At 61.2% G+C, this 57337-nt stretch carries 50 protein-coding genes (2 of these 50 cut by a window edge); 17 read left to right on the top strand and 33 right to left on the bottom strand.

Annotated features, from left to right (window positions below; translation table 11 throughout):
- Both AC19YT_RS11245 and AC19YT_RS11240 read right to left on the bottom strand, forming a co-directional pair.
- A protein-coding gene (locus AC19YT_RS11245) for a UDP-2,3-diacylglucosamine diphosphatase (RefSeq protein WP_095109974.1) crosses the window boundary here: on the bottom strand, positions 1-660 show its 5' portion. The gene continues 81 nt to the left of window position 1, outside the view; 660 of the gene's 741 nt are visible here — the first part of the coding sequence; the start codon lies at positions 658-660; the stop codon falls past the left edge of the window.
- Complete coding sequence (locus AC19YT_RS11240; protein WP_095109973.1) at positions 657-1160, bottom strand: peptidylprolyl isomerase; 504 nt, start codon at positions 1158-1160, stop codon at positions 657-659. The genes AC19YT_RS11245 and AC19YT_RS11240 overlap by 4 nt, the downstream gene beginning before the upstream one ends.
- A gap of 249 nt (positions 1161-1409) precedes the next feature.
- Here AC19YT_RS11240 and AC19YT_RS11235 point away from each other — a divergent pair, with 249 nt between their 5' ends.
- Positions 1410-3107 (top strand): glutamine--tRNA ligase/YqeY domain fusion protein, encoded by a 1698-nt coding sequence (locus AC19YT_RS11235; protein ID WP_500598793.1) that lies wholly within the window; start codon positions 1410-1412, stop codon positions 3105-3107.
- A 15-nt stretch (positions 3108-3122) separates the two neighbouring features.
- The gene (gene cysS / locus AC19YT_RS11230) at positions 3123-4505 is read left to right on the top strand and encodes a cysteine--tRNA ligase (RefSeq protein ID WP_500610249.1); all 1383 of its coding nucleotides are present in this window, start codon (positions 3123-3125) and stop codon (positions 4503-4505) included.
- A 157-nt stretch (positions 4506-4662) separates the two neighbouring features.
- On the opposite strand, the gene AC19YT_RS11225 is transcribed toward cysS, so the two are convergent.
- The gene (locus AC19YT_RS11225) at positions 4663-6480 is read right to left on the bottom strand and encodes a sigma-54-dependent Fis family transcriptional regulator (protein WP_500610248.1); all 1818 of its coding nucleotides are present in this window, start codon (positions 6478-6480) and stop codon (positions 4663-4665) included.
- 263 nt (positions 6481-6743) lie between these two features.
- Between AC19YT_RS11225 and AC19YT_RS11220 the strand changes: the two genes are divergently transcribed.
- The 6 genes from AC19YT_RS11220 to AC19YT_RS11195 are packed head-to-tail and all read left to right on the top strand — an operon-like array spanning position 6744 to position 12674.
- Positions 6744-7838: an ABC transporter ATP-binding protein gene (locus AC19YT_RS11220; protein WP_500610247.1), complete on the top strand. Its 1095-nt coding sequence runs from the start codon at positions 6744-6746 to the stop codon at positions 7836-7838.
- Positions 7838-8935, top strand: a complete 1098-nt coding sequence (locus tag AC19YT_RS11215; RefSeq protein WP_500610246.1) for an ABC transporter ATP-binding protein — start codon at positions 7838-7840, stop codon at positions 8933-8935. Before AC19YT_RS11220 ends, AC19YT_RS11215 begins: the two co-directional genes overlap by 1 nt.
- Positions 8932-9798, top strand: coding sequence for a carbohydrate ABC transporter permease (locus AC19YT_RS11210; RefSeq protein ID WP_095109967.1), 867 nt, complete (start codon positions 8932-8934; stop codon positions 9796-9798). The genes AC19YT_RS11215 and AC19YT_RS11210 overlap by 4 nt, the downstream gene beginning before the upstream one ends.
- Positions 9799-9808: 10 nt before the next feature.
- Positions 9809-10609, top strand: a complete 801-nt coding sequence (locus AC19YT_RS11205) for a carbohydrate ABC transporter permease (RefSeq protein ID WP_095109966.1) — start codon at positions 9809-9811, stop codon at positions 10607-10609.
- 10 nt (positions 10610-10619) lie between these two features.
- Positions 10620-10892 (top strand): DUF2160 domain-containing protein, encoded by a 273-nt coding sequence (locus AC19YT_RS11200; RefSeq protein ID WP_500598799.1) that lies wholly within the window; start codon positions 10620-10622, stop codon positions 10890-10892.
- A gap of 39 nt (positions 10893-10931) precedes the next feature.
- Entirely contained in the window at positions 10932-12674 is a 1743-nt protein-coding gene (locus tag AC19YT_RS11195; protein WP_095109964.1) for an ABC transporter substrate-binding protein, read from the top strand.
- Positions 12675-12779: 105 nt separating this feature from the next.
- Here AC19YT_RS11195 and AC19YT_RS11190 read toward each other — a convergent pair whose 3' ends face one another.
- The 26 genes from AC19YT_RS11190 to AC19YT_RS11065 form a co-directional block, all read right to left on the bottom strand.
- Positions 12780-13637, bottom strand: coding sequence for an alpha/beta fold hydrolase (locus AC19YT_RS11190; protein WP_500610245.1), 858 nt, complete (start codon positions 13635-13637; stop codon positions 12780-12782).
- Complete coding sequence (locus AC19YT_RS11185; RefSeq protein WP_500610244.1) at positions 13634-14551, bottom strand: class I SAM-dependent methyltransferase; 918 nt, start codon at positions 14549-14551, stop codon at positions 13634-13636. The genes AC19YT_RS11190 and AC19YT_RS11185 overlap by 4 nt, the downstream gene beginning before the upstream one ends.
- Complete coding sequence (locus AC19YT_RS11180; protein ID WP_500610243.1) at positions 14544-15791, bottom strand: YcaO-like family protein; 1248 nt, start codon at positions 15789-15791, stop codon at positions 14544-14546. The genes AC19YT_RS11185 and AC19YT_RS11180 overlap by 8 nt, the downstream gene beginning before the upstream one ends.
- A gap of 53 nt (positions 15792-15844) precedes the next feature.
- Positions 15845-15976, bottom strand: coding sequence for a hypothetical protein (locus AC19YT_RS11175; protein WP_256576621.1), 132 nt, complete (start codon positions 15974-15976; stop codon positions 15845-15847).
- Positions 15977-16433: 457 nt separating this feature from the next.
- On the bottom strand, positions 16434-17897 hold the full coding sequence (gene nuoN, locus AC19YT_RS11170) for an NADH-quinone oxidoreductase subunit NuoN (RefSeq protein WP_095109960.1): 1464 nt from the start codon (positions 17895-17897) through the stop codon (positions 16434-16436).
- Positions 17898-17904: 7 nt separating this feature from the next.
- Positions 17905-19437 (bottom strand): NADH-quinone oxidoreductase subunit M, encoded by a 1533-nt coding sequence (nuoM, locus tag AC19YT_RS11165; RefSeq protein WP_500610242.1) that lies wholly within the window; start codon positions 19435-19437, stop codon positions 17905-17907.
- 39 nt (positions 19438-19476) lie between these two features.
- Positions 19477-21330, bottom strand: a complete 1854-nt coding sequence (nuoL, locus tag AC19YT_RS11160) for an NADH-quinone oxidoreductase subunit L (RefSeq protein ID WP_500610241.1) — start codon at positions 21328-21330, stop codon at positions 19477-19479.
- Positions 21327-21635, bottom strand: a complete 309-nt coding sequence (gene nuoK, locus AC19YT_RS11155) for an NADH-quinone oxidoreductase subunit NuoK (protein ID WP_038612823.1) — start codon at positions 21633-21635, stop codon at positions 21327-21329. The genes nuoL and nuoK overlap by 4 nt, the downstream gene beginning before the upstream one ends.
- 1 nt (position 21636) lies before the next feature.
- Positions 21637-22140 carry an NADH-quinone oxidoreductase subunit J gene (nuoJ, locus tag AC19YT_RS11150; RefSeq protein ID WP_095109957.1) on the bottom strand — a complete coding sequence of 168 codons (504 nt, stop codon included), beginning with the start codon at positions 22138-22140 and terminating at the stop codon, positions 21637-21639.
- Between the two features lie 9 nt (positions 22141-22149).
- Positions 22150-22698 (bottom strand): NADH-quinone oxidoreductase subunit NuoI, encoded by a 549-nt coding sequence (gene nuoI, locus AC19YT_RS11145; protein WP_095109956.1) that lies wholly within the window; start codon positions 22696-22698, stop codon positions 22150-22152.
- Positions 22699-22709: 11 nt separating this feature from the next.
- The gene (gene nuoH / locus AC19YT_RS11140) at positions 22710-23717 is read right to left on the bottom strand and encodes an NADH-quinone oxidoreductase subunit NuoH (protein WP_095109955.1); all 1008 of its coding nucleotides are present in this window, start codon (positions 23715-23717) and stop codon (positions 22710-22712) included.
- Complete coding sequence (gene nuoG, locus AC19YT_RS11135; RefSeq protein ID WP_095109954.1) at positions 23714-26428, bottom strand: NADH-quinone oxidoreductase subunit NuoG; 2715 nt, start codon at positions 26426-26428, stop codon at positions 23714-23716. Before nuoG ends, nuoH begins: the two co-directional genes overlap by 4 nt.
- A 135-nt stretch (positions 26429-26563) precedes the next feature.
- The gene (nuoF, locus tag AC19YT_RS11130) at positions 26564-27919 is read right to left on the bottom strand and encodes an NADH-quinone oxidoreductase subunit NuoF (protein WP_500610240.1); all 1356 of its coding nucleotides are present in this window, start codon (positions 27917-27919) and stop codon (positions 26564-26566) included.
- A complete protein-coding gene (gene nuoE, locus AC19YT_RS11125) occupies positions 27916-28413 on the bottom strand; it encodes an NADH-quinone oxidoreductase subunit NuoE (protein WP_095109952.1) in 498 nt (165 codons plus the stop codon). The genes nuoF and nuoE overlap by 4 nt, the downstream gene beginning before the upstream one ends.
- Before the next feature lie 2 nt (positions 28414-28415).
- On the bottom strand, positions 28416-30200 hold the full coding sequence (gene nuoC, locus AC19YT_RS11120; protein WP_095109951.1) for an NADH-quinone oxidoreductase subunit C/D: 1785 nt from the start codon (positions 30198-30200) through the stop codon (positions 28416-28418).
- 74 nt (positions 30201-30274) lie between these two features.
- Entirely contained in the window at positions 30275-30949 is a 675-nt protein-coding gene (locus AC19YT_RS11115) for a NuoB/complex I 20 kDa subunit family protein (RefSeq protein WP_095109950.1), read from the bottom strand.
- Positions 30950-30959: 10 nt separating this feature from the next.
- Positions 30960-31373 (bottom strand): NADH-quinone oxidoreductase subunit A, encoded by a 414-nt coding sequence (locus AC19YT_RS11110; protein WP_077045930.1) that lies wholly within the window; start codon positions 31371-31373, stop codon positions 30960-30962.
- 571 nt (positions 31374-31944) lie between these two features.
- On the bottom strand, positions 31945-33270 hold the full coding sequence (gene aceA, locus AC19YT_RS11105; RefSeq protein WP_095109949.1) for an isocitrate lyase: 1326 nt from the start codon (positions 33268-33270) through the stop codon (positions 31945-31947).
- Between the two features lie 477 nt (positions 33271-33747).
- Complete coding sequence (locus AC19YT_RS11100) at positions 33748-34482, bottom strand: secretin N-terminal domain-containing protein (protein WP_500598812.1); 735 nt, start codon at positions 34480-34482, stop codon at positions 33748-33750.
- Positions 34483-34629: 147 nt separating this feature from the next.
- Positions 34630-35052, bottom strand: a complete 423-nt coding sequence (locus tag AC19YT_RS11095) for a GNAT family N-acetyltransferase (RefSeq protein ID WP_095109947.1) — start codon at positions 35050-35052, stop codon at positions 34630-34632.
- Positions 35045-36214, bottom strand: coding sequence for a ribosomal protein uL16 3-hydroxylase (locus AC19YT_RS11090; protein WP_095109946.1), 1170 nt, complete (start codon positions 36212-36214; stop codon positions 35045-35047). Before AC19YT_RS11090 ends, AC19YT_RS11095 begins: the two co-directional genes overlap by 8 nt.
- Positions 36215-36298: 84 nt before the next feature.
- Positions 36299-37669 carry an adenylosuccinate lyase gene (gene purB / locus AC19YT_RS11085; protein WP_500610239.1) on the bottom strand — a complete coding sequence of 457 codons (1371 nt, stop codon included), beginning with the start codon at positions 37667-37669 and terminating at the stop codon, positions 36299-36301.
- Positions 37670-37784: 115 nt separating this feature from the next.
- Positions 37785-38408 carry a high frequency lysogenization protein HflD gene (gene hflD / locus AC19YT_RS11080; protein WP_095109944.1) on the bottom strand — a complete coding sequence of 208 codons (624 nt, stop codon included), beginning with the start codon at positions 38406-38408 and terminating at the stop codon, positions 37785-37787.
- Positions 38405-39529 (bottom strand): tRNA 2-thiouridine(34) synthase MnmA, encoded by a 1125-nt coding sequence (gene mnmA / locus AC19YT_RS11075; RefSeq protein WP_500598816.1) that lies wholly within the window; start codon positions 39527-39529, stop codon positions 38405-38407. The genes hflD and mnmA overlap by 4 nt, the downstream gene beginning before the upstream one ends.
- Before the next feature lie 59 nt (positions 39530-39588).
- On the bottom strand, positions 39589-40035 hold the full coding sequence (locus tag AC19YT_RS11070; protein ID WP_500610238.1) for an NUDIX hydrolase: 447 nt from the start codon (positions 40033-40035) through the stop codon (positions 39589-39591).
- 209 nt (positions 40036-40244) lie between these two features.
- Entirely contained in the window at positions 40245-42491 is a 2247-nt protein-coding gene (locus AC19YT_RS11065) for an NADP-dependent isocitrate dehydrogenase (RefSeq protein ID WP_500610237.1), read from the bottom strand.
- Between the two features lie 493 nt (positions 42492-42984).
- On the opposite strand from AC19YT_RS11065, the gene icd reads away from it, so the two are divergent.
- Entirely contained in the window at positions 42985-44241 is a 1257-nt protein-coding gene (icd, locus tag AC19YT_RS11060; RefSeq protein ID WP_095109940.1) for an NADP-dependent isocitrate dehydrogenase, read from the top strand.
- Between the two features lie 80 nt (positions 44242-44321).
- Here icd and cspD read toward each other — a convergent pair whose 3' ends face one another.
- Entirely contained in the window at positions 44322-44585 is a 264-nt protein-coding gene (cspD, locus tag AC19YT_RS11055; protein WP_176465138.1) for a cold shock domain-containing protein CspD, read from the bottom strand.
- Between the two features lie 225 nt (positions 44586-44810).
- Between cspD and clpS the strand changes: the two genes are divergently transcribed.
- A complete protein-coding gene (clpS, locus tag AC19YT_RS11050; RefSeq protein ID WP_015094394.1) occupies positions 44811-45173 on the top strand; it encodes an ATP-dependent Clp protease adapter ClpS in 363 nt (120 codons plus the stop codon).
- A gap of 29 nt (positions 45174-45202) precedes the next feature.
- Positions 45203-47473, top strand: a complete 2271-nt coding sequence (gene clpA, locus AC19YT_RS11045; protein ID WP_095109938.1) for an ATP-dependent Clp protease ATP-binding subunit ClpA — start codon at positions 45203-45205, stop codon at positions 47471-47473.
- Positions 47474-47583: 110 nt separating this feature from the next.
- On the opposite strand, the gene infA is transcribed toward clpA, so the two are convergent.
- The 3 genes from infA to aat all read right to left on the bottom strand — a co-directional run bounded on the left by infA (position 47584) and on the right by aat (position 49346).
- Positions 47584-47802, bottom strand: a complete 219-nt coding sequence (infA, locus tag AC19YT_RS11040) for a translation initiation factor IF-1 (protein ID WP_002553999.1) — start codon at positions 47800-47802, stop codon at positions 47584-47586.
- A 100-nt stretch (positions 47803-47902) separates the two neighbouring features.
- Entirely contained in the window at positions 47903-48610 is a 708-nt protein-coding gene (locus AC19YT_RS11035; RefSeq protein WP_095109937.1) for an arginyltransferase, read from the bottom strand.
- A 55-nt stretch (positions 48611-48665) separates the two neighbouring features.
- Complete coding sequence (gene aat / locus AC19YT_RS11030) at positions 48666-49346, bottom strand: leucyl/phenylalanyl-tRNA--protein transferase (protein WP_500610236.1); 681 nt, start codon at positions 49344-49346, stop codon at positions 48666-48668.
- A gap of 428 nt (positions 49347-49774) precedes the next feature.
- Here aat and ftsK point away from each other — a divergent pair, with 428 nt between their 5' ends.
- The 6 genes from ftsK to cysG form a co-directional block, all read left to right on the top strand.
- A complete protein-coding gene (gene ftsK, locus AC19YT_RS11025; RefSeq protein WP_371856241.1) occupies positions 49775-52213 on the top strand; it encodes a DNA translocase FtsK in 2439 nt (812 codons plus the stop codon).
- A 69-nt stretch (positions 52214-52282) separates the two neighbouring features.
- Entirely contained in the window at positions 52283-52906 is a 624-nt protein-coding gene (lolA, locus tag AC19YT_RS11020) for an outer membrane lipoprotein periplasmic chaperone LolA (protein ID WP_095109934.1), read from the top strand.
- 56 nt (positions 52907-52962) lie between these two features.
- Positions 52963-54288: a replication-associated recombination protein A gene (locus AC19YT_RS11015; protein ID WP_500598824.1), complete on the top strand. Its 1326-nt coding sequence runs from the start codon at positions 52963-52965 to the stop codon at positions 54286-54288.
- Positions 54285-54659 (top strand): fluoride efflux transporter CrcB, encoded by a 375-nt coding sequence (crcB, locus tag AC19YT_RS11010; protein ID WP_095109932.1) that lies wholly within the window; start codon positions 54285-54287, stop codon positions 54657-54659. Before AC19YT_RS11015 ends, crcB begins: the two co-directional genes overlap by 4 nt.
- A 16-nt stretch (positions 54660-54675) precedes the next feature.
- Positions 54676-55956 (top strand): serine--tRNA ligase, encoded by a 1281-nt coding sequence (serS, locus tag AC19YT_RS11005; RefSeq protein WP_500610235.1) that lies wholly within the window; start codon positions 54676-54678, stop codon positions 55954-55956.
- Positions 55957-57337, top strand: partial view of a siroheme synthase CysG gene (gene cysG, locus AC19YT_RS11000; protein ID WP_095109930.1) — the 5' portion only. It continues 17 nt past the right edge of the window; the window shows 1381 of its 1398 coding nt (coding positions 1-1381); the start codon lies at positions 55957-55959; the stop codon falls past the right edge of the window. It begins immediately after the preceding gene.

The following is a 57337-nucleotide window of genomic DNA, read 5'->3' as shown; positions in this document are numbered from 1 at the left end:
CTTGTCCCAGTCTCCCAGTACGATGCGCTTGGCGGCGTGTTCGCCCAGTTGCAACTTGTGGATGGCGGGGCGGTGCGTGTGGCCGTGGACCAGGGTCTTGACCCCGTAGTGCTGCATGATGCGCGGCACTTCTTCAGGGGTGACATCAACGATGTCGTTGGCTTTCATGCGGGTTTGCGCACGGCTTTCACTGCGCAGTTTACGCGCCAGCCTGTGGCGGGCGCCCAGGGGCAGGTGACGCAGGATAAACAGGGTAATGGGGTGGCGCAGGTAGCGGCGCAGCTTCATATAGCCGATATCGCGGGTACACAAGCTGTCGCCGTGCATCAGTAGCACCGGTTCGCCATTGAGTTGCACGACGCTGGGGTCCTTGAGCAAGGTGGCGCCAGCGGCCTTGCAGAACGCTTGGCCCAGCAGGAAATCGCGGTTGCCGTGCATCAGAAAAATCTGGGTGCCATGGTCGCTCAAGTCCCGCAGCGCCTGGCAGATGGAACGCTGGAACGGCGTCATGGCGTCGTCGCCGATCCAGGCTTCAAAAAAGTCGCCCAGAATGTACAACGCCTGGGCCGAGCGGGCACGCCCGCCGAGCAAATCCAGAAACGCCCGGGTAATGTCCGGGCGCTCCTCTTCCAGATGCAAATCTGAAATCAGCAATATCACTCAATGATCTCGGCTTTCTCGATCACTACGTCTTCGGCCGGTACGTCCTGGTGGCCGGATTTCATGGTGGTAGCCACGCCCTTGATCTTGTCGACCACGTCAGTGCCTTCGATCACTTTGGCGAACACGGCATAACCCCAACCCTGCACATTCTTGCCGCTGTGGTTGAGGAAACTGTTGTCGGCGACGTTGATGAAGAACTGCGCGGAGGCCGAATGCGGCTCCATGGTGCGGGCCATGGCGACGGTGTACTTGTCGTTGGAAAGACCGTTGTCGGCTTCGTTCTGGATGCTTGGGCGCTTGTCTTTCTTTTCTTTCATGCCGGGCTCGAAACCGCCGCCCTGGATCATGAAGTTACCGATGACGCGGTGGAATACGGTGTTTTCGTAGTGGCCGGCGTTTACGTATTCGATGAAGTTGGCCACGGTGATCGGGGCTTTCTCGGCGTTCAGCTCCAGCACGATGTCGCCGTGGTTGGTGGTCAGTTTGACTTGGGTCATGTTCGCTACTCGTTCAATGAATGCATGGGTTTCGGGGCGCGGGCCCCCAACCGGTTTAGCCGCCAGCGGCGCAGGCTGCGCAGTTTAGCGTGGCCGGCGTGGATTTCGAGGGGGTTTTTCAAAACAGATGCATTAAACGCGGCTGTTTTACCGGGCTTCTCTGTCAGCGGCTTGACAGCATCGGCTATGATAGCCGCTTTGTTTTGTCCGGCCCCATGAAGGCCAAGCACCTGTACGCCCAAGGATCCTATGAGCAAGCCCACTGTCGACCCGACCTCGAATGCCAAGACCGGCCCAGCCGTGCCGGTCAACTTCCTGCGCCCGATCATCCAGGCGGACCTGGACTCGGGCAAGCACACTCAGATCGTCACCCGCTTTCCGCCGGAGCCCAACGGCTACCTGCACATCGGCCATGCCAAGTCGATCTGTGTGAACTTCGGCGTGGCCCAAGAGTTTGGTGGCGTCACGCACCTGCGTTTTGACGACACCAACCCGGCCAAGGAAGACCAGGAATACATCGACGCCATCCAGAGCGACATCAAGTGGCTGGGCTTTGAGTGGTCCGGCGAAGTGCGCTACGCCTCGCAGTATTTCGAGCAACTGCACGACTGGGCGGTGGAGCTCATCAAGTCCGGCAACGCCTATGTCTGCGACCTGACCCCCGAGCAAGCCAAGGAGTACCGCGGCAACCTCACCGAGCCGGGCAAGAACAGCCCGTTCCGCGAGCGTTCGGTAGAAGAGAACCTGGACTGGTTCGCCCGGATGCGCGCCGGTGAGTTCCCGGACGGCGCCCGGGTGCTGCGGGCCAAGATCGACATGGCCTCGCCGAACATGAACCTGCGCGACCCGATCATGTACCGCATCCGCCACGCCCACCACCACCAGACCGGCGACACCTGGTGCATCTACCCCAACTACGACTTCACCCACGGTCAGTCGGACGCCATCGAAGGCATCACCCACTCGATCTGCACCCTGGAATTCGAAAGCCACCGTCCACTGTACGAGTGGTTCCTGGACAAGCTGCCGGTGCCCGCGCACCCGCGCCAGTACGAATTCAGCCGCCTGAACCTGAACTACACCATCACCAGCAAGCGCAAGCTCAAGCAGTTGGTGGACGAGCAGCACGTCCACGGTTGGGATGACCCGCGCATGTCCACGCTTTCGGGTTTCCGCCGCCGTGGCTACACGCCCAAGTCGATCCGCAATTTCTGCGAAATGATCGGCACCAACCGTTCCGATGGCATCGTCGATTTCGGCATGCTGGAATTCAGCATCCGTGACGACCTCGACCACAGCGCCCCGCGCGCCATGTGCGTGCTACGCCCGCTGAAAGTGGTCATCACCAACTACCCAGAAGGTCAGGTCGAGAACCTCGAACTGCCGTGCCACCCCAAAGAAGACATGGGCGTGCGCGTACTGCCGTTTGCCCGCGAAATCTACATCGACCGCGACGATTTCATGGAAGAACCGCCAAAAGGCTACAAGCGCCTGGAACCGGCCGGTGAAGTGCGCCTGCGCGGCAGCTACGTGATTCGCGCCGACGAAGCGATCAAGGACGCCGAGGGCAACATCGTCGAACTGCGTTGCTCCTATGATCCCGAAACCCTGGGTAAAAACCCCGAAGGGCGCAAGGTGAAAGGCGTGGTGCACTGGGTGCCGGCCGCCGCCAGCGTCGAGTGCGAAGTGCGCCTGTATGACCGTCTGTTCCGCTCCGCCAACCCGGAGAAGGCCGAAGACGGCGAAAGCTTCCTGAACAACATCAACCCTGACTCCCTGCAGGTCCTCACCGGTTGTCGTGCCGAGCCATCGCTTGGCAATGCACAGCCGGAAGACCGTTTCCAGTTCGAGCGCGAAGGCTACTTCTGCGCGGATATCAAGGACTCGAAACCCGGTCACCCGGTATTCAACCGTACCGTGACCCTGCGTGACTCCTGGGGTCAGTGATTCAAGGAAGCTAACGTGCTAACGATCTACAACACGCTCACCAAGAGCAAAGAAGCCTTCAAGCCGCTCGATGGCAACAAGGTGCGCATGTACGTGTGCGGCATGACCGTGTACGACTACTGCCACATCGGCCATGGCCGCAGCATGGTCGCCTTCGACCTGGTGACCCGCTGGTTGCGTTTCAGCGGCTATGACCTGACGTACGTGCGCAACATCACCGACATCGACGACAAGATCATCAACCGCGCCAACGAAAACGGCGAGTCGTTCGACGCGCTCACCGAGCGCATGATCGCCGCCATGCACGAGGACGAGGCCCGCCTCAACATCCTCAAGCCCGACATGGAACCGCGGGCCACGGACCACATCCCGGGCATGCACGCGATGATCCAGACCCTGATCGACAAGGGTTACGCCTACGCCCCCGGTAATGGCGACGTGTACTACCGCGTCGCCAAGTTCATGGGCTACGGCAAGCTGTCGCGCAAGAAGATCGAAGACCTGCGCATCGGCGCGCGGATCGAGGTCGACGAGTCGAAGCAGGACCCGCTGGATTTCGTCCTGTGGAAAGCCACCAAGCCCGGCGAGCCGAGCTGGGAGTCGCCGTGGGGCGCCGGGCGGCCGGGCTGGCACATCGAATGCTCGGTGATGTCCACCTGCTGCCTGGGCGAGACCTTCGACATCCATGGCGGCGGTAGCGACCTGGAGTTCCCGCACCACGAGAACGAAATCGCCCAGAGCGAAGCCGCCACCGGCAAGACCTACGCCAATGCCTGGATGCACTGCGGCATGATCCGCATCAATGGCGAGAAGATGTCCAAGTCCTTGAACAACTTCTTCACCATTCGCGACGTGCTGGCCAAGTACCACCCGGAAGTGGTGCGCTACCTGCTGGTGTCGAGCCACTACCGCAGCGCTATCAACTACTCCGAAGACAACCTCAAGGACGCCAAGGGCGCCCTGGAGCGGTTCTACCATGCGTTGAAAGGCCTGCCGAACGTGGCGCCGGCCGGTGGCGAAGGGTTTGTCGAGCGTTTCACCCAGGTGATGAACGACGACTTCGGCACCCCGGAAGCCTGCGCCGTGCTGTTTGAGATGGTGCGCGAGATCAACCGCCTGCGCGAGAGCGACCTGGACGCCGCGGCTGGCCTGGCCGCACGCCTGAAGGAACTGGCCAGCGTGCTGGGGGTGTTGCAGCTTGAAGCCGACGACTTCCTTCAGGCCGGTGCCGAAGGCCGGGTGGACGCAGCGCAGGTTGACGCGCTGATCCAGGCGCGCCTGAACGCCCGCGCCAACAAGGACTGGGCCGAATCCGACCGCATCCGCGACCAGCTCACCGCCCTGGGCGTGGTGCTGGAAGACGGCAAGGGCGGCACGACCTGGCGCCTGGCGGACTGATCGCCAGCCCCGCCGCCAACAAAAACCCGCCTTGTGCGGGTTTTTTTTGGTTTGAAGGCTCGGGTTTTGGGGTGTGGTGGCTTCTGCCATCGCGCGCGAGCCCGCGATGACCATTTTCAGGCCGACCTCCCGACAGCCTGTTTATGGGCCAAAACCGCTAACGCATCTGGCGCAACCGCTTGTACAGCGTGTTGCGGCTGACCCCCAGGCGTCGGGCGAGGTGGGAGATATTGCCGCCCGTGGCTTGCAGTTCGCGGGCCAGGGCTTGAGGGTCGTTGAGGTCGATCGGCCGCAATGGCGGGGTGTCGTGTGGCGCCATGTGCAGGTCGAGCAAGAACTCGTCTGGCAGATGCTCCACCCGGATCGGCTGGTGTTGGGCCATGGCCAGGGCCACCTGGATCACGCTGCTGGCCTGGCGCAGGTTGCCGGGCCAGGGGTGGCGCTCGAACAGTTCCAGCACTTCGGGGCTCAGGCCGGCCCACTGAAGGGGTTCGCGGTGCTGTTCCCACAGACGTGTGAACAGCACTTGTTTGTCGGTGCGCTCGCGCAGCGGCGGCAGTTGCAGGGTCAGGCCGCCGATGCGGTAGTACAGGTCTTCGCGAAAGCGGCCCTGCTGTACCTGCTCGCGCAATGGGTGGTTGGTGGCCGACAGGATGCGAATATCGACCGGGTACAACTGGCTACAGCCCACCGGTTGCACGCAGCGCTCCTGCAACACCCGCAGCAGCCGCGCCTGGGTGGCTAGCGGCATATCGCCGACTTCATCGAGAAACAAGGTGCCTTTGTCCGCTTGGCGGATCAGGCCGATGCTGCCCTTGTGGTGGGCGCCGGTGAATGCGCCTTTCTCATAGCCAAACAGTTCCGATTCCACCAGTTCGGCGGGGATCGCCGCGCAGTTCACGGCGATCAGCGGTTTTGCCCGACGTGAGCCGGCCTGGTGCAGGGCCTTGACGAAGACTTCCTTGCCCACGCCTGTCTCGCCATGGATCAGCAGGGGAATGTCTTTTTCAATTAGGCGTTCGGCCTGGCGCACGGCTTTTTCCATGCGCGGGTCGCCGCCGTGCAGGCTGTCCAGGCCCAGGTGCGCGGCGGCCGGCGCGGGTTGGCGGGGCGCGGGCTTGGGCCGCGGGCGTTTGAGCAGGCACTGGAAGCGGCTGCGGCCCGCAGCGTGCAGGGCGAAGGGCAGGCCATCGCCGTGGTTGCGTAACTCGGCCAGGGCGACGTTGAACAGGTAATCGACTTGGCCTTGAGCCAGGTTCACGCCCAACAGGTTGTCGGCGCGGCGGTTGGCTGCCAACACCCGGCCGTCCTCGTCGAACACCAGCAACCCGGCCCATTGGCTGTCAAGGTTGTTGGGGCCGGTGTTAAAGGTCAGCTGCCAGTGTTCGTCGTGGAACAGGTCGAGGATCAGGCGGTTTTCCACGCTCTGGCTCATCATCCGCACCATGCCCAGGGTGTGGGAGGGCGGCAGGTAGCTGTCGCTGGACACGTCCAATACGCCAATCACCTGGCGGGCGGCGTCGAAAATCGGCGCCGCCGAGCCGGTCATGAAGCGATTGGCCTTGAGAAAGTGTTCATCGTGCTCGATATGCACCGCTTGGCCGCAGGCCAGCGCGGTGCCAATGGCGTTGGTGCCGGTACTGCATTCGCGCCAACTGGCCCCGGCCTGGAAGCCTCGGGCCAGGGCCGGCTGGATAAAACGCTGGGTGCCCCAGGCCGTGAGTACTTGGCCCTGGCGGTCGGCCAGCATCATCAGGCAGTTGGAGTTACTCAGGATGTTTTCGTAATAAGGCAGCACCTCCTGGCGGGTGATGTGGACCAGGGGTTGGTGGCTTTCCAATAGTTGGGCGAGGGCCGGCTCTGCTGGCGGCTCAAAGCACGGTGCGCTCTGATGGCTGAGGCCGAAGGCCCGGCAGCGCGACCAGGAATCGCGCACGATGGCGTCGTGGGGCAGGGGTGAAACCGGTGCGGCCATGGGAACAGCCTCTGGATGACGTGCTTATTGTTGTTGTGGCGCCAAGCGTGCAAAAGCGTCCATGGAGTGTTGTTCAGGATTGTTCATTGTCAATCCGCGTGCTGTTCAAGTGTTCAGCGGCCACTGTTCATTTGTGTTCAGCCTCGAACAGCGGTGTTCCTTGGGTTGCGGGAAAAACTTGCAGGATCAATGGCTTGCGATTTCTGGCATGAATGTCGCTGTGTGGCTGCGGTCGCTTAACTGCAAGCATAAAAGGCCCAGCCATGTCCCTGACCCTGGAGCACGTCTGCCGCACTGTCGAAGGCCAGGTATGGATCGACGATTGTTCGCTGCGGTTTGAACCCGGTTCCTTCAACGTGCTGCTGGGCCGTACCTTGTCCGGCAAGACCAGCCTGATGCGCTTGATGGCCGGCCTGGACCGGCCCGACAGCGGCCGGGTGCTGATGAACGACATCGACGTCACCGGCCAACCGGTGCGCCGGCGCAATGTGTCGATGGTTTACCAGCAGTTCATCAACTACCCGACCCTGACGGTGTTCGAGAACATCGCCTCGCCCCTGCGCCAGGCCGGCGTAGCGGTGGCGGTGATCGAGGAAAAAGTCCTGCAAGCGGCACGCATGCTGCGTATCGAGAAGTTCTTGCAGCGCTATCCACTGGAGCTTTCCGGTGGCCAGCAGCAGCGCACGGCGATGGCTCGGGCCCTGGTCAAGGACGCTGGGTTGATCCTGTTCGACGAACCCCTGGTCAACCTCGACTACAAGTTGCGCGAAGAACTGCGCCAGGAGATGCGCGAGTTGTTCCAGGCGCGCCATACCATTGCCATCTACGCCACCACCGAGCCCAACGAGGCCCTGGCCCTGGGCGGCACGACCACGATTTTGCACGAGGGCCGGGTGGTCCAGAGCGGCCCGACCGCCGAGGTCTATCACCAGCCACGCACGGTGCTGGCTGCCGAACTGTTTTCCGAGCCGCCGATCAACCTGATACCGGGGCGTATAGCGGGCAATGAGGTGAGTTTCGCCAACTTCGTGCATTTCCCCCTTAACCTCGACTTGCGCCCGGTGGGCGAGGGTGAGTTCCGCTTTGGCGTGCGCCCCAGCCATATCTCGCTGCTGCCTGGCAACGATGACGACCTGGAGCTGGCGGTCACCGTGGAAGTGGCGGAAATCAGCGGCTCGGAAACCTTCCTGCACGTGCGCAACGAGCATTTCCTGCTGGTGCTGCACCTGCCCGGCGTGCACGAGTACGACGTCGATGCGCCGATCCGCATCTACATCCCCACCCACAAGCTCTTCGTCTTCGATGCCCAGGGGCGCTTGCTCCAGGCGCCAGGGCGGCGTATCGCGAGGGTCGCCTGATGGCTCAGATCTGCTTGCAGCACCTGGCTCACAGCTACAGCCCTACGCCCAATGGGCCTGAGGACTACGCGATACGGGAAATGAACCATACCTGGGAGCAAGGCGGCGCCTACGCGCTGCTGGGGCCTTCGGGGTGCGGCAAGTCCACCTTGCTCAACATCATTTCCGGGTTGCTCAGCCCCTCCGAGGGCCAGGTGTTGTTCGACGGGCGGATCGTCAATGAGTTGACCCCCGAGCGGCGCAACATCGCCCAGGTTTTCCAGTTTCCGGTGGTGTACGACACCATGACCGTGTTCGACAACCTGGCCTTCCCCCTGCGCAACCAGGGCATGGCCGAGGCGCAGGTGCGCACTAAGGTGCAGGAGATCGCCGAGGTGCTTGACCTCACGCCGTTGCTGGGCAGGAAGGCACGCAACCTCAGCGCCGATGAAAAGCAGAAAGTCTCCATGGGCCGTGGCCTGGTGCGCGACGACGTGTCGGCGATCCTGTTCGACGAGCCGCTGACGGTGATCGACCCGCACCTGAAATGGAAGCTGCGGCGCAAGCTCAAGCAGATCCACGAGCAGTTCAACATCACCATGGTCTACGTCACCCACGACCAGTTGGAAGCGTCCACCTTCGCCGACAAGATCGCCGTGATGTATGGCGGGCAGATCGTGCAGTTCGGTACGCCGCGGCAACTGTTCGAGCGCCCTAGCCATACCTTTGTCGGCTATTTCATCGGCAGCCCTGGGATGAATCTGATTGAGGTGCAGGCCGAGCCCGGTGGCGTGGGGTTCGCTGGCACCCATCTGGCGCTGCCCGAGGCATTACAGCGGCGTATTGGCGAAACCGCCTACAAAACCCTGAAAGTCGGCATCCGCCCGGAATTCATTCACCTGTGGGATGAGCCTTGCGAGGACGCCTTGCAGGCCGGAGTCCTGCATGTCGAAGACCTGGGCACCTACAAAGTGCTCACCCTCGACTTGGACGGCGCGGTGCTCAAAGTACGCCTGGCCGAGGACAAGCCGCTGCCCGAGGGGCGGGCGTCCATCAGTTTTCCGGCGCAGTGGCTGATGGTCTATGCCGACGACTACCTGCTGCAGGTGCAGCCATGAGCAAGGTGCAGAACAACAAGGCCTGGTGGCTGGTATTGCCGGTGTTCCTGCTGGTGGCGTTCAGTGCGGTGATCCCGATGATGACGGTGGTCAACTACTCGGTGCAGGACATTTTCGACCAGTCCAGCCGCTATTTTGTCGGCGCCGACTGGTATCGCCAGGTGCTGCTGGACCCGCGCCTGCACGACTCGCTGTTGCGTCAGTTCATCTATTCGGCCTGTGTGTTGCTGATCGAAATCCCCCTGGGCATCGGCATCGCCCTGACCATGCCGGCCAAGGGCCGTTGGTCGTCGCTGGTGCTGATCGTGTTGGCGATTCCGCTGCTGATTCCGTGGAACGTGGTGGGCACTATCTGGCAGATATTCGGCCGCGCCGACATCGGCCTGATGGGGTCGAGCCTCAATGCCCTGGGTATCGACTACAACTACGCGGCCAACACCCTCGACGCCTGGGTCACGGTGCTGGTGATGGACGTGTGGCACTGGACGTCCCTGGTGGCCCTGCTGTGTTATTCGGGGTTGCGGGCCATTCCGGACGTGTACTACCAGGCTGCGCGTATCGACCGGGCGTCGGCCTGGGCGGTGTTTCGCCACATCCAGTTGCCGAAGATGAAAAGCGTGCTGTTGATCGCGGTGATGCTGCGCTTCATGGACAGTTTCATGATCTACACCGAGCCGTTCGTGCTGACCGGTGGCGGGCCGGGCAATGCCACCACCTTCCTCAGCCAGACCCTGACCCAGATGGCCGTCGGCCAGTTCGACCTGGGCCCGGCGGCGGCGTTTTCCCTGGTGTACTTCCTGATAATCCTGCTGGTGTCGTGGCTGTTCTACACCGCCATGACCCACGCTGACAGCCAGCGTTGAGGCCCCTGCCATGCCATTGAAAAAAGCCCTGCCGTTGCTGCTCTACATCCTGTTCCTGCTGGTGCCGATCTACTGGCTACTGAACATGTCCTTCAAGAGCAACACCGAAATCCTCGGCGGCCTGACCCTGTTTCCCCAGGACTTCACCCTGGCCAACTACAAGGTCATCTTCACCGACCCCAGTTGGTACACCGGCTACCTCAACTCGCTGTACTACGTAAGCCTTAACACGGTGATCTCCCTGGGGGTGGCACTGCCGGCGGCCTACGCCTTCTCGCGCTATCGCTTTTTGGGCGACAAGCACTTGTTCTTCTGGCTGCTGACTAACCGCATGGCACCGCCGGCGGTGTTTTTGCTGCCGTTTTTCCAGCTGTACTCCTCCATTGGCCTATTCGATACCCATATTGCCGTGGCCCTGGCCCATTGCCTGTTCAACGTGCCGTTGGCGGTGTGGATCCTCGAAGGCTTCATGTCGGGGGTGCCCAAGGAAATCGACGAAACGGCCTACATCGACGGCTATAGCTTTCCCCGGTTCTTCGTGAAAATTTTCATCCCGCTGATTGGCTCCGGCATCGGCGTGACGGCGTTTTTTTGCTTCATGTTTTCTTGGGTCGAACTGCTGCTGGCGCGCACCCTGACCTCGGTCAACGCCAAGCCTATCGCGGCGGTTATGACCCGCACCGTGTCCGCCTCGGGCATCGACTGGGGCGTGCTGGCGGCGGCCGGGGTGCTAACGATTTTGCCGGGCATGCTGGTGATCTGGTTTGTCCGCAACCATGTGGCCAAGGGCTTTGCCCTGGGCCGGGTGTGAGGAAACGATGATGCAATGGATGGCCTGGACCACCCCCACCGCGCTGTTTTTCACCGCCATTGCCCTGGTGCTGGTGGCCATGACCACCTGGGAGTTGCGCTCGCCCAGCGTGCCCCGGCGTGGTTTTTTGCCGATCAGCACCACCCGTGGTGATCGCCTGTTTATCGGTCTTCTCGGCAGCGCCTACCTGCATTTGCTGGTCATTGGCGTCACCGACTGGAGCATCTGGGGCGCGTGTGCGCTGTCCCTGGTGTGGCTGTTGGCTGTGATGCGATGGGGCTAGTTCGGCGAGCATGCCCTGAAACCCAAACCGGAGGTCTCTATGTTCGACAAAAACAACAAGCTGCGACATAGCATTTCAGTGGCAGCCGCCCTGGCCCTGTGCACCTTGAGCGCGGCGGCCTGGGCCGACGCCTACGAAGAGGCGGCGAAAAAATGGATCGGCAGCGAGTTCAAGCCATCCACCCTCAGCCAGGAGCAGCAACTGCAGGAGTTGCAGTGGTTTATCAAGGCGGCCGAGCCGTTTCGCGGGATGAAGATCAACGTCGTCTCGGAAACCCTGACCACCCATGAATACGAGTCCAAGGTGCTGGCCAAGGCTTTCAGCGAAATCACCGGGATCAAGTTGACCCACGACCTGTTGCAAGAAGGCGACGTGGTGGAAAAGCTGCAAACCCAGATGCAATCGGACAAGAACATCTATGACGGCTGGGTCAATGATTCGGACTTGATCGGTACGCACTTTCGCTACGGCAAGACCCAATCCATCACCGACCTGATGGCCAATGAAGGCAAGGACTACACCTCTCCCACCCTTGATCTGAAGGACTTCATCGGTATTTCCTTCACCACCGCGCCGGACGGCAAGGTCTACCAGCTCCCCGACCAGCAGTTCGCCAACCTGTACTGGTTCCGCGCCGACTGGTTCGAGCGGGCGGACCTGAAGGCTAAGTTCAAGGAAAAGTACGGCTACGAGCTGGGCGTGCCGGTGAACTGGTCGGCCTATGAAGACATCGCCAAGTTCTTCACCGAAGACGTCAAGGAGATCGACGGTAAGCGGGTTTACGGGCACATGGACTACGGCAAGAAAGACCCTTCCCTGGGCTGGCGCTTCACCGATGCCTGGTTCTCCATGGCCGGTGGCGGTGACAAGGGCCTGCCCAACGGCTTGCCGGTGGACGAGTGGGGGATTCGCGTCGAGGACTGCCACCCGGTGGGCTCCAGCGTGACCCGCGGCGGCGACACCAATGGCCCGGCGGCGGTCTATGCGACGCAAAAATACGTGGACTGGATGAAGGCCTACGCGCCACCGGAAGCGGCGGGCATGACCTTCTCCGAATCGGGGCCGGTGCCGTCCCAGGGCAACATCGCCCAGCAGATCTTCTGGTACACGGCCTTCACTGCCGACATGACCAAGCCCGGCCTGGCGGTGATGAACGCCGACGGCACGCCGAAATGGCGCATGGCGCCGTCGCCGCGCGGGCCGTACTGGGAGGAGGGCATGAAGCTGGGGTATCAGGACGTGGGGGCCTGGACCTTCCTCAAATCCACCCCGGAAAAACAGAAGTTGGCGGCGTGGCTGTACGCGCAGTTCGTGACCTCGAAAACCGTGTCGCTGAAGAAAACTATCGTCGGCTTGACGCCGATCCGCGAGTCGGACATCAACTCCCAGGCCATGACCGACCTGGCACCGAAACTCGGCGGGCTGGTGGAGTTCTACCGCAGCCCGGCGCGGGTGCAATGGACGCCGACCGGCACCAACGTGCCGGACTATCCGCGCCTGGCGCAGCTGTGGTGGAGCCATATTTCGGAGGCGGCCAGCGGCGAGAAAACCCCGCAACAAGCCCTCGATGGCCTGGCCAAGGACCAGGACGCGATCATGACCCGGCTTGAGCGCTCCAAGGTGCAACCGACCTGCGGGCCGAAAATGAACCCGGAGCGGGACGCGCAATACTGGTTCGACCAACCCGGTGCGCCCAAGCCGAAACTGGCCAACGAAAAACCCAAGGGTGAAACCGTGGCCTATGGCGAACTGCTCAAATCCTGGGAGGCGGCGCGCAAGTAGCAAGCGAGCTTGCCCGCGCAGGAGGGCCAAGCCCTCCTCATGCGGTGTATCGGCGGGCTGAGTTTTTAGGGCTGCTGCGCACCCCAGCGCGGGCGCGCCCGCTTGCTACGGCAGCAATGGCGGCGGGGCGTCGAGGGCTTGGCGCACCGCCCGCAGCAGGTTGGGCGCCAGGGCGTTGTGCCCGGCGCGCAGCAGGCGTGCAGGCAAGGGGCCGTGCTGGCGCAACCAGCGCAGGCTGGCCATGCCGCAACGGTCGTGGATGCCCTGGATGGCCAGGGTGTCGGCGGACAGCCTGATGGGTTGGCCTTCGTCAAAGAAGTAGCCCTGCTGATGGAAATGCAGTTCCAGGGTCATGGCGTCGATGGCGTGATCGTCGACAAAAGCGTGCAGGGCTTTGGCGGCCAGAGTGCTGGCGTTCGCCTGTGCCCAGTGCAGCGCCGCTCGCCGCCGCACCTGTGGGTTGCCCTGGCGCAGGTCGGCCAGCACCGCTGCCATATCCCATCCTGCCTGCAACTGGCCCAGGCGTTGGTTCATCATCCGTTCGTGCTCGGCGACGTGCTCGGCACAGGGCACAAACAGCGACACCAGCACGCAACGCGCCACATGCTCGGCAAATTGCTGTTGGTATTGCACCGCCAGCCAACTGCCCCAGGACACCCCCAGCAGGTTGATGCGTGCCAGGCCCAGGTGCCGGCGCAGGGCGTCGATATCGGCAACCGAGTGAGCGGTGCTGTTGTTGCGGGTTTCGCCCCGGGGATGGGAGCGCCCGCAGCCGCGCTGATCGAACACAATTACCTGCCACTGTTCAAGGTCGAAAAACCTAAGGTGCTGCGGGCTGCAATAGCCCCCGGGCCCACCGTGGAGGAAAAAAACCGGCGCGGCGTGGCTGGGCCCGTGGCGTTCCCAGTACAGGCGATGGCCATCGCCCGTGGCGTAGTAGCCGGTATCTGGCGAGGGCTTCATGGGGCCGGGGCCTGCAGCAGGTAGAACTGGAACAGTTCGGTGCGCCCCGGGCGCGCTGTCACACAGGAGAGCAGGGTCAGCCCCAGTTGCCGGGCCATCAACGGAATGTCTGGCAGCACGGGGGTATGGCCAAAAACGATGATTTTTGCCCCCGGGTTGAGGCAGTTGCACAAATGCACCAGCAGGCGTGTGGCGGTGGCGCGGGTCACCACCTCGGCATTGAGAAACCGCAGGATCAACACATCGCAGGTCAGCCCGGCGACAGCGCCCCGCGTCGCGTCCATCAGGTGGAACTCCAGGCCCGGCGCCCGATGGCGAGCACTGGCGTGCCTAATCATCGAGGCCGAACAGTCGGCCCCCACGCAACGCCGCCCGGGTAGGGCGGTGGCGAGGCTGGCGATGAAGGTGCCCGTGGAGCAGGCCGGGTCGTAAAGGGTGGCGCCGGGGCGGGTCAGGGTCTTGAGGATGCGGATGCAGTGCTGGCGAAAATGCTCTTCCTCCGCGTCCAGACGGCTGGCCAGTGATGGGTTGCATTGCCAGTAATCGGCGGGGCAGGTGAATTCCTGGCCGCTGGTTTCGAGCACCGGGAATGGAAAATACAGCTCGTTGCCCGCCCGGGTCAGGGCGCGGGCGAACACCCGGTGCTTTTCGGTGGCGCTAGCGGTCAGGAAGCTGCACTCCACGCCTTCGTTGCTCCAATGCAGATGTCCCAGCCGACCGAACAGCATGTCGGGTTCGATAATGCTGGAGGACTTCCAGAGCCCCTTGTCGTTTTTTTGCAGCACCTTGCGCCCGATCCAGTCTCGGCCCCCCACCTTGACGATAAAGAACTGATTGAGCCCCGGCCCCAGGGGCTCCATGAAATGGGCCCATTGCCCCGGCAGGGCCGGTGGCTGCAACGCCTGTTCAGTCATGGGCGGCGATTCCTTGTGCCGAGGTGGGGGCCAGGCGTCGGCCACGCTCCTGCGGCACCACCACGTTGCCGCTGGAAACGATATAGAACCGTTCCAGCCCGGGAATGACCACGTTTGCCAGGGTCGTGCCCAACGCGCTGTGGTACAGGGTTGAGACGCCGAGCGTGCGGTGGTGACGGTGTAGGTCTTCGGCCAATAGGTGAATCTGCCGGGCCAGAGTGGGCTGTGGCACGGCGTTGGGCAGTTCGACCTCGCACTGGCGGGCACGTGCCAGCAGGCTCGGTGCGTCAAATTGCAGGCAGCGCTGCAAGCGCGAAAAGCGGCGCAGCGCCCCTTGGGCTGCGCGCAGTTGCTGCTGCATTGGGGCCAGCGCACTGTTGAGGTGGACCTGGGTCAATTCGCTCAACGCCCGCCAGGCGGCGTGTTGGCCGTCCAGGGACGTGCCCGAGCCGAACACCCGGGGCAGCGGGCTTGGGGCGAGGCTGAACGCCAGGTAAGTTTTGGCGAGGAATTCGCTGCTGATGTCCAGCAGCACCACTGGCGCACCGATCTCCGCTTCCACTTGGGCCCAGCGTTGGCCACAGGGTTCGGTCAGGGGCGGTCGCACCACCCGTTTTAGCGGCACAGGGTTCTGGTAATAGAAGTGGTCGAGCAAAAACAGCGAAACAGCGTCGCGTTCGATGCACTCGTTGATGGCGTGCAGCACGGCTTCATCAGGGGTGGCGCCAATGGCGGTGCCGCTGTTGCTGCCATAGCGGCGCAGGCTGCGGTAGTCCGTGGCGTCGCCCGGCACGGGGTTTTGTGCATAAAGGCTGGAACTAAGTACGAGCGGATAGGAAAAGCGGCGGTTGTCCAGAGGGCTTGTGTAAGTTCGGCAGGCGAAGCCTTGCGCATTGTTTTCGATCAGTGGATTTAGAACGCTGTCGTCATGGAAAAGTGCATTGTTGCGCAAGTAACTGGCATCTTTAAAGTGTATGGCCAGAGTGTCGTACTGTTCGCTTAGATAGTGTTCGAGGGCTTCATATAGTGCGCCGACCCGGGCGTGTTCGAGCAAACCCTTGCCGCCTCCGCGGGCCTGCGGTTGTTGCGGGCAGTGCCCGAGGGTGGCCTGCACCGAGACGATGTGGTTGCCCAGGGTGCGGATGTTGGCCTGCAGTTTCAGGGTGGCGAGCTCTAGGTGCAGGCGCTGATGGGCTTGCGCCAGGCTCAGTTCGCGTTCGGTTACGGTATTGGCGTCCATGGTGGGATCCCTGAAGGCAAGGGGGAAGCGGCGGGCACTTCCCCCCAGAGGGGTTACTCGGCTTCCAGTTCGGACTGTTCTGCTTCAGTCAGTTGCAGTTCGTCTTTTAGTTGCTCTTCGCTTTGCAGTTCTTGTTGTTCGATATCGGCGATGGTATTGGCGTTGAACTGAGACATATAACCCATGATGTAATCCTCTTGTTATTGGGTGGTGCGCTGTTGCAGCCACGAAAATAACTTAAAGGAGGAACTTGCCTTGGTCAAAAATGACAAAAAGTGTCTGGGTGCATTATTAATCCGTGCTCTAAAAAGTACTTTCAATTGCGCAGTTGAAGTGCCTCGGGGTTATGTGATGGGGCTTTTATGCAGGGGAAAAGGGCTGATTACAGGCCTGGACAGGGGGTTAGGGCGGGGGAGCACGCGCAGAAAACCGGCACCGCAGGTAAGCCTTCGTATGAAACTCGACTTTGAACGCAGGGCTTTGCGGGGCGGGCCAGGAGAAGATTCAGCACCGTGTGGTGGCAGTTACCGGGAGAATGCCGCCGCCGAGGTTTTTTACGCCTGGCACCCAGACTATTCCTGCAACATTGCCCAGACGCAAAAACGGCACCCGAAGGTGCCGTTTGTATTGGCGCGGTAGCGGTCAGCCAGCGAGACCGGCCTGCTGCACCAGTTCCAGCAGAGGTTGCGGGTACACGCCGAGGAAGAATGCCAGGGCGGCGATGGCCAGCAGCATCACGCCACCTGCCTTCTGTTCCCAATGCAACTGGGCATCGTGGCGACGCAGGCTCGGCTCGACCAGGAACAGCGTCACCATCACCCGCAGGTAGTAGAAGACGCCGATGGCGCTACCCATGACCAGGGCGCCCAGCAGCCACCATTGGTGGGCTTCGACGCCCGTGGCGATGATGTAGAACTTACCGATGAAACCTGCTGTGAGGGGAATACCGGCCAGGGACAGCATCATCACGGTCAATACGGCGGTCAGGTACGGACGGCGCCAGAACAGGCCGCGGTACTCGTACAGGGCGTCCGCGTCGCGGCCCTTGTAAGGCGAAGACATCAGGGTAATCACGCCGAACGCGCCCAGGCTCGTGATGACGTAGGTGACCAGGTAGACGCCGATGGCTTCCAGCGCCAGGCCCTTGCTGGCCACCAGGGCGATCAGCAGGTAACCGAAGTGGGCGATGGAGGAGTAACCCAGCAGACGCTTGAGGTTGCTCTGGGTCAGCGCCAGCAGGTTACCGAACAGGATCGAGGCGATGGCAATGACCGTCAGCACGTTGCTCAGCACGGCGGTGTTGGCTGCCGGGGAAATCTGGAACAGACGCACCATCACCGCGAACACCGCGACTTTCGCCGCTGTGGCCAAGAACGCCGCCACCGGGGCCGGGGCGCCTTCGTAGACGTCCGGGGTCCAGAGGTGGAACGGTACCAGCGACAGCTTGAAGGCCAGGCCGATCAGCATCATCGCCAGGCCTAGCTGGGCGATCGGTGCCGGCACGCCCGTGGCTTCCAGCGCCAAACCGATGCCACTGAAGCTCAGGCTGCCCGCTTCGGCGTAGAGCAGGGCCATGCCGAACAACAGGAACGCGGAACCGGCCGCCGACAGCACCATGTACTTGATGCCGGCTTCCAGGGAGCGCTTGTTGAAGAAGGCGTAGGCCACCAAGCCATAAACCGGTACCGAGAGCAGTTCCAGGCCGATGAACAGGCCGGCCAGGTGTTGCGCGCTGACCAGCACCAGGCCGCCAGCGGCAGACATCAGGATGAGCAGATACAGCTCTTCGCGGTTGCCCGGGTAACCGGTGCCGCCTTCGCCGAGGTAGGCGTGGGCGAGGGTGACGCAGGCCAGGGTGGCGACCAGGATCAGCGCCATGTACAGGCAGGCGAAGTTGTCCACCAACAGCAGGGGCGTCACGGCCAGGGGCGCGACCTTCAATGCCGGGAGGATCGACAGCAACGCCAGGTTGAGACCAGCCACTGAAATCAGGAAGGTCTGTGAGTGGTTGCGACGCCAGGCGATCGCCAGCATCACCACGATGATGGTGAGGCTGGTAATCAGCAGCGGCGCCAGCGCGATAAAGTGTTGACTCGTGAATTCCATAGCGCTCTTACCGGGCCGAAGCGAGTTGAGTGAAGGCGGTACCGAACCATTGCTGCACACCTTGCATGGTGGCGGCGGAGGTATCGAGGAACGGTTGCGGGTAGACACCGATGTAGATCAGCAGTACCGCAAGGCTCAGCACCATAATCAGTTCGCGTGCGTCCAGGCCATGTAGCACCGCATCCGACTTGGACGGGCCGAAATAGGCACGGTGGATCATGATGAGCGAGTAGACCGAACCGAACACCAGGCCGCTGGTGGCAATCGCGGTGATCCACGGGGCGCTGACGAAGGTGCCGATCAGGATCAGGAACTCGCCGACGAAGTTGCCGGTGCCCGGCAGGCCCAGGGAGGCGGCCGCGAAGAACAGGCTGATAGCCGGCAGGTAGGCGATGCGTGACCACAGGCCACCCATCTCGCGCATGTCACGGGTGTGCAGGCGTTCGTACAGTTGGCCGCTGAGGATGAACAGCGCTGCCGCCGAGACACCGTGGGCCAGCATCTGGATCACCGCGCCTTGCAGGGCGATCTGGCTGCCGGAGTAGATGCCGATCAGCACGAAACCCATGTGGGAAACGCTGGAGAAGGCGATCAGGCGCTTGATGTCGGTCTGGGCGAAGGCCAGGAATGCACCGTAGAAGATTCCCACCAGACCCAGGGTCATGGCGATTGGCGCGAACTCGGCCGAGGCATTGGGGAACAGCGGCAGGGCGAAACGCAGCAGACCATAGGCAGCGGTCTTGAGCAGGATGCCGGCCAGGTCCACGGAACCGGCGGTCGGTGCCTGGGCATGAGCGTCAGGCAGCCAGGAGTGGAACGGCACCACCGGCAGCTTCACCGCGAAGGCGATGAAGAAACCGAGCATCAGGATGTATTCGGTGGTTGCCGACATCTGGGTCTTCAACAGGTCGGCGTAGTTGAAGGTAATCACGCCGGTGTTGTTGAAGTTGACCAGCACCAGGCCGAGGATCGCCACCAGCATGATGAGGCCCGAGGCCTGGGTGAAGATGAAGAACTTGGTCGCTGCGTAGATCCGCGTCTTCTTGCCGTCCGAGGAGCTGTGACCCCAGAGCGCGATGAGGAAATACATCGGCACCAGCATCATTTCCCAGAAGAAGAAGAACATGAACAGGTCCAGCGCCAGGAACACGCCGACCACACCGCCCAGGATCCACATCAGGTTCAGGTGGAAGAAGCCCACGTGACGCTGGATTTCCTTCCACGAGCACAGTACCGAGAGGATACCCAGCAGGCCGGTGAGCAGGATCATCAGCAGCGACAGGCCGTCGAGGGCCAGGTGCACGCTGATGCCGAAGCGCTCGATCCAGAGGTGCTTGAACTCAAGCGCCCAGGTCGGGTCGGCGCCAGGCGCCGGGGCCAGTGAATAGTCACCCTGGGTCCACAGCCAGAGGCCGAGAGCGAGTTCCAGGGTCATGGTCAGCAATGCAATCCAGCGTGGCAGGGTGGAGCTGAAACGCTCCGCCATCCAGCACAGGAAGCCGCCGATAAAGGGGATCAGGATTAGCCAAGGCAGAATCATGACGGGCTCAATTCCTTTCGCAATGTCGCAAGGTTCATATCAGACCGCTACCAAAACGATGGCGCCGATCACCAGCACAGCACCGGCCGCCATGGACGCGGCATACCAACGCAGTTGACCGGTTTCGGTGCGGCTCAGGGCGTTGTGGCCCCCTTTGGCGGCACGCGGGATCAGGCCAATGGTCTGGTCCAGTGGGTCTTTGCGCAGCAGGTGGCTGATAGCGAGGTACGGCTTGACGAACAGCTTGTCGTAGATCCAGTCGAAGCCCCAAGCCGCGAACCACCAGGCCGAAAGTACGCGGCCCAGGCTGCTGTTGGCGATGGCGCTGACGAAGCGGCGCTTGCCCAGGAACAGCAGGGCAGCCAGCAGGATGCCGGCCAGGGCGATGGCGCCCGAGGCGATTTCCAGGCTGTGCTTGGCGTCGCCGCCAGCATGGCCGACGCTTTGTGGCAGCACACCGGCCAGCGGCGGGGTAATCATGGCGCCGATGAAGGTGGACAGCACGATCAGCACCGACAGCGGCAGCCAGTGGGCAATGCCATGGCCGGCGTGGGCTTGGGTTTTGGCTTCACCGTGGAACGCAATGAAGATCAGGCGGAAGGTGTACAGCGACGTCATGAACGCGCCCACCAGGCCAGCGTAGAGCAGGCCCTGGTTACCACTGGCGAACGCTTCCCAGAGGATTTCGTCCTTGGAGTAGAAGCCTGCGGTGACCAGTGGCAGGGCCGCCAGGGCCGCGCCGCCGACGATGAAGCTGGCGTAGGCCAGCGGCAGTTTCTTCCACAGGCCGCCCATCTTGAAGATGTTCTGCTCATGGTGACAGGCCACGATCACCGCGCCGGAGGCGAGGAACAGCAGGGCCTTGAAGAACGCGTGAGTCATCAGGTGGAAGATCGCGCCTTCCCACGCGCCGACGCCCAGGGCCAGGAACATATAGCCGATCTGGCTCATGGTCGAGTAGGCGAGGATGCGCTTGATGTCGGTCTGTACCAGTGCAGCAAAACCGGCCAGCACCAGGGTCACGCCACCGACCACGCCCACCAGGTGCAGGATGTCCGGCGCGAGGGTGAACAGACCGTGGGTACGGGCGATCAAGTAGACACCGGCGGTCACCATGGTCGCCGCGTGGATCAGCGCCGACACCGGGGTCGGGCCGGCCATCGCATCCGCCAGCCAGGTTTGCAGTGGCAGTTGCGCCGATTTACCGACCGCACCGCCCAGCAGCATCAGGGTCGCCAGGGTGATCCAGAAGTCGCCGGCCTGGAATTTCTGCGGTGCCAGCACCAGCAGTTCCTGGATATTCAGGGTGCCCAGTTGCTGGAACAGAATGAACAGGCCGATGGCCATGAACACGTCGCCGATGCGGGTGACGATAAAGGCCTTGAGCGCTGCGTTGCCGTTGTTGCGGTTGCTGTAGTAGAAACCGATCAACAGGTACGAGCACAGGCCCACGCCTTCCCAGCCGAAGTACAGGAACAACAGGTTATCGCCCAGGATCAGGAACAGCATGCTGGCGATGAACAGGTTGGTGTAGGCGAAGAAGCGCGAGTAACCGGCTTCACCGCGCATGTACCAGGATGCGAACAGGTGGATCAGGAAGCCCACGCCCACCACCACGCCGAGCATGGTCACCGACAGGCCATCCAGGTACAGAGCGAAGTTGGGGGTGAAGCCTTCGACCGCCATCCACTGCCACAGCACCTGGGTGTAGTGGCCGCCGGGTGGCGGTGCGACGTTGAACTGCCAGATCACATAAGCGGTGACGATGGCAGACAGGCCAATGGAACCGACGCCAATCAGCGCGGCGAGGTTTTCCGAAATGCGGCCGCGAGAGAACGACAGCAGCAGAAAACCGATCAGGGGAAATACGAAAGTCAGAAAGAGAAGGTTCATCCGCGCATCTCACTGGCAGCATCGATATCAAGCGTGTGGAAGCGGCGATACAGCTGCAGCAGGATTGCCAGGCCAATACTGGCCTCGGCGGCTGCCAGGCTGATGACCAGGATGAACATGATCTGTCCATCCGGCTGCGCCCAACGGGCCCCCGCTACGATGAAGGCCAATGCCGCGGCGTTCATCATGATTTCCAGGCTCATTAGCACGAACAGGATGTTGCGCCGTACCATCAGGCCGACCAGGCCAAGGCAGAACAGGATACCGGCGACGGCCAGGCCGTGTTCCAAGGGAATAGCAGGCATGTTATTGCTCCTTCGCCTCATTGCGGCCCAAGTGGAACGCCGTGACGGCTGCGGCGAGCAGCAGCATCGAGGCGAGTTCGACCACCAGCAGGTACGGACCGAACAGGCTGATGCCCACGGCCTTTGCGTCCACGGTGGTTTGACCGATGCTGGCACCGCTCGGGTTGGCGAACAGCACATACAGCAGTTCGGCCAGCAGCAGGGTGCCGAGAATTACCGGCCCGATCCAGATGCCAGGCTTGAGCCAGACGCGTTCTTGCTGAACCGAGGCCGGGCCCAGGTTCAGCATCATCACCACGAACACGAACAGCACCATGATGGCACCGGCGTAGGCGATCACTTCCAGGACCCCGGCAAATGGCGCGCCGAGGCTGAAAAAGGTCATCGCCACGGCGATCAGCGAAATAATCAGGTAGAGCAGGGCGTGCACGGGGTTGGTGTTGGTAATCACGCGAAGCGTGGAAACTACAGCGATACCCGACGCGAAATAGAAAGCGAATTCCATCTTTCTTCCTTAAGGCAGCAAGCTCTTCACGTTGATCGGTTCGGCTTCATTCTGCGCGGCGCCCTTAGGCTTACCGGCGATGGCCATACCGGCAACGCGATAGAAGTTGTAGTCAGGGTTTTTGCCGGGGCCGGAGATCAGCAGATCTTCTTTCTCGTAAACCAGGTCCTGACGCTTGAACTCGGCCATCTCGAAATCCGGTGTGAGCTGGATTGCGGTGGTCGGGCAGGCTTCCTCGCAGAGGCCGCAGAAAATGCAGCGCGAGAAGTTGATGCGGAAAAACTCCGGGTACCAGCGCCCGTCCTCGGTCTCGGCCTTTTGCAGCGAGATGCAGCCCACCGGGCACGCCACGGCGCACAGGTTGCAGGCTACGCAGCGCTCTTCGCCGTCGGGGTCGCGGGTCAGGACAATGCGGCCGCGATAGCGCGGCGGCAGGTACACCGCTTCTTCCGGGTATTGCAGGGTGTCGCGTTTGCGAAAGCCGTGGCCGAACACCATCGCCAGGCTTCGCAACTGGGTACCGGTACCCTTAACGATGTCGCCAATATATTTGAACATGGGTCAAATCCTCACTGAACCGCGCCCGCTGGCGTGTTCCACAACACAACCGCAGCAGTCACCAGCAAATTAATCAGGGTCAGCGGCAGGCAGAATCTCCAGCTGAAATCCATCACCTGGTCATAGCGCGGGCGCGGAATAGAAGCGCGCAGCAGGATGAACAGCATGATGAAGAACGCGGTCTTCAAGGCGAACCAGACGAAGGCCAGTTGCGGCAGGATGCCGAATGGACCGTGCCAGCCACCGAAGAACAGGGTCACCAACAGCGCCGAGATCAGGATGATGCCGATGTATTCACCGACGAAGAACATGCCCCATTTCATGCCGGCGTATTCGATGTGGTAGCCGTCGGCCAGTTCCTGTTCCGCTTCCGGTTGGTCGAAGGGGTGACGGTGAGTCACGGCCACGCCAGCGATGAAGAAGGTACAGAAGCCGAAGAACTGCGGAATGATGAACCACAGGTTTTGCGCCTGGTATTCCACGATGTCGCGCATGTTGAACGAGCCGACCTGCACCACAATGCCCATCAGCGCCAGGCCCATGAACACTTCGTAGGACACGGTCTGGGCCGAGGCCCGCAAGCTGCCTAGCAGGGCAAACTTGTTGTTGCTCGACCAACCGGCGAACAGCACCGCGTAGACCGAAAGCCCCGCCATGGCGAAGAAGAACAGCAGGCCGATGTTCAGATCCGCCACGCCCCAGGTCGGGGTGATCGGGATGATCGCGAAAGCGATCAGCAAGGCACTCATGGCCACCACCGGCGCCAGGGTGAAGATCACCTTGTCGGCGAACGGCGGCGTCCAGTCTTCCTTGAAGAACATCTTTATCATGTCGGCGGCGATCTGGAACATGCCGAACGGGCCTACGCGGTTCGGACCGTAGCGGTCCTGCCACCAGCCCAGCAAACGCCGCTCGATGAAGCTGAGCAGGGCGCCGGCGACAACCACGGCCAGCAGCACCACGATCGCCTTGATGACCGCAATGATCGTGTCGATCACTTCAGGGGTGAACCAACTCATTGCGCTGCCTCCTGCAGACCGTCAACGGGCTTGCCGAAAATCGCCGGTGGAATGCCTGCGATACCGGCAGGCAGGCCCACCAGGCCCGCGCCCAGTTCTTCGTTGATGCGCAGTGGCAGGCGCAGGGTCGTGCCCGCCACGTTCAAGCTCAGCAGGGCACCGTCATTCACGCCCAGGCGATCTGCCTCGGATTTGGCCAGGGCCACGTAGGCTGCCGGGATGCGTTCCTGCACCGGGGCGGCTTTGGAGGAGTTCTCCTCGCTGCCGAACAGGTGGAAGAACGGCACGGCTTGCCAGGTGCCCGGGGCCGGGTTGAAGGCGCGGGGCACATTGGCGAACCAGCCCAGTGCATCGCCACGGCTTTCGATCAGGCGGGTGCCCGGGTCGCCGGCGCGCAGGTGGCCGCCGACTTCGTCCTGGAACTTGTTCCAGGCCTGTGGCGAGTTCCAGCCCGGCGACCAGGCGAACGGCACCTGCTGACGGGGTTCAGCGGAGCCCGAGTAGCCTTCCATGGAGAAGGCGAACGCGGTGTCCTTGTCCTGCGGGGTGCGCGGTTCGTGCACGCTGATGTCAGCGCGCATGGCCGTGCGACCGCTGTAGCGCAGCGGTTCGCGGGCCAGTTTCAGGCCCTTGATGCGGAACGCCGCGGACGGTGCGGCGTCGACGATGCGCGCCAGTTGCGGTGTGCTGGCGGCACAGGCCGCGGTGACGTGGTCCAGTTGGGTCCAGTCGATCGGCTGGTTCAGCAGGGTGGCGCGCAGGGCATGCAGCCAGCGCCAGCCTTCGTGCACCAGGATGCTGGCGTCCATGTATTGCGGGTCGAAGACCTGGAAGAAGCGCTGGGCGCGGCCTTCCTGGCTGACGAGGGTGCCGTCGCCTTCGGCGAAGCTCGCCGCTGGCAGGACCAGATGGGCGCGCTCGCTGGTGGCGGTTTTCTGGTGGTCGGCGACGATCAGCACTTTGGCCGCGTCCAGGGCCGCGTTGACCTTGGCTGCGTCGGTGCGGGTGAACAGGTCGTTTTCCAGGACCACGATGGCGTCGGCTTGGCCGCCGATCACTGCGTCCAGGGCTGCATCCAGGGAGTCGCCCCCGAGCATGGCCAGGCCGAGGCTGTTGGCTTCCGGCACGATCAGGCTGATGGAGCCGTTCTTCTCGCGCAGCTTGAGGGCCTTGGCGATGTTGGCGGCTGCTTCGATCAGGGCCTTGGAGCCCAGGGAAGTACCGGCGATCACCAGTGGGCGCTTGGCGGCAAGGAGGGCGTCAGCGATGCGTTGGGCCAGAGCCTGCGCTTCGCTGTCCAGGCCTTCGACGGCCGGGGCGCTGGCGTCCAGGGCGTGAGCCACGGCGAAACCGATGCGTGCCAGGTCGTCGGGAGCGGCGTGGACGCATTCTTCGGCGATGTCGTCGAGCTTGGTTTCAGCCAGGCTGGCGATAAACAGCGGGTTGAGCGCGTGCTGGCCGATGTTTTTCACCGCGGCGTCGAGCCAGGGCTGGACGCGCATGGCGTCGGCCATTTCCTCGGCCTTGCCTTTGACCGACTGGCGCAGCGACAGGGCGATACGGGCGGCGGTTTGGGTCAGGTCTTCACCGAGCACGAAGATCGCGTCGTGGTCTTCGATGTCGCGCATGTTCGGCACGGGCAGCGGGCTGTCGTTCAGTACCTGCAGGACGAGGCGGATGCGCTCCAGTTCAGCGGCTTCGATACCGCTGTAGAAGTGCTCGGCACCGACCAGCTCACGCAAGGCGTAGTTGCTTTCCAGGCTGGCGCGGGGTGAGCCGATGCCGACAATATTGCGGCCGCGCAGCAGGTCGGCGGCCTTGTCCAGCGCTTCGTCCAGGCTCAGCTTGGCGCCACCGGCCAACAACGGCTGGCGCGGGCGGTCTTCGCGGTTGACGTAGCCATAGCCGAAACGGCCACGGTCGCACAGGAAATACTGGTTCACCGAGCCGTTGAAGCGGTTCTCGATGCGGCGCAGTTCACCGTAGCGCTCGCCCGGGGAGATGTTGCAACCGCTGGAGCAGCCATGGCAGATGCTTGGGGCGAATTGCATGTCCCACTTGCGGTTGTAGCGCTCGGAGTGAGTCTTGTCGGTGAACACACCGGTCGGGCAGACCTCGGTGAGGTTGCCGGAGAACTCGCTTTCCAGCACGCCGTCTTCAACGCGACCGAAGTACACGTTGTCGTGGGCGCCGAACACGCCCAGGTCGGTGCCGCCGGCGTAGTCCTTGTAGAAGCGCACGCAGCGGTAGCAGGCGATGCAGCGGTTCATCTCGTGGGAAATGAACGGGCCTAGTTGCTGGTTCTGGTGGGTACGCTTGGTGAAGCGGTAACGGCGCTCGTTGTGGCCGGTCATTACCGTCATGTCTTGCAGGTGGCAGTGACCGCCTTCCTCACAGACCGGGCAGTCGTGGGGGTGGTTGGTCATCAGCCATTCGACAACGCTGGCGCGAAAGGCCTTGGATTCATCATCGTCGATGGAGATCCAGGTGTTGTCGGTGGCAGGGGTCATGCAGGACATAACGATCCGACCACGGGTGTCGTTTTCGTCGGTGTACTGCTTGACCGCGCACTGGCGGCAAGCGCCAACGCTGCCCAGGGCAGGGTGCCAGCAGAAGTATGGGATATCGAGGCCTAGCGACAGACATGCCTGTAACAGGTTGTCCGCCCCGTCGACTTCGAGCGCTTTGCCGTCTACGTGGATAGTGGCCATGGTTCAAAGTTCTTCGTTGGCCCGGTGTCAGCGGGCGTGGCTAATGGAATCTTGTTGTGCGTGCGAATCAACACAGCCGCTAGCGGCGTCATCGCACGAAAGGCGAGGGGCACGGACCCTTCGCCTGTTTAAGCGTTACGCGCCGACTACGATCGGCCTTGCCAGGGGCGGGACGGCGGCGCTGGTGGGCGCGATGCCGGCTTCGAACTCTGGACGGAAGTATTTGATCGCGCTGCCCAATGGCTCCACGGCGCCCGGTGCGTGAGCACAGAAGGTCTTGCCTGGGCCGAGGAAACCGACCAGACCCAGCAGGGTCTCGATGTCGCCGGGCTGGCCTTCGCCTTTCTCGATGGCCATCAGCAGCTTGACGCTCCAGGGCAGGCCATCGCGGCAAGGGGTGCAGAAACCGCAGGATTCACGGGCGAAGAACTGCTCCATGTTGCGCAGCAGCGAAACCATGTTGACGCTGTCGTCTACCGCCATCGCCAGGCCGGTACCCATGCGGGTGCCCACTTTGGCGATGCCGCCGGCGTACATTTGCGCGTCCAGGTGTTCCGGCAGCAGGAACCCGGTACCGGCACCACCGGGCTGCCAGGCCTTGAGCTTGAAGCCGTCGCGCATGCCGCCGGCGTAGTCCTCGAACAGCTCGCGGCCGGTGATGCCGAACGGCAGTTCCCACAGGCCCGGATTCTTGACCTTGCCGGAGAAGCCCATGAGCTTGGTGCCCATGTCTTCGCTGCCTTCGCGGGCCAGGGATTTGTACCAGTCCACGCCGTCGGCAATGATCGCCGGCACGTTGCACAGGGTTTCGACGTTGTTTACGCACGTGGGCTTGCCCCACACGCCCACGGCGGCGGGGAAGGGCGGCTTGGAGCGCGGGTTGGCGCGGCGGCCTTCGAGGGAGTTGATGAGGGCGGTTTCTTCACCGCAGATGTAGCGCCCGGCACCGGTGTGCACGAACAGCTCGAAATCAAAACCCGAGCCGAGGATGTTCTTGCCCAGCAGGCCGGCGGCCTTGGCTTCCTGTACGGCACGGTTGAGGTGCTTGGCGGCGGTGGTGTATTCGCCGCGCAGGAAGATGTAGCCGCGGTAGGTTTTCAGCGCGCGGGCGCTGATGAGCATGCCTTCGATCAGCAGATGGGGCAGTTGCTCCATCAGCATGCGGTCTTTCCAGGTGTTGGGTTCCATTTCATCCGCGTTGCACAGCAGGTAGCGGATATCGATGGACTCGTCCTTGGGCATCAGGCCCCACTTCACACCCGTAGGGAAGCCGGCGCCGCCGCGGCCCTTGAGGCCGGCGTCCTTCACGGTCTGGACGATATCGTCCTGGGCCATGTCGGCAAACGCCTTGCGGGCGGCCGCATAACCGTTCTTGGCCTGGTACTCGTCCAGCCATACGGCTTCGCCGTCGTCACGCAGGCGCCAGGTCAGCGGGTGGGTTTCGGCCGAGCGCTGGATGCGGTTGGCCGGGCCGAAGGAAGGCAGGGTCATACGTAGCCCTCCAACAGTTTGGCGACGCCAGTAGGCTGGACATCACCGAAAGTGTCGTCGTCAATCATCAACGCCGGTGCCTTGTCGCAGTTGCCGAGGCAGCAGACAGGCAGCAGGGTGAAACGACCGTCGGCGGTGGTCTGGCCCAGGCCAATCCCGAGAGTGTTCTGGATTTCGCTGACCACGGACTCATGGCCGCCGATGTAGCAGACCATGCTGTCGCAGACGCGAATGATGTGGCGGCCCACCGGTTGGCGGAAGATCTGGCTATAGAAGGTGGCCACGCCTTCGACGTCACTGGCGGGGATGCCAAGGATCTCGCCGATGGCGTAGAGCGCGCCGTCAGGCACCCAGCCACGTTCCTTCTGGACGATTTTCAGCGCTTCGATTGACGCCGCGCGCGGGTCTTCGTAGTGATGCAGCTCGTGCTCGATGGCCGAGCGCTCGGTTTCGCTCAAGGCGAAACGGTCTGTCTGGATAAGCGTGCTGTTCATGCTTAGCGGTCCACGTCGGCCATAACGAAATCGATACTACCCAGGTACGCGATCAAGTCCGCGACCATGCTGCCTTTAATCACCGAAGGGATCTGCTGCAGGTGCGGGAAGCTTGGGGTGCGAATCCGGGTGCGGTAGCTCATGGTGCCGCCATCGCTCGTCAGGTAATAACTGTTGATGCCCTTGGTCGCTTCGATCATCTGGAAGGACTCGTTGGCCGGCATGACCGGGCCCCACGAAACCTGCAGGAAGTGCGTGATAAGGGTCTCGATGTGCTGCAGGGTGCGCTCTTTGGGCGGCGGCGTGGTCAGCGGGTGATCCGCCTTGTACGCGCCGGCTGGCATGTTGCGCATGCACTGCTCGATGATCTTGAGGCTCTGGCGCATTTCTTCGACGCGCACGATGCAACGGTCATAGGCGTCGCCATTGGCTGCCAGCGGCACTTCGAACTCGAAGTTCTCGTAGCCGGAGTATGGGCGTGCCTTGCGCAGGTCGAAATCGCAACCGGTGGAGCGCAGCCCCGCACCAGTGACGCCCCACTCCAGGGCCTCTTTGGTGTTGTAGGCGGCGACACCGATGGTGCGGCCTCGCAGGATGCTGTTGTCCAGCGCGGCTTTCTGGTACTCGTCCAGGCGCTTGGGCATCCATTCGATGAAGTCCTTGACCAGTTTCTCCCAGCCGCGCGGCAGGTCGTGGGCGACGCCACCGATGCGGTACCAGGCCGGGTGCAGGCGGAAACCGGTGATGGCTTCGATCACGGTGTAGGCTTTCTGCCGGTCGGTAAAGGTGAAGAACACCGGCGTCATCGCGCCCACGTCCTGGATATAGGTGCCCAGGAACAGCAGGTGGCTGGTGATGCGGAAGAACTCGGCCATCATGATGCGGATGGTGTCGACCTTCTCCGGCACCTTGATACCGGCCAGTTTTTCTACCGAGAGTACGTACGGCAGGTTGTTCATCACGCCGCCGAGGTAGTCGATACGGTCGGTGTACGGGATGAAACTGTGCCAGGACTGGCGCTCGGCCATTTTTTCGGCGCCACGGTGGTGGTAGCCGATGTCCGGGACGCAATCGACGATTTCTTCGCCGTCCAGCTGCAGGATGATGCGGAAGGCACCGTGGGCCGAAGGGTGGTTGGGGCCCAGGTTGAGGAACATGTAGTCCTCGTTAGCGCCGGAGCGTTTCATGCCCCAGTCTTCGGGCTTGAAGCGTGCGGCTTCTTCTTCAAGCTGCAGCTTGGCCAGGTTCAGGCTGTAGGGGTCGAATTCGGTGGCCCGCGCCGGGAAGTCCTTGCGCAGCGGGTGACCTTCCCAGGTCGGCGGCATCATGATGCGTGTCAGGTGCGGGTGGCCGGCGAAATCGATGCCGTACATGTCCCACACTTCCCGCTCGTACCAGTTGGCGTTCGGCCAGATGCTGGTGATGGTCGGCAGGCTGAGGTCACCCTCGGACAAGGCGACTTTAATCATCACGTCGCTGTTACGTTCGATCGACAGCAGGTGATAGAACACGGTGAAGTCGGCGCCGCTGGGCAGCCCTTGACGCTTGGTGCGCAGGCGCTCGTCCACGCCATGCAGGTCATAGAGCATGACGTACGGCTTGGGCAGGTTGCGCAGGAAGGTCAGGACTTCGACGAGTTTGGCGCGGGCAACCCACAGCACCGGCATGCCGGTGCGGGTCGCCTGGGCGGTGAACGCCTCGGGGCCAAAACGGTTATTGAGTTCGACGACCACATCCTGGTCGTCTGCCTTATAAGGCGGGATGTACAGAGCACTGCCTGTAGTCATGGTTTTTTATCGCTTTGGGTCAACGTAAAGAATGAAGCCAGGTTCTCGTTTCTATTAGAGAAGCTAGAGCTGGATCAGACTTCGTCTGGGCTGCGCAGGTTGGTCACCTGAATACGCTGTTCGCGGCGCTGTTCCTTCTGGGACGGCATCTCGGCGCGGTATACGCCTTGATCCCCGACCACCCAGGAAAGTGGGCGACGCTCCTGTCCGATCGACTCCTGCAACAGCATCAAACCTTGCAGGAACGCTTCTGGGCGAGGCGGGCAGCCAGGCACGTAGACGTCCACGGGCAGGAACTTGTCCACTCCTTGAACCACGGAGTAGATGTCGTACATGCCGCCGGAGTTGGCGCACGAACCCATGGAGATAACCCACTTCGGTTCGAGCATTTGCTCGTAGAGACGCTGAATGATCGGCGCCATCTTGATGAAGCAGGTGCCGGCAATGACCATGAAGTCAGCCTGGCGCGGTGACGCCCGGATCACTTCGGCGCCAAAGCGTGCGATATCGTGGGGTGCCGTGAAGGCGGTGGTCATTTCCACGTAGCAGCACGAGAGGCCGAAGTTATACGGCCACAGGGAGTTCTTGCGGCCCCAGTTGACGGTGCCGTTGAGCACGTCCTCGAGCTTGCCCATGAAGATGTTTTTGTGGACTTGATCTTCTAACGGATCGGAAACGGTTTCCCGTTCGCCGATCGGGTACTGCTCGTTAGGAGCATCCGGGTCGATCCTGGTGAGATTGTATTGCATCGCCAAAGCCTCATTGTTTCAGCTTCGCTTGCCGCTTACGACGAGCTTCCGGAGCCCAGTCAAGGGCGCCCACTCGGAATAGGTAGACAAGGCCTGCCAACAGAATTGCTATGAAAACGAGGGCTTCGACGAATCCGGTCCAGCCGCTTTCGCGGACGGACACAGACCAGGCAAAGAGAAAGAGGGCTTCGATATCGAAGATCACGAACAACATCGCGACCAGATAGAATTTGGCTGAGAGCCGCAAGCGGGCGCCACCTGTAGGTAGCATGCCGGACTCGAACGGTTCGTTTTTGCTGCGACCCCAGGCTTTTGACCCCAGGAGGCTGGATACGCCGAGCATGAAGGCACAGAGGCCGATAACCCCAAGAAGGAAAATGGCAAAGCCCCAGTTGTGGGCCATGAGTCCTGTCGCTTCGGGCATGCTGGTAATCCTTAACAGAGAGCAAAGGTCTCTGAGCTTGATAAAGAAATAAAGCAGTGACGATATGTCGCAGCGCAATCAATCGCGGTGATTTTATGGCTAAACACCGAGCAAGTAAAATTCCTATAGCGAAATTATTCATTGGAATAAGGACATAGCTCACCTCAGAGGTCCGCAAAGCCATGTGTGGCGGGCATTACAACGGATTTCGTTAATTATGTTTTGTAGAGGTTGTAATGAATGGATTTATCGCTAAATGATAATCAATACTATTTGTGATGGTTTTTAAACTGTTAATCGGGGAAGTAGCCGGGAAGTTGTCTTTATATGCCCGCAACAGCAAGTTGCGGGCACGCTCGTTTTAGCCTGTTTTGCGCTGGCAAATACTGCGTTGGATCAATTCTGGATGGCGATTTTTGCGTATTGCTTGCCAGGTCAGCGTTCCTGCATGGTCGCTTGGACCAATCTGTAGGCAAAAAAAACGCCCCGAACCAGTCGGGGCGTCAGAGATGCAGCAGGGCAGTTAGCTTTCTATACGTTATGCCCTGGCCGTTTGCTCAGGTGAAACCAATCAGTGGAACTGTTCTTCTTCGGTGGAGCCGGTCAGTGCGGTAACCGAAGAGGTGCCACCCTGGATCACGGTGGTCATGTCGTCGAAGTAGCCAGTGCCCACTTCCTGCTGGTGAGCCACGAAGGTGTAACCCTTGGCGGCGTCAGCGAATTCCTGCTCTTGCAGCTTCACGTAGGCGGTCATGTCGTTGCGGGCGTAGTCGTGCGCCAGGTTGAACATGCTGTGCCACATATTGTGAATGCCGGCCAGGGTGATGAACTGGTGCTTGTAGCCCATGGCGGACAGTTCGCGCTGGAATTTGGCGATGGTCGCGTCGTCCAGGTTTTTCTTCCAGTTGAAGGAAGGCGAGCAGTTGTACGACAGCAGTTGGTCTGGGTATTCCTTTTTGATCGCTTCGGCGAAGCGACGAGCCTCTTCCAGGTCTGGCTTGGCGGTTTCGCACCAGATCAGGTCAGCGTAAGGCGCGTAGGCCAGGCCGCGAGCGATCGCCTGGTCGAGACCGGCGCGTACTTTGTAGAAGCCTTCCTGGGTGCGTTCGCCAGTCACGAATGGCTGGTCGTACGGGTCGCAGTCGGAAGTCAGCAGGTCAGCCGCGTTCGCGTCGGTACGTGCCAGGATGATAGTCGGGGTGCCGGCAACGTCGGCCGCCAGGCGGGCAGCGGTCAGCTTCTGCACGGCTTCCTGGGTTGGAACCAGTACCTTGCCGCCCATGTGGCCGCATTTTTTCACGGAGGCCAGTTGGTCTTCGAAGTGAACGCCAGCGGCGCCTGCTTCGATCATGCTCTTCATCAGCTCGTAAGCGTTCAAAACGCCGCCGAAACCGGCTTCAGCGTCGGCAACGATCGGCGCGAAGTAGTCGATGTAGCCAGCGTCGCCTGGGTTCTTGCCGGCTTTCCACTGGATCTGGTCGGCGCGACGGAACGAGTTGTTGATGCGCTTGACCACGGTTGGAACCGAGTCAACCGGGTACAGCGATTGGTCCGGGTACATCGACTCGGCGGAGTTGTTGTCTGCGGCTACTTGCCAGCCCGACAGGTAGATCGCCTGGATGCCGGCCTTGACTTGTTGCACAGCCTGGCCACCAGTCAGGGCGCCCATGCAGTTGACGAAATCTTTCTCAGGGCGGAAGGAAGGCTTGGCGCCCTGGGTAACCAGGTTCCACAGCTTTTCGGCGCCCATGCGTGCCAGGGTGTGCTCAGGCTGAACCGAGCCACGCAGACGCACGACGTCAGCAGCGGAGTAAGCGCGTGTCACGCCTTTCCAGCGTGGGTTTTCAGCCCAATCTTTTTCGAGGGCTGCAATTTGCTGTTCGCGTGTCAGTGCCATGGAGATAAACCTCGTCGCGTCTTTGTTGAAAGTCGTTCTTGGGTGGAAAATTCATGCTGCTCGCTGACCAGAAGCTTAGGTAGCCAAGTCGGGTCTGGCGGGGAAGGCGACGGGATGAACGATGGGCTCGAGGAGGAAGTGAGCAGGTAAAGGCGTTCTGGCGAGCGCATTCGGGCGTCGTGGGCCTTTATACGTTTGTCAGTGTGATGCCGGGTTACCTAGTTACGCTTCCGTCCCTCGGGACAACTTCGTTCCAGTCGCAACCTCGTCAAACACACCTTGTGGGCGGTACAGACACGAATCGGCTCAGGTCGGTAAGGTGTGAGCATCGATCCGAAGGCCCTTGCCAGGGCCTCTGATTAGCGGGAGCGAGGCCATCATGCCTTTGGTTTTTTGCCTCGTCAAACATTTTGTAGTGCTTTTTTTGCGGCACTACATCTTTGGTCTAATACGACTAATCAGTCAGTTTTCGATGTTCTAGTCCAAAGTCTCGACTTTAACCCGCAGGCTCATGTCATCCCGGCCTTGGGTCCCGTAGTTGCGGGTCTGGCCTTGAATATCGGCTTGAGTCTGGCGGTTGATTCCGGCCAGGGTGATCCATTCGCCCAGGCGCCCACTGACGGTTGTGTCGGTGCTCTGCACGTTCACTACATCCGGGCGCTCCTGGCTCATACGGTCGCGGTTGGTGCTGATGGCCAGGTGCACGGTGTCGCCGGTGACACTGGCAGTGACGTAGAAGCCCTGGGTGACGTTGCGGTACTCGGTCTGGCTTTGCAGGCGGCCATAGGCATCGGTCTGGGTGCTGGTCAGCGGCACGCTTTGGCCAGTCTGGATCAAGGCCGGGACGCCTTCGCTGGCCTGGATTTGCTGCACGCCGCCGTCACGGCTGGCGGTGCTGCGGGTGATGATACGGGTCTGGCTGGTACTGGTCTGTTGGCTGTTTTCGCTGGTGTCGACGGTAATCAGCAGGCGCTTGGCCGGTGTGTCCAACTGCTCGAGCAGGGTGCGCAGGCCTTGGATTTTTTCTGGCTCGGCATTGACGATCAGTTGATTGCCGTAGGCGCTGACGGTGCCCTCCTTGCCAAGGAAGTTCTGCGCCACCGGTAGCAGGTCGGCGCTGGTGCGATTGTTCAATGGCAGGACTTCGGTGGCGGCCATCACCGAAAAGCTAGCGGCCAGGAGCGCGGCGGTGAATAGGGTGCGTAGGGACATGTCCGTTATCTCTGCGATTCAAAGGCTGATTCTGCCAGTTTGTCGGCCTGCGAGGGGGCAAGTTGAATCGTAGAACGCAAAACACCCTGGCATCGGTGGATAGCAGGGTGTTTTTGGGCGGGCGTGGGAAGGCAATCGCGTGGCGGGTCAGGCTTCGCGCACCATATCGACGTGAGGAATGCCTACTTCTAGGAATTCTTCGCTGACGATGTTGAAGCCCAGGCGCTCATAAAACGGCGCAGCGTGCACCTGTGCGCTGAGGGTCTGCTTGGTCTGCCCGCGTTTCTCGGCTTCGCCGATTACCGCTTCCATCAGGGCATCGCCCACCTTCAGCCCGCGCCAGTCCTTGAGCACCGATACACGGCCAATCTCGCCGCTGGGCAGCAAGCGGGCGGTGCCGATGGGGAAGTCGCCCTCGTAGGCCAGGAAATGCACCGCGCCACTGTCATCAGCGTCCCATTCCAGTTCTGGTGGGACGGATTGCTCGGCGATGAACACCGCTTCACGAATGCGCCGGATCTCAGCGTTGTCCTTTTGCCAGTCTGCGACACGTACGTGAATCTTATTCATCGGCAAACCCCAGGCTTCCTTGCTTGACCAGTTCACACAGCAGGCCGCGGCTATCTTCGTCGCTCAGCCATGGGCCGAGGTTGTCGGCGTGCAGGGCATCGGCGGCGCAGATCATTTTCAACAGTTCGCGCAATTTACCTGGCAGGTAACGGCTCTGACCGCTGGCGAACAGTAGCAGATCGTCGTCGACTTCCGACCAGGCCAGGCGTGCGCTTGGATTGCGTATCAGGATGGCGCCTTGTTCCAGGGCGCTGAGCACCTCTTCCTCCTCCAGATCCTCGGGGCCAGCCACCAGTTCCGGGTAGCGTGGCTCGGTCATGAACTGGCCGAACCAGGTCAGCAGCAAGCGTTCGTCGCTCATGTGCTCGGCCAGCAGGCCCTTGAGGCGGTCGAGGGCGTCGTGCTGGATCTGGTGCGGGTCGCTGACCGGTTGCGCGTCGGCGTCGGTGTAGCGATCTTCATCAGGCAGGAACTGGCTGAGGAAATCGGTGAAATGGGTCAGCACTTCGGCGGCGCTTGGCGCGCGGAAACCCACGGAGTAGGTCATGCAGTCATCCACGGCCACGCCGCAATGAGCCAGGCGCGGCGGCAAGTAGAGCATGTCGCCTGGTTCCAGGACCCATTCGTCGGTTTCTTCAAATTCGGCCAGGATGCGCAGATCGGCGTGTTGCAGCATCGGGCTTTCGGAGGTGCACATCTGGCCAATTTTCCAGTTGCGCTTGCCGTGGCCTTGCAGCAGGAACACGTCGTAGTTGTCGAAATGCGGGCCGACGCTGCCGCCCGGCGCGGCGAAGCTAATCATCACGTCGTCCACGCGCCAGCTCGGCAGGAAGCGGAAGTGTTCCAGCAGTTCGCTGACTTCCGGTACGAATTGGTCGACTGCTTGCACCAGCAGGGTCCAGTCGCGCTCCGGTAGTTTGCTGAATTCGTCTTCGGCGAAAGGGCCGCGGCGCAATTCCCAGGGGCGTTCGCCGTTCTCGATGATGAGGCGCGATTCGACCTCTTCTTCCAGGGCCAGGCCGGCCAGTTCGTCGGCGTCGATCGGGCTTTCGAAATCGGGGATGGCTTGGCGGATCAGCAGGGGCTTCTTCTGCCAGTAGTCGCGCAGGAATTCCCGTGCCGTGATGCCGCCCAGAAGTTGAAGAGGAATATCAGGATTCATGTGTAACCTATTGAAAAAAAGCACTTTTCAGACGGGAATAAAAACGCCCGGCGCTGCCGGGCGTCTCAAGGGGTCAAGCGGCGATCAGATGCGTTTGGCTTGGGCCACGGCATTGCCGATGTAGTTGGCCGGCGTCAGCAGCTTGAGTTCGGCTTTCGCAGCGGCCGGCATTTCCAGGCCATCGATGAAAGTTTGCAGCGCTTGTGGGCTGATGCCTTTGCCGCGCGTCAACTCTTTGAGTTTTTCATACGGGTTTTCGATGTTGTAGCGACGCATGACCGTTTGGATCGGCTCGGCCAGGACTTCCCAGCAGGCGTCCAGGTCAGCGGCGATTTTCTGCTCGTTGAGTTCCAGCTTGCTGATGCCTTTGAGGCTCGCTTCGTACGCGATCACGCTGTGGGCAAAGCCGACGCCCAGGTTACGCAGTACGGTGGAGTCAGTCAGGTCGCGCTGCCAGCGGGAAATCGGCAGCTTGCTCGCCAGGTGCTGGAACAGCGCGTTGGCGATGCCCAGGTTGCCTTCGGAGTTCTCGAAGTCGATCGGGTTGACCTTGTGGGGCATGGTCGAGGAGCCAATTTCGCCGGCGATGGTGCGCTGCTTGAAGTAGCCCAGGGAGATGTAGCCCCAGATATCGCGATCGAAGTCGATCAGGATGGTGTTGAAGCGGGCGATGGCATCGAACAGTTCGGCGATGTAGTCGTGAGGTTCGATCTGGGTGGTGTAGGGGTTGAAGCCCAGGCCCAGTTCGTCTTCGATGAAGGCGCGAGCGTTGGCTTCCCAGTCGATCTCGGGGTAGGCCGACAGGTGGGCGTTGTAGTTGCCCACGGCGCCGTTGATCTTGCCCAGCAGCGGCACGGCGGCAACCTGGGCGATCTGGCGCTCCAGGCGATACACGACGTTGGCCAGCTCTTTGCCCAGGGTGGTCGGCGAAGCCGGTTGGCCGTGGGTGCGCGACAGCATCGGCACGTCGGCGAAGCGGATCGCCAGTTCGCGGATGGCATTGGCGGTCTGGCGCATCAGGGGCAGCATCACGTCATCACGGCCTTCGCGCAGCATCAGGGCGTGGGACAGGTTGTTGATGTCCTCACTGGTGCAGGCAAAGTGGATGAACTCGCTGACCTGGGCCAGTTCCGGCAGCTTGGCCGCTTGCTCTTTGAGCAGGTATTCGATGGCTTTAACGTCGTGGTTGGTGGTGCGCTCGATCTCTTTCACACGCTCGGCGTGTTCCAGGGAGAAATTTTCCGCCAGGGTGTTCAACACGGCGTTGGCTTGCGCGGAGAACGCCGGCACTTCGCTGATGGCGGGATGGGCGGCCAGGCGCTGGAGCCAACGCACTTCAACCAGGACGCGGGCGCGGATCAGGCCGTACTCGCTGAAAATAGGGCGCAGGGCCTGAGTTTTGCCGGCGTAGCGGCCGTCAACAGGGGAAACCGCAGTGAGCGAAGAGAGCTGCATGGGGTGTTCTCGGACAGTCGGGCAACGAAATGGGGCGCGTATCATACATGAAAAAAATCGTCGGTCCGTTGCCAACTGACCGACGTATTACGCGTCAAGGGCTACAAATACAGGTTCAGCTACTGCGCATCAGCGGGTAGAGCTCTTTGAGCAGCTTGCGTCGGCTGATGACCAGTTGCCAGCGATGCCCACCCAGTTGCCGCCACAGGCGCGCCGAGCGAATGCCGGCCAGGAGCAGGGCGCGGATCTTCGAGGCATTGCTGGGCTGCTGCAGGTTGCGCATGTCGCCGTGCACCTGGATGCGCTGGCGCAGGGTGCTCAGGGTGTCCTGGTACAGCGCGCCGCACGCAGCGATGACATTTTCATGGGCGGGGCCGAAATGCTCTACCTGCGCCTGGATCTGCGGCAGGCGTTTGCCGATGGTTTCCAGCAGGTCGTCGCGCTTGGCCAGTTGCCGCTCCAGACCCAGCATGGACAGGGCGTAGCGCAGTGGCTCGCGCTGCAAGGTGTTAGGGTCGCGCTCAAGGGCGCCGATGAGGGCGCGGTAACCTTCGCGCAGGTTCAGGTCATCGCCGCCGTAGACTTCCAGGGTGTCCTTGGGGTCGCGGATCAGCAGGCTGCCGAGCATGCAGCTCAGGCCCGCCTCGGTGACCTGCCCGGTCTTGGCAATCTTGTCCACCAGTACCGCGGCAAGGAACACCCCGCCCAGGGCTGTCAGTTGCTCCTGAGTCGGGCTCATGCCGGGTTGCTCCAGGGTTCGGCGACTTCGATCACGCCGCCACCCAGGCAGATTTCACCGTCATAGAACACCACGGATTGCCCCGGTGTGACCGCCCGTTGCGGTTCATCAAAGGTAGCGCGATAGCCATCGGCGGTTTTTTCCAGGGTGCAGGGCTGATCGCTCTGGCGATAGCGCACTTTGGCGGTGAGCCGGCGCGGTGCGCTCAGATCGATCGGGTTGACCCAATAGATGTCGGAGGCGAGCAGGGCGCCTGAAAACAGCCAGGGGTGATTGTTGCCCTGGCCGACGATCAGTTCGTTGTGCTCCAGGTCCTTGACCAGTACGTACCAGGGCTCATCGCCTGCATCTTTTAGGCCGCCGATGCCCAGGCCCTGGCGCTGGCCGATGGTGTGGTACATCAGGCCATGGTGGCGGCCGATGACCTCGCCTTCGGTGGTTTTGATCTCGCCCGGTTGTGCGGGCAGGTACTGCTTGAGGAAGTCGCTGAAGCGGCGTTCGCCGATAAAGCAGATCCCGGTGGAGTCCTTTTTCTTGGCGGTGGCCAACTCGTGCTTTTCAGCGATAGCGCGCACCGCGGGTTTTTCCAGCTCGCCGACCGGGAACAGGGTCTTGGCGATCTGCTCGCCACCCACGGCGTGGAGGAAGTAGCTCTGGTCTTTGTTCGGGTCCAGGCCCTTGAGCAGCTCGGTACGGCCATCGATATCGCGGCGGCGCACGTAGTGGCCTGTAGCAATCAGGTCGGCACCCAGCATCAAGGCGTAGTCGAGGAACGCCTTGAACTTGATTTCGCGGTTGCACAGGATGTCCGGGTTCGGCGTGCGCCCGGCCTTGTATTCGGCCAGGAAGTGCTCGAACACGTTGTCCCAGTATTCGGCGGCGAAGTTGGCGGTGTGCAGCTTGATGCCGATCTTGTCGCAAACGGCCTGGGCGTCGGCCAGGTCGTCCATGGCGGTGCAGTAGTCCGTTCCATCGTCTTCTTCCCAGTTCTTCATGAACAGGCCTTCCACCTCATAGCCCTGCTCGATCAGCAGGAGGGCGGAAACGGAAGAATCCACGCCGCCGGACATGCCGACGATGACGCGCTTCTTTTGTGTGTCAGAAGGGGCTGGCTCACGCATAGGAATTCAACGGGTGTCTTGAAAAAGGACGCGATTCTAGCAGGCCGCAGCCCGCAAGGCTAAAGAGAAGGGCGGATCAGCGCCAGGCTGTGGCGCGAGCCGGCCAGATAATCGTCGATGCAGCGGATAATCAGCTCGCTGCGCCAGTGCTCGCGTCGGGCTATCAATTCGTCGCGGGCCAGCCAGCGGGCACCGATGATGCCGTCGTCGAGTTGATAATCGGGGTGGTGTTTGAGGGGCTTGGCGGCGAAGCACACACGTTGGTAGGTCACGCCGTTGCTGGGGGCGGTGTAGAGGTAGAGGCCAACCACCGCGGTGGGTTCGACGTCCCAGCCGGTTTCTTCCAGGGTTTCGCGAACGGCGGCCTCAATCAGGGTTTCGTTCGGGTCCAGATGGCCGGCGGGTTGGTTGAGCACGGCGCGGCCGCCCTTGGATTCTTCGACCATCAGGAAGCGGCCGTTGTCTTCGACGATGGTGGCGACGGTGATGTGGGGCTGCCAATCCATAGAACTTCCTCGATTTCAGGTTTATGCAGGGGATGTTAGGTGGACTTTTTGTGGGGTGAACCTGCAGGCGATAGCAATGTGCCGGCTGATACCGCTGCGGGATGATAAACCGTTATCGCGCGCAAACTCGTTCATGTAGGGCAATCAAGGTCCGCAAAGCACAAACCCCGGCACGGGGCCGGGGTTTGTGGTGGCGGCGCGGGGGGCAATCAGGCAGCCAGGCTGTCCGATACCAGGGCCGCGATGGCGTCGTTGAAGGTCTTGCTTGGACGCATTGCCTTGCGCAACAGCGCCGGGGTGGCGTGGTAGTAGCCGCCGATATCCACTGGCTTGCCCTGGACCGCGTTGAGCTCGGCAACGATGGTTGCCTTGTTCTCGGCCAGGGTCTGGGCCAGGGTGGCGAATTGCGCTTGCAGGGCGCTGTCTTCGGTCTGGGCGGCCAGGGCCTGGGCCCAGTACAGCGCCAGGTAGAAGTGGCTGCCGCGGTTGTCGATGTTGCCGACTTTGCGCGAAGGCGACTTGTTGTTGTCCAGGAACTTACCGGTGGCTTGGTCCAGGGTTTTGGCCAGCACCTGCGCCTTGGGATTGTCGTAGGTGGTGCCCAGGTGCTCCAAGGAAGCGGCCAGGGCGAGGAACTCACCCAGGGAGTCCCAGCGTAGGAAGTTCTCTTCCAGCAGTTGCTGCACATGTTTGGGCGCGGAGCCGCCAGCGCCGGTCTCGAACAGGCCGCCACCGTTCATCAGCGGCACGATCGACAGCATCTTGGCGCTGGTGCCCAGTTCCATGATCGGGAACAGGTCGGTCAGGTAGTCGCGCAGTACGTTGCCGGTGACCGAGATGGTGTCCTGCCCCGCGCGGATACGCTTGAGGGTGAACGCCATCGCCTCGACCGGCGACATGATGCGGATGTCCAGGCCCGAGGTGTCGTGATCCTTCAGGTAGGCCTGAACTTTCTCGACCACGACGCCATCATGGGCGCGCATCGGGTCCAGCCAGAAAATCGCCGGGGTTGCACTGGCGCGGGCACGGTTGACCGCTAGTTTGACCCAGTCCTGGATCGGTGCGTCCTTGGTCTGGCACATGCGAAAGATGTCACCGGCCTCGACCGCTTGCTCCAGCAGCAGGTTGCCTTTGCTGTCGGTGACGCGAACCATGCCGTCAGCCTTGATCTGGAAAGTCTTGTCGTGGGAGCCGTACTCTTCGGCCTTTTTCGCCATCAGGCCCACGTTCGGCACGCTGCCCATGGTGGTCGGGTCGAAGGCGCCGTGTTGCTTGCAGTCTTCGATTACCGCTTGGTAGATGGTGGCGTAGCAGCGATCCGGGATCACGGCCTTGGTGTCGTGCAACTGGCCGTCGGTGCCCCACATCTTGCCGGAGTCACGGATCATGGCGGGCATCGAGGCGTCGACGATCACGTCGCTCGGTACGTGCAGGTTGGTGATGCCTTTGTCGGAGTTGACCATCGCCAGTGCCGGGCGGACTGCGTACACAGCCTGGATGTCGGCTTCGATCTGGGCTTGTTGCTCCACCGGCAGGGCCTTGATGCGCGCGTAAAGGTCACCGATGCCGTTGTTCAGGTTGAAGCCGATTTCGCGCAGCACATCAGCGTGCTTGCTCAGGGCGTCCTGATAGAACTCGGCAACGATCTGGCCGAACATGATCGGGTCGGAGACTTTCATCATGGTGGCTTTCAAGTGCACCGACAGCAGTACGCCTTGTTTTTTGGCGTCTTCAATTTGCGCGGCGATGAAGGCGCGCAGGGCCTTTTTGCTCATGATGGCGCAATCGATGATCTCGCCGGCTTGCACGGCGGTCTTTTCCTTCAGGACGCTGACGCTGCCGTCCTGGGCGATCAGTTCGATTTTGACGCTGTCCTTGGTTTCGATCAGTGCGGCTTTTTCGCTGCCGTAGAAGTCGCCGTTGCTCATGTGGGCCACGTGGGACTTGGAGTCCGCAGCCCAGGCGCCCATTTTGTGCGGATGCTTGCGGGCGTAGTTCTTGACTGACAGCGGGGCGCGGCGGTCGGAGTTGCCTTCGCGCAGCACCGGGTTCACGGCACTGCCCTTGATCTTGTCGTAGCGGGCGCGGGTTTCTTTGTCGGCGTCGTTGGCCGGCGCTTCCGGGTAGTCCGGCAGCTCGAAGCCCTTGGCCTGGAGCTCCTTGATCGCAGCCTTGAGCTGGGGGACCGAAGCACTGATGTTGGGCAGCTTGATGATGTTGGCTTCTGGCGTGATGGCCAGGTCGCCCAGTTCTGCCAGGTCGTCCGACACCGCTTTGTCCGTGCTCAGTTGCTCGGTGAAGCTGGCGAGGATGCGTGCTGCAAGAGAGATGTCACGGGTTTCCACGGCGATATCGGCCGAAGCGGTGAAGGCTTCGATGATCGGGAGCAGGGAGTAAGTGGCGAGGGCGGGAGCTTCGTCGGTGAAGGTGTAGATGATCTTCGAGCGGGTGGGCATATTCGGATTAACTCTCTTCTGGCTAAGCGTGCTCGGAAACTCGAGATGCGCGTGATAGGCGCTTTCGTTCAAAGTCATCCATGAGCCGAAAGTCGAGGTTTCTTCGCGATGATGTTGGGTGCATCAATCAAACGTCGGACGGCCGGTTTGCGGTAGCAGCGCGGCCTCTTCAGGGCTGAAAGTCTCATTCCTGACAGGGTTGTGTTCTGTGACCCAGTGGTCACCGGCGCATTATACATAGGTCTTTAGTACTACGCTGGCGGCGAATGCGGGCGGGGGGTTGTCCTTTGGTCTAAAGGCTCGTGCCCGGTGGGGGCCTTACACTGCGCGCCCTGGTGCTGCACTTTGTCGGTTCCCTCGTTGCTTTGCAGCTTGTAGGGCGCCAAAAGTACAGGTTCGGTCCCAGATGAGTGGAACATAAGGTTCCCGTCCAGATTCAACTGGGTTACGCTCCTGCGCAGCCAGATGTTCAATCCACACAACGGAGTCCAGCATGGGATACAAGAAGATTCAGGTTCCAGCAGTCGGCGACAAAATCACCGTCAATGCAGACCATTCTCTCAATGTTCCTAACAACCCGATCATCCCTTTTATCGAAGGTGATGGCATTGGCGTCGATATCAGCCCGGTCATGATTAAGGTTGTCGATGCGGCTGTTAAGAAAGCTTACGGTGGCGAGCGCAAAATCTCCTGGATGGAAGTGTACGCCGGTGAGAAGGCCACTCAGGTCTACGATCAGGACACCTGGCTGCCTCAGGAAACCCTGGACGCCGTCAAAGACTACGTTGTCTCCATCAAGGGCCCGTTGACCACGCCAGTCGGCGGCGGTATCCGTTCCCTGAACGTGGCCCTGCGCCAGCAACTGGACCTGTACGTTTGCCTGCGCCCTGTGCGTTGGTTTGAAGGCGTGCCTAGCCCGGTCAAGAAGCCTGGCGACGTCGACATGACGATCTTCCGCGAAAACTCCGAAGACATTTATGCCGGTATCGAGTGGAAGGCGGGTTCGCCGGAAGCGACCAAGGTCATCAAGTTCCTGAAAGACGAAATGGGCGTGACCAAGATCCGTTTCGACGAAAACTGCGGCATCGGTATCAAGCCGGTTTCCCTGCAGGGCACCAAGCGTCTGGCTCGCAAGGCACTGCAGTATGTAGTCGATAACGACCGTGACTCGCTGACCATCGTGCACAAAGGCAACATCATGAAGTTCACCGAAGGTGCCTTCAAGGAATGGGCCTACGAAGTGGCGGCCGAAGAATTCGGCGCGACCCTGCTTGATGGTGGTCCTTGGATGCAGTTCAAGAACCCAAAAACCGGCAAGAACGTCATCGTCAAGGATGCCATTGCCGACGCCATGCTTCAGCAGATCCTGCTGCGCCCGGCCGAGTACGATGTGATCGCCACCCTGAACCTCAACGGTGACTACCTGTCCGACGCCCTGGCGGCGGAAGTGGGCGGTATCGGTATCGCTCCGGGCGCCAACCTGTCTGACACCATCGCCATGTTCGAAGCCACCCACGGTACGGCCCCGAAGTACGCAGGCAAAGACCAGGTGAACCCGGGTTCGCTGATCCTGTCGGCGGAAATGATGCTGCGTCACATGGGCTGGACCGAAGCGGCCGACCTCATCATCAAGGGCACCAATGGCGCCATCTCGGCCAAGACTGTGACCTATGACTTCGAACGCCTGATGGACGGTGCCAAACTGCTGTCGTCTTCTGCGTTCGGCGATGCCCTGATCTCTCATATGTGAGCTGATCTGCGCTAAGCAAAAACCGGCCATTTCATTTGATTGATATGGCCGGTTTTTTATATCTGAATGTTTGGTTGTTCTTAGGTTGCAGCGGCTTCTTTTCTTGGTGTCGGGCTGCTTGTGCCGGCGTTGGGGGTATCGATATTGGCGCTGATTTTGATGGCATGCAGTCCCTTGGGGCCCTGGATGATTTCGAACTTCACTGGCTGACCCGCTTTCAGGGTCTTGTATCCATCCATCTCGATAGCTGAATAATGGGCAAACAGGTCTTCTGTCTTGCCTTCTTCGTTGATAAATCCATACCCCTTGGCATTGTTAAACCATTTGACCTTGCCGCTTGCCATACTCATATCCCTCTGCAACAGACTCCATCACTGGAGTATCATCCAGTTAATCTGCACTCAAAACGGAAAATCCGGTTGACGGTGCGGACCTTTATTACCCAATGTGGGCTCCTATTGGTTGTAACACCGTTTTGCTGATAGTCAAGGTGACTGGGCGGATGGAGTTGAAATCCTCCCGGGGAGCCCCCACCACTGTATTTGCACAACTGACGAACCTTTCTTTCCATGCATGCAATCAGCCAGATTCGACTAACATTCAATCAGGATCGCCCGGACCTACACGACGACGATTCCGCAGGCATTGCTGTACAGGAGGCTAAGCCTGCCCTACAGGCGCCACCGATGTACAAGGTGGTTTTGTTCAATGATGACTACACACCGATGGATTTCGTCGTCGAAGTGCTCGAGGTGTTTTTTAACCTGAATCGCGAGCTGGCGACCAAGGTCATGCTGGCCGTTCATACAGAAGGACGGGCAGTATGTGGAGTGTTTACCCGCGACATCGCCGAGACCAAGGCCATGCAGGTCAACCAGTACGCCAGGGAAAGCCAGCATCCGCTACTCTGTGAAATCGAGAAGGACGGTTAACTCCGACCACTTGGGTATGAGGTGAAGCTATGTTAAACCGCGAGCTCGAAGTCACTCTCAATCTCGCCTTCAAGGAGGCTCGCTCAAAGCGTCATGAGTTCATGACGGTCGAGCACCTTTTGTTGGCCCTTTTGGATAACGAGGCCGCCGCCACTGTGTTACGTGCGTGCGGCGCCAACCTCGACAAACTCAAGCACGATCTGCAGGAGTTCATCGACTCCACCACGCCGTTGATCCCTGTCCATGACGAGGATCGCGAAACCCAGCCAACCCTGGGGTTTCAGCGGGTTCTGCAGCGTGCTGTCTTCCATGTACAGAGCTCGGGCAAGCGGGAAGTGACTGGCGCCAACGTGCTAGTCGCCATCTTTAGTGAGCAAGAGAGTCAGGCCGTGTTTCTGCTCAAGCAGCAGAGCGTTGCGCGCATTGATGTCGTCAACTACATCGCCCATGGCATTTCAAAAGTGCCGGGGCATGGCGATCACTCTGAAGGTGAGCAAGATATGCAGGACGATGAGGGCGGTGAGTCTTCCTCTTCAGGCAATCCTCTGGATGCGTACGCCAGCAACCTCAATGAACTCGCGCGTCAGGGTCGTATCGACCCGCTGGTAGGGCGTGAGCTGGAAGTGGAGCGCGTCGCCCAGATACTGGCGCGTCGACGCAAGAACAATCCTCTGTTGGTCGGCGAGGCGGGTGTGGGTAAAACCGCGATCGCTGAAGGCTTGGCCAAGCGCATTGTCGATAATCAGGTGCCAGACCTGCTGGCTAACAGCGTTGTCTACTCCCTGGACCTGGGGGCGCTGCTCGCCGGGACCAAATACCGCGGCGATTTCGAGAAGCGTTTCAAAGCGTTGTTGGGTGAGCTGAAAAAACGTCCGCAGGCCATCCTTTTTATTGATGAGATCCACACCATCATTGGTGCTGGTGCGGCCTCTGGTGGCGTGATGGATGCCTCGAATCTGCTCAAGCCGTTGTTGTCTTCGGGCGACATTCGTTGCATCGGTTCCACTACGTTTCAGGAGTTTCGCGGTATTTTCGAGAAGGATCGCGCCTTGGCGCGGCGCTTCCAGAAGGTTGACGTGTCAGAGCCTTCGGTAGAAGACACCATTGGAATTTTGCGCGGCCTTAAAGGGCGTTTTGAGCAGCATCACAATATCGAGTACAGCGATGAGGCATTGCGCGCGGCTGCCGAGCTGGCATCGCGCTACATCAATGATCGGCATATGCCCGACAAAGCCATCGACGTTATCGACGAGGCGGGCGCCTATCAGCGCCTGCAACCGGTCGAGAAGCGCGTGAAGCGTATTGAGGTGCCGCAGGTTGAAGATATTGTGGCCAAAATCGCTCGTATTCCGCCTAAGCATGTCACCAGTTCTGATAAGGAACTGCTGCGCAATCTTGAACGGGATCTGAAACTCACCGTGTTCGGCCAGGATGCCGCTATCGATTCATTGTCGACCGCGATCAAGTTGTCTCGCGCAGGGCTCAAATCGCCCGACAAGCCCGTAGGCTCCTTCCTGTTCGCGGGGCCGACCGGTGTTGGCAAGACCGAAGCTGCCAGGCAGTTGGCCAAGGCCATGGGTATCGAGTTGGTGCGCTTCGACATGTCCGAGTACATGGAGCGGCATACCGTGTCCCGCTTGATCGGCGCACCTCCCGGGTATGTCGGTTTCGACCAGGGCGGTTTGTTGACCGAGGCTATCACCAAGCAACCGCATTGCGTGTTGTTGCTCGATGAGATCGAGAAGGCGCACCCGGAAGTCTTCAACCTGTTGTTGCAGGTCATGGACCACGGGACGCTGACGGACAACAACGGGCGCAAGGCAGATTTCCGTAATGTGATCCTTATCATGACAACCAATGCGGGTGCGGAAACGGCAGCGCGCGCGTCTATTGGCTTCACTTTCCAGGATCACTCTTCTGACGCCATGGAAGCGATCAAGAAGAGTTTCACGCCGGAGTTCCGCAACCGCCTGGATACCATTATCCAGTTCGGTCGCCTCAGCCACGAAGTCATCAAAAGTGTGGTGGACAAATTCCTTACCGAGCTTCAGGCGCAGTTGGAGGACAAGCGTGTGCTGTTGGAGGTGACGGATGCGGCGCGGGGGTGGCTGGCCGAGGGTGGCTACGATGTGCAAATGGGTGCCCGCCCGATGGCTCGTTTGATCCAGGACAAGATCAAGCGCCCCCTGGCCGAAGAGATTCTCTTTGGCGAGTTGGCCGAGCATGGCGGCGTGGTACATATCGATCTGAAGGATGGCGAGCTGACCTTCGAGTTCGAAACCACGGCTGAAATGGCTTGATAGTGAGCTGGCAGTAAAACAAAAAGGCGCTTGAATGCGCCTTTTTGTTGCCTGTTAATTTGCGCAAACAAAAACGCCCGGTATGAACCGGGCGTCTTGTATTGACTTGCTTAGCGAGCGCGGTAAGTGATGCGACCTTTGCTCAAGTCATAGGGCGTCAGCTCGACGCGCACTTTGTCACCGGTAAGAATACGAATGTAATTCTTGCGCATCTTGCCGGAGATATGCGCGGTTACGACGTGCCCATTTTCCAACTCCACGCGAAACATGGTGTTGGGCAGGGTGTCGACGACAGTGCCTTCCATTTCGAAGCTGTCTTCTTTCGACATGCAGTAAAGCCCTCGGTATCCAATGAATGGCCCGGTGCAACTGCGCCAGGCAAAAGCGGCGTGCATTGTGCCCGAAAAATGGGGTTTAAGCCAAGGGCTTCTAACTCATGGTCACCCAACGTTGATTAATGAGCAGCTCGATGGGGCGATATTGGGTCTTGTAGTTCATCTTTTTGCAGTTCTTGATCCAGTAGCCGAGGTACACCGCATCCAGCTCCAGGCGCCGGGCCTCGGCGATTTGCCAGAGGATGGCATAGCGCCCGAGGCTGCGCCGCTCTTCCTTGGGCTCATAAAAGGTGTACACCGCCGAGAGCCCGTTGGGCAGTAGGTCGCTGACCGCTACCGCGAGCAGGCGACCGTCAAGACGGAACTCATAGAACCTGGAGAAGGGCAGTTCGCGGACCAGAAAGGTTGAAAACTGTTCGCGGCTGGGTGGGTACATGTCGCCGTCGGCGTGACGTTGCTCGATGTAGCGTTGGTAAAGGTCGAAGTATTCTTCGCTGAACGTGGGCTTGGCCGGTTGCACATGCAAATCCGCATTGCGCTTGAAGATGCGTTTCTGCTGGCGGTTGGGCAAAAATTGCGCTGCGGGGATGCGTGCGGGGACGCAGGCGTTGCAGTTCTGGCAGTGGGGCCGGTAGAGGTGGTCGCCGCTGCGGCGAAAGCCCATCTCCGACAGGTCGGCATACACATGCACATCCATGGGCTGGCTAGGGTCGAGAAAAAGCGTAGTCGCCTGCTCTTCGGGCAGGTAGCTGCAAGAGTGAGGCTGAGTGGCATAGAACTTCAGGCGCGCCAACTCGGTCATGGTCAACCCTCGGAATAAGCTTTGGGTAAGTGTAAGCCAGCTTGGTAAAAGGCGCCTAGGGAACCCAGGTGGCGCTGTTGGGCTGGTCGAGATGGCGGGCCAGGTAGCCTGCGAACTCGCGGCGGGCGAGGGCGCGGGCGCCGAGGCTGTGCAGGTGTTCGGTGGGCATCTGACAGTCGATGAGGACAAAGCCTGACCGCTCAAGGTGCTTGACCAGGGTGGCGAAGCCGAACTTGGAGGCGTTGTCGGCGCGGCTGAACATAGACTCGCCAAAAAACAGTTGCCCCATCGCCAGCCCATAGAGCCCGCCGACGAGCACGCCCTGGTCCCAGACCTCGACCGAATGGGCATACCCGCGCTTGTGCAGCTCCACGTAGGCGTTCTGCATCGCCTCGGTGATCCAGGTGCCGTCGGCATATTTCCGGGGCGCTGCGCAGGCCTGGATGACGGCAGCGAAGTCCTGGTCGAACGTTACCTGGTAGCGTTGCTGGCGCAGCAGCTTGGCCAAGCTGCGGGAAATATGTAGTTCGCTCGGAAATAGGACGGTGCGCGGGTCTGGCGACCACCAGAGGATGGGCTGGCCTTCGGAAAACCATGGGAAGCAGCCATGGCGGTAAGCCTGGATCAGGCGATCGGCGCTCAGGTCGCCGCCGGCGGCCAGCAGCCCGTTGGGCTCGCGCATGGCTTTTTCCAGCGGCGGGAAGGCGAGGGAGTTGCGTTGTAACCAGGTCAGCATGGCATTCAGGCTTATAGCAGGGCCGATACAGACAGTAGGGGCTGTGTCGGCGAAGACGAGGGTTGTTGGGTATCTGCAACTCTACACGGCCATCAGGGTCGAACTCGGGGTGGCTTCGAGGCGGTAGTACGGTACTGGCACTTCAGGGCCCGGGATCCGGCGCAAATGCTCTGCTCCGTTCATAAAACCTCTCATAAGCCTTTGTCACAAAAGACAATGCGTGCTCAAATTGGCCCGCATCTGCCGGCCTGCTGGCTATGCTACACCCAAGCCGTCGCGACGTGGCATCGCCCGTGCAAACCCGTACAATGGCCATTCGGCGTGCACTTTGCTTCAAGAATGAAGAGCACAGTGTTAAAAATAGTTTCAGTTATGCTTGTTAACTTGTTGCCTGCCCGGATTGGGCAGTTTTTATAGTCAATCAACAGTTGGTCGCGCTACGGCGCAGGAAAAGACGCGTTTTGAAGAAATCCACGGCAGCACCTAAAGCAGTAGTTCCTCTCTGGCGCCAGCAATTGCACTACCGGTTAAAGGAAGGTGCACTGATTGCCATTGGCGCATTGTGCCTGTTTCTGATGATGGCATTGCTGACTTACGGCAAGGACGATCCGGGCTGGAGCCATAACAGCAAGATTGATGACGTGCAGAACTTCGGCGGCCCCGCCGGTTCTTATAGCGCCGATATCCTGTTCATGATCCTGGGTTACTTCGCCTATATCTTCCCGTTGTTATTGGCCATCAAGACCTACCAGATATTTCGCCAGCGCCACGAACCCTGGCTGTGGAGCGGTTGGCTGTTTTCCTGGCGCCTGATCGGCCTGGTGTTCCTTGTGCTGTCGGGCGCAGCCCTGGCCCACATCCACTTTCACGCGCCCACCGGCTTGCCGGCTGGGGCCGGCGGTGCGTTGGGCGAGAGCCTGGGCGACCTCGCGAAGAACGCGCTGAACATCCAGGGCAGTACGCTGATGTTCATCGCGTTGTTCCTATTCGGCCTGACAGTATTTACCGACCTTTCGTGGTTCAAGGTCATGGACGTGACCGGCAAGATCACCCTGGACCTCTTCGAGTTGTTCCAGGGCGCGGCCAACCGTTGGTGGGCGGCCCGTGTCGAACGCAAACAACTGGTTGCGCAGTTGCGCGAGGTCGATACCCGGGTCAACGAAGTGGTGGCGCCTACGGTCACCGATAAGCGCGAACAAGCCAAGGTCAAAGAGCGTTTGATCGAGCGTGAACAAGCCTTGAGTAAGCATATGTCCGAGCGGGAAAAACAAGTTCCGCCGGTTATTGCACCGGCTCCGGCCAAAACGCCGGAACCGAGTAAGCGTGTTCAAAAAGAGAAACAGGCACCGTTGTTTGTCGACAGTGCAGTTGAAGGCACTTTGCCACCAATCTCTATCCTGGACCCGGCTGAAAAGAAGCAACTCAATTATTCCCCCGAGTCTTTGGCCGCCGTCGGTCATTTGCTGGAAATCAAACTCAAGGAGTTTGGTGTTGAAGTTTCTGTGGATTCGATTCACCCAGGCCCGGTGATTACCCGCTACGAAATCCAGCCCGCCGCAGGTGTCAAGGTCAGCCGCATCTCCAACCTGGCCAAGGACCTGGCCCGTTCCCTGGCCGTGACCAGTGTGCGGGTGGTGGAAGTGATTCCCGGCAAGACCACCGTCGGCATCGAGATCCCCAACGAAGACCGCCAGATCGTGCGCTTCTCCGAGGTGCTGTCGACACCGGAGTACGATGACGCGAAATCCCCGGTCACCTTGGCCCTGGGCCATGACATCGGCGGCAAACCGGTTATCACCGACCTGGCGAAGATGCCCCACCTGCTGGTGGCCGGTACGACAGGCTCCGGTAAGTCGGTGGGCGTCAACGCGATGATTCTGTCGATCCTGTTCAAGTCCGGCCCTGAAGACGCCAAGCTCATCATGATCGACCCGAAAATGCTCGAGTTGTCGATCTACGAAGGCATCCCGCACCTGCTGTGCCCGGTGGTCACCGACATGAAGGACGCCGCCAACGCCCTGCGCTGGAGCGTGGCCGAGATGGAGCGGCGCTACAAACTGATGGCGAAGATGGGGGTGCGCAACCTGTCGGGCTTCAACCATAAGGTCAAGGAAGCTCAGGACGCAGGCACGCCGCTGACCGACCCGTTGTACAACCGCCAAAGCATCCACGACGAAGCGCCGTTGCTGACCAAGCTGCCGACCATCGTGGTCGTGGTCGATGAATTCGCCGACATGATGATGATCGTCGGCAAAAAGGTCGAAGAGCTGATCGCCCGTATTGCCCAAAAGGCCCGTGCCGCCGGTATCCACCTGATCCTCGCCACCCAGCGTCCTTCGGTGGACGTGATTACCGGCCTCATCAAGGCCAACATCCCCACGCGCATGGCATTCCAGGTATCGAGCAAGATCGACTCGCGCACCATTATCGACCAGGGTGGCGCCGAGCAACTGCTGGGCCACGGCGACATGCTCTACATGCCGCCCGGCACCAGTCTGCCGATCCGGGTGCACGGCGCTTTCGTCTCCGATGACGAGGTGCACCGCGTGGTAGAGGCCTGGAAACTGCGCGGCGCACCGGAATACAACGATGACATTCTCAATGGCATCGAAGAGGCCGGCAGCGGTTTTGATGGCGGCAGTGGCGGCGGGGAAGAAGATGCCGAAACCGACGCCTTGTACGACGAAGCGGTACAGTTCGTGCTCGAAAGCCGTCGCGCCTCCATCTCTGCCGTGCAGCGTAAGCTGAAAATAGGCTACAACCGTGCCGCGCGTATGATCGAGGCCATGGAAATGGCCGGGGTCGTGACCTCCATGAACACCAACGGCTCGCGTGAAGTCTTGGCCCCGGGCCCTTCGCGCGACTAAGCACTGATTTGCCACTGGGCGGCGTGCCAGCACGCCGTTCGCCTTCCCACGAATTCTATGAGGACTCCCATGCGTCTGATCCGCATGCTGTTGCTGCCGGTACTGGCCCTGACCACGCTGACCGCCCACGCCGATGACAAGGACGTGGCACGCTTGACCCAATTGCTGGAAAAGTCCCAGACCCTGACGGCGCGGTTCTCCCAACTGACCCTTGATGGTAGCGGCACCCAGTTGCAGGAAACCGCCGGCCAGATGGCATTGCAACGCCCGGGGCTGTTCTACTGGCACACCGATGCGCCGCAAGAACAACTGATGGTCTCCGATGGCCAGAAGGTCTCGCTGTGGGACCCGGACCTGGAGCAGGTGACCATCAAGAAACTCGACCAGCGCCTGACCCAGACCCCGGCCCTGTTGCTCTCCGGCGACGTGTCCAAGATCAGCGAAAGCTTCGAGATCAGCGCCAAGGAACAAAGCGGGGTGATCGACTTCACCCTCAAGCCCAAGACCAAGGACACCCTGTTCGACAGCCTGCGCCTGTCGTTTCGCAATGGGTTGGTCAACGACATGCAGCTGATCGACAGCGTCGGCCAGCGCACCAACATCCTGTTTACCGCGGTCAAGGCCAATGAACCGATCCCCGCGTCCAAGTTCAAGTTCGACATCCCCAAGGGTGCCGATGTGATCCAGGAGTAAGGCGCAGGCCCTGTGGGCACCTGCCACCCGTACCCAGCGAGGTTTGCTAAGTAGTGATGGACCTGTTTCGAAGTGACCCGATCGCTCAGCCACTGGCCGCGCGGCTGCGCGCGACCAACCTGGACGAGTACGTCGGCCAGGAGCACTTGCTGGCGCGCGGCAAACCCCTGCGCGAAGCGCTGGAGCAGGGCGCGCTGCACTCGATGATCTTCTGGGGGCCGCCTGGGGTCGGCAAAACCACCCTTGCGCGGCTGCTGGCGCAGGTCTCTGACGCCCACTTCGAAACCGTCTCGGCGGTGCTGGCCGGGGTCAAGGAAATCCGCCAGGCGGTGGACGTGGCCAAGCAGCAGGCCGGCCAATACGGCAAGCGCACCATCCTGTTTGTCGACGAAGTGCACCGCTTCAACAAGTCCCAACAGGACGCGTTCCTGCCCTATGTCGAAGACGGCACGCTGATTTTCATCGGTGCTACCACCGAAAACCCCTCGTTCGAGCTCAACAATGCCTTGCTCTCCCGCGCCCGGGTCTATGTGCTTAAAAGCCTGGACGAGGCCGCCATGCACAAACTGGTGCAGCGTGCCCTCAGCGAGGACAAAGGCCTGGGCCAGCGTCGGCTGAGCCTGAGCGACGAAGGCTTCAAGATGCTCCTGGCCGCCGCCGACGGTGACGGCCGGCGCCTGCTCAACCTGCTGGAAAACGCCTCCGACCTGGCCGAAGACGGCACGCAGATCGACGAAGACTTGCTGCAAAGCCTGCTGGGCGACACACGGCGGCGCTTCGACAAGGGCGGCGAGGCCTTCTACGACCAGATCTCGGCGCTGCACAAATCCGTGCGCGGCTCCAACCCGGACGGCGCCCTGTACTGGTTCGCCCGCATGCTCGACGGTGGCTGCGACCCGCTGTACCTGGCGCGCCGCGTGGTGCGCATGGCCAGCGAAGACATCGGTAACGCCGACCCCCGTGCCCTGAGCCTGTGCCTGGCGGCCTGGGACGTGCAGGAGCGCCTGGGCAGCCCGGAAGGCGAGTTGGCGGTGGCCCAGGCCATCACTTACCTGGCCTGCGCGCCGAAAAGCAACGCGGTGTACATGGGCTTTAAGGCAGCGATGCGCAGCGCCGCCGAGCATGGCTCCCTGGAAGTGCCACTGCACCTGCGCAATGCCCCGACCAAGCTGATGAAGCAACTGGGCTATGGCGACGAGTACCGCTACGCCCACGACGAGCCGGACGCTTACGCCGCCGGCGAAGACTACTTTCCCGATGAACTGGCGCCGCAACCCTTCTACCAACCCGTGCCCCGGGGCCTGGAACTGAAGATCGGCGAGAAGCTGCGCCACCTCGCGGCCCAGGACCAGGCCAGCCCCCGGCAACGGAGAAAACCGTGATCCCCCTGGTCCTTGCCGTCTCGGCGGGCGGCGTGGCCGGCACCTTATTGCGCTTTGCCGCCGGCAATTGGGTCAGCGCCAATTGGCCGCGGCACTTCTATACGGCGACGCTGGCCGTTAATATCGTCGGCTGTCTGCTGATCGGCGTCCTATACGGTCTGTTTTTGATTCGCCCGGAGGTGCCCGTCGAGGTACGTGCCGGGTTGATGGTCGGCTTTCTGGGCGGCCTCACAACGTTTTCATCCTTTTCACTGGATACGGTGCGCTTGCTGGAAACCGGGCAAGCGCCGCTGGCCCTGGGCTACGCGGCAATCAGCGTATTCGGCGGGCTGCTCGCGACCTGGGCTGGCCTGTCCCTGACCAAACTTTGATAGACGAGAGACCGACATGCTCGATTCCAAACTGTTACGTAGCAACCTGCAGGACGTAGCGGATCGCCTGGCTTCCCGGGGCTTTGTCCTGGACGTGGCCCGCATCGAAGCGCTGGAAGAACAGCGCAAGACCGTCCAGACCCTGACCGAAAAACTCCAGGCCGAGCGCAACGCAGTCTCCAAGGGCATCGGCCAGGCCAAGCAGCGCGGCGAAGACATCGCGCCGCTGATGGCCAACGTCGAGAACATGGGCAACCAGTTGAGTGCCAGCAAGGTCGAACTGGATGAAATCCAGAACGCCCTGGACGCCATGTTGCTGAACATCCCCAACCTGCCCCATGAGTCGGTACCGGTTGGCGCCGACGAAGACCACAACGTCGAAGTGCGCCGCTGGGGCACGCCGACGGTCTTCGACTTCCCGATCAAAGACCACGTGGCCCTGGGCGAGCAGTTCGGCTGGCTCGACTTCGAGACCGCCGCCAAGCTCTCCGGCGCCCGTTTCGCCTTGCTGCGCGGGCCGATTGCGCGCCTGCACCGCGCCCTGGCGCAGTTCATGATTAACCTGCACATCAACGAACACGGCTACGAAGAGGCCTACACGCCTTACCTGGTCCAGGCCCCGGCCCTGCAAGGCACCGGTCAGTTGCCCAAGTTCGAGGAAGACCTGTTCAAGATCAGCCGCGAAGGCGAAGCCGACCTGTACCTGATCCCCACCGCCGAAGTGTCGCTGACCAACATCGTCGCCGGCGAGATCATCGACGCCAAGCAGCTACCGTTGAAGTTCGTCGCCCACACGCCGTGTTTCCGCAGTGAAGCGGGCGCTTCGGGGCGTGACACCCGCGGCATGATCCGCCAGCACCAGTTCGACAAGGTGGAGATGGTGCAGATCGTCGAGCCGTCCACCTCCATACAGGCCCTCGAAGGCCTCACCGCCAACGCCGAGAAAGTCCTGCAACTGCTGGAGCTGCCTTACCGCACCCTGGCCCTGTGCACCGGCGACATGGGCTTTAGCGCGGTCAAGACCTACGACCTCGAAGTGTGGATCCCGAGCCAGGACAAGTACCGCGAAATTTCCTCGTGCTCCAACTGCGGCGATTTCCAGGCCCGGCGCATGCAGGCGCGCTTTCGCAACCCGGAAACCGGCAAGCCTGAGTTGGTGCACACCCTCAACGGCTCCGGCCTGGCGGTGGGCCGCACCCTGGTGGCGGTGCTGGAAAACTACCAACAGGCCGACGGCTCGATCCGTGTGCCAGCAGTACTCAAGCCCTACATGGGCGGCATCGAGGTCATCGGCTAAATGAACTATCTGCCACTGTTCCATAACCTGCGTGGCAGGCGTGTGCTGGTGGTCGGCGGCGGGGAGATTGCCTTGCGCAAGTCCCGCCTGCTGGCCGAGGCCGGCGCGGTGCTGCGGGTGGTTGCTCCCCAGGTCGAAACCCAGTTGCGTGAACTGGTGCAGGGCAGTGGCGGTGAAGTGCTGTTGCGTGGTTACCAGGAGGCCGACCTCGATGGCTGCGTGCTGGTGATCGCCGCCACCGACGACGAACCACTCAACGCCCAGGTGTCCAGCGACGCTACAGGGCGCTGCGTGCCGGTCAACGTGGTGGACGCGCCGGCCCTGTGCAGCGTGATCTTCCCGGCCATCGTCGACCGTTCGCCCTTGGTCATCGCTGTCTCCAGTGGCGGCGATGCTCCAGTGCTGGCGCGGTTGATCCGGGCCAAGCTGGAAACCTGGATTCCTTCCACCTACGGCCACTTGGCGGGGCTGGCGGCGCGTTTTCGCCACCAGGTCAAAGGCTTGTTCCCCGACGTGCAGCAACGCCGGGCCTTCTGGGAAGACGTGTTCCAGGGCCCGATTGCCGACCGCCAACTGGCCGGGCAGGGGGCCGAGGCCGAACGCCTGCTGTTGGCAAAAATCAACGGTGAGGCGCCGCGTGCCGGTGGCGAAGTCTATCTGGTGGGCGCAGGGCCGGGCGATCCGGACCTGCTGACCTTTCGTGCCTTGCGCCTGATGCAACAGGCCGATGTGGTGCTTTACGACCGCCTCGTCGCCCCGGCGATCCTTGACCTGTGCCGCCGCGACGCGGAACGGGTCTACGTCGGCAAGCGCCGCGCCGAACACGCGGTGCCCCAGGAGCAGATCAACCAGCAACTGGTGGACCTGGCCCTGCAAGGCAAACGCGTGGTGCGGCTCAAGGGCGGCGACCCGTTCATCTTCGGCCGTGGCGGCGAAGAGATCGAAGAGCTGGCGGCCCACGGCATTCCCTTCCAAGTGGTGCCGGGGATCACGGCGGCCAGCGGTTGCGCGGCCTATGCCGGCATTCCCCTGACCCACCGCGACTACGCACAGTCGGTGCGTTTCGTTACCGGCCACCTCAAGGACGGCAGCACCGACCTGCCCTGGGGCGACCTCGTGGCGCCGGGGCAAACCCTGGTGTTCTACATGGGCCTGGTGGGCTTGCCGATCATCTGCGAACAACTGATTGGCCACGGCCGCTCGGCCGACACCCCGGCGGCGTTGATCCAGCAGGGCACCACGGTCAATCAGCGTGTGTTCACCGGCACCTTGGGCAATTTGCCGGAACTGGTGGCGGAGCATGAAGTGCATGCGCCGACCTTGGTGATCGTCGGCGAAGTGGTGCAACTGCGCGAGAAACTGGCGTGGTTCGAAGGGGCAC

The sequence above is a fragment of the Pseudomonas sp. MF08875 genome (genome assembly GCF_059862525.1).
This window is presented reverse-complemented; position numbering and strand designations above follow the sequence as displayed.

What these genes read in the sequence shown, in the direction of transcription:
- AC19YT_RS11240 (WP_095109973.1), bottom strand. Translation starts at nt 1,160, where the DNA reads ATGACCCAAGTCAAACTGACCACCAACCACGGCGACATCGTGCTGGAG.
- AC19YT_RS11235 (WP_500598793.1), top strand. Translation starts at nt 1,410, where the DNA reads ATGAGCAAGCCCACTGTCGACCCGACCTCGAATGCCAAGACCGGCCCA.
- AC19YT_RS11225 (WP_500610248.1), bottom strand. Translation starts at nt 6,480, where the DNA reads ATGGCCGCACCGGTTTCACCCCTGCCCCACGACGCCATCGTGCGCGAT.
- AC19YT_RS11220 (WP_500610247.1), top strand. Translation starts at nt 6,744, where the DNA reads ATGTCCCTGACCCTGGAGCACGTCTGCCGCACTGTCGAAGGCCAGGTA.
- AC19YT_RS11215 (WP_500610246.1), top strand. Translation starts at nt 7,838, where the DNA reads ATGGCTCAGATCTGCTTGCAGCACCTGGCTCACAGCTACAGCCCTACG.
- AC19YT_RS11210 (WP_095109967.1), top strand. Translation starts at nt 8,932, where the DNA reads ATGAGCAAGGTGCAGAACAACAAGGCCTGGTGGCTGGTATTGCCGGTG.
- AC19YT_RS11205 (WP_095109966.1), top strand. Translation starts at nt 9,809, where the DNA reads ATGCCATTGAAAAAAGCCCTGCCGTTGCTGCTCTACATCCTGTTCCTG.
- AC19YT_RS11200 (WP_500598799.1), top strand. Translation starts at nt 10,620, where the DNA reads ATGCAATGGATGGCCTGGACCACCCCCACCGCGCTGTTTTTCACCGCC.
- AC19YT_RS11195 (WP_095109964.1), top strand. Translation starts at nt 10,932, where the DNA reads ATGTTCGACAAAAACAACAAGCTGCGACATAGCATTTCAGTGGCAGCC.
- AC19YT_RS11190 (WP_500610245.1), bottom strand. Translation starts at nt 13,637, where the DNA reads ATGAAGCCCTCGCCAGATACCGGCTACTACGCCACGGGCGATGGCCAT.
- AC19YT_RS11185 (WP_500610244.1), bottom strand. Translation starts at nt 14,551, where the DNA reads ATGACTGAACAGGCGTTGCAGCCACCGGCCCTGCCGGGGCAATGGGCC.
- AC19YT_RS11180 (WP_500610243.1), bottom strand. Translation starts at nt 15,791, where the DNA reads ATGGACGCCAATACCGTAACCGAACGCGAACTGAGCCTGGCGCAAGCC.
- AC19YT_RS11175 (WP_256576621.1), bottom strand. Translation starts at nt 15,976, where the DNA reads ATGGGTTATATGTCTCAGTTCAACGCCAATACCATCGCCGATATCGAA.
- nuoN (WP_095109960.1), bottom strand. Translation starts at nt 17,897, where the DNA reads ATGGAATTCACGAGTCAACACTTTATCGCGCTGGCGCCGCTGCTGATT.
- nuoM (WP_500610242.1), bottom strand. Translation starts at nt 19,437, where the DNA reads ATGATTCTGCCTTGGCTAATCCTGATCCCCTTTATCGGCGGCTTCCTG.
- nuoL (WP_500610241.1), bottom strand. Translation starts at nt 21,330, where the DNA reads ATGAACCTTCTCTTTCTGACTTTCGTATTTCCCCTGATCGGTTTTCTG.
- nuoK (WP_038612823.1), bottom strand. Translation starts at nt 21,635, where the DNA reads ATGCCTGCTATTCCCTTGGAACACGGCCTGGCCGTCGCCGGTATCCTG.
- nuoJ (WP_095109957.1), bottom strand. Translation starts at nt 22,140, where the DNA reads ATGGAATTCGCTTTCTATTTCGCGTCGGGTATCGCTGTAGTTTCCACG.
- nuoI (WP_095109956.1), bottom strand. Translation starts at nt 22,698, where the DNA reads ATGTTCAAATATATTGGCGACATCGTTAAGGGTACCGGTACCCAGTTG.
- nuoH (WP_095109955.1), bottom strand. Translation starts at nt 23,717, where the DNA reads ATGAGTTGGTTCACCCCTGAAGTGATCGACACGATCATTGCGGTCATC.
- nuoG (WP_095109954.1), bottom strand. Translation starts at nt 26,428, where the DNA reads ATGGCCACTATCCACGTAGACGGCAAAGCGCTCGAAGTCGACGGGGCG.
- nuoF (WP_500610240.1), bottom strand. Translation starts at nt 27,919, where the DNA reads ATGACCCTGCCTTCCTTCGGCCCGGCCAACCGCATCCAGCGCTCGGCC.
- nuoE (WP_095109952.1), bottom strand. Translation starts at nt 28,413, where the DNA reads ATGAACAGCACGCTTATCCAGACAGACCGTTTCGCCTTGAGCGAAACC.
- nuoC (WP_095109951.1), bottom strand. Translation starts at nt 30,200, where the DNA reads ATGACTACAGGCAGTGCTCTGTACATCCCGCCTTATAAGGCAGACGAC.
- AC19YT_RS11115 (WP_095109950.1), bottom strand. Translation starts at nt 30,949, where the DNA reads ATGCAATACAATCTCACCAGGATCGACCCGGATGCTCCTAACGAGCAG.
- AC19YT_RS11110 (WP_077045930.1), bottom strand. Translation starts at nt 31,373, where the DNA reads ATGCCCGAAGCGACAGGACTCATGGCCCACAACTGGGGCTTTGCCATT.
- aceA (WP_095109949.1), bottom strand. Translation starts at nt 33,270, where the DNA reads ATGGCACTGACACGCGAACAGCAAATTGCAGCCCTCGAAAAAGATTGG.
- AC19YT_RS11100 (WP_500598812.1), bottom strand. Translation starts at nt 34,482, where the DNA reads ATGTCCCTACGCACCCTATTCACCGCCGCGCTCCTGGCCGCTAGCTTT.
- AC19YT_RS11095 (WP_095109947.1), bottom strand. Translation starts at nt 35,052, where the DNA reads ATGAATAAGATTCACGTACGTGTCGCAGACTGGCAAAAGGACAACGCT.
- AC19YT_RS11090 (WP_095109946.1), bottom strand. Translation starts at nt 36,214, where the DNA reads ATGAATCCTGATATTCCTCTTCAACTTCTGGGCGGCATCACGGCACGG.
- purB (WP_500610239.1), bottom strand. Translation starts at nt 37,669, where the DNA reads ATGCAGCTCTCTTCGCTCACTGCGGTTTCCCCTGTTGACGGCCGCTAC.
- hflD (WP_095109944.1), bottom strand. Translation starts at nt 38,408, where the DNA reads ATGAGCCCGACTCAGGAGCAACTGACAGCCCTGGGCGGGGTGTTCCTT.
- mnmA (WP_500598816.1), bottom strand. Translation starts at nt 39,529, where the DNA reads ATGCGTGAGCCAGCCCCTTCTGACACACAAAAGAAGCGCGTCATCGTC.
- AC19YT_RS11070 (WP_500610238.1), bottom strand. Translation starts at nt 40,035, where the DNA reads ATGGATTGGCAGCCCCACATCACCGTCGCCACCATCGTCGAAGACAAC.
- AC19YT_RS11065 (WP_500610237.1), bottom strand. Translation starts at nt 42,491, where the DNA reads ATGCCCACCCGCTCGAAGATCATCTACACCTTCACCGACGAAGCTCCC.
- icd (WP_095109940.1), top strand. Translation starts at nt 42,985, where the DNA reads ATGGGATACAAGAAGATTCAGGTTCCAGCAGTCGGCGACAAAATCACC.
- cspD (WP_176465138.1), bottom strand. Translation starts at nt 44,585, where the DNA reads ATGGCAAGCGGCAAGGTCAAATGGTTTAACAATGCCAAGGGGTATGGA.
- clpS (WP_015094394.1), top strand. Translation starts at nt 44,811, where the DNA reads ATGCATGCAATCAGCCAGATTCGACTAACATTCAATCAGGATCGCCCG.
- clpA (WP_095109938.1), top strand. Translation starts at nt 45,203, where the DNA reads ATGTTAAACCGCGAGCTCGAAGTCACTCTCAATCTCGCCTTCAAGGAG.
- infA (WP_002553999.1), bottom strand. Translation starts at nt 47,802, where the DNA reads ATGTCGAAAGAAGACAGCTTCGAAATGGAAGGCACTGTCGTCGACACC.
- AC19YT_RS11035 (WP_095109937.1), bottom strand. Translation starts at nt 48,610, where the DNA reads ATGACCGAGTTGGCGCGCCTGAAGTTCTATGCCACTCAGCCTCACTCT.
- aat (WP_500610236.1), bottom strand. Translation starts at nt 49,346, where the DNA reads ATGCTGACCTGGTTACAACGCAACTCCCTCGCCTTCCCGCCGCTGGAA.
- lolA (WP_095109934.1), top strand. Translation starts at nt 52,283, where the DNA reads ATGCGTCTGATCCGCATGCTGTTGCTGCCGGTACTGGCCCTGACCACG.
- AC19YT_RS11015 (WP_500598824.1), top strand. Translation starts at nt 52,963, where the DNA reads ATGGACCTGTTTCGAAGTGACCCGATCGCTCAGCCACTGGCCGCGCGG.
- serS (WP_500610235.1), top strand. Translation starts at nt 54,676, where the DNA reads ATGCTCGATTCCAAACTGTTACGTAGCAACCTGCAGGACGTAGCGGAT.